Annotated in this window: 51 protein-coding genes; 34 read left to right on the top strand and 17 right to left on the bottom strand. The window is 71.4% G+C overall.

Translation table 11 applies throughout. The features are described 5' to 3' along the window. Positions 1-5: 5 nt before the first annotated feature. Positions 6-977: an alpha/beta hydrolase gene (locus OG252_RS08995; protein ID WP_329335075.1), complete on the bottom strand. Its 972-nt coding sequence runs from the start codon at positions 975-977 to the stop codon at positions 6-8. 255 nt (positions 978-1,232) lie between these two features. On the opposite strand from OG252_RS08995, the gene panD reads away from it, so the two are divergent. Continuing rightward, the gene (gene panD / locus OG252_RS08990; protein WP_266450720.1) at positions 1,233-1,652 is read left to right on the top strand and encodes an aspartate 1-decarboxylase; all 420 of its coding nucleotides are present in this window, start codon (positions 1,233-1,235) and stop codon (positions 1,650-1,652) included. A gap of 39 nt (positions 1,653-1,691) precedes the next feature. Further along, positions 1,692-2,042, top strand: a complete 351-nt coding sequence (locus tag OG252_RS08985) for a GNAT family N-acetyltransferase (RefSeq protein WP_329335073.1) — start codon at positions 1,692-1,694, stop codon at positions 2,040-2,042. A gap of 503 nt (positions 2,043-2,545) precedes the next feature. Here OG252_RS08985 and gndA read toward each other — a convergent pair. Continuing rightward, positions 2,546-3,985, bottom strand: a complete 1,440-nt coding sequence (gene gndA, locus OG252_RS08980; RefSeq protein ID WP_266450723.1) for an NADP-dependent phosphogluconate dehydrogenase — start codon at positions 3,983-3,985, stop codon at positions 2,546-2,548. Between the two features lie 288 nt (positions 3,986-4,273). Between gndA and OG252_RS08975 the strand changes: the two genes are divergently transcribed. Continuing rightward, the gene (locus OG252_RS08975) at positions 4,274-5,461 is read left to right on the top strand and encodes a transglycosylase family protein (protein ID WP_329335071.1); all 1,188 of its coding nucleotides are present in this window, start codon (positions 4,274-4,276) and stop codon (positions 5,459-5,461) included. On the opposite strand, the gene OG252_RS08970 is transcribed toward OG252_RS08975, so the two are convergent. Further along, positions 5,451-6,722: a DMT family transporter gene (locus OG252_RS08970; RefSeq protein ID WP_329335069.1), complete on the bottom strand. Its 1,272-nt coding sequence runs from the start codon at positions 6,720-6,722 to the stop codon at positions 5,451-5,453. The two genes, OG252_RS08975 and OG252_RS08970, sit on opposite strands and share 11 nt — an antisense overlap. Positions 6,723-6,950: 228 nt before the next feature. Here OG252_RS08970 and OG252_RS08965 point away from each other — a divergent pair, with 228 nt between their 5' ends. From OG252_RS08965 to OG252_RS08945, 5 genes are all read left to right on the top strand, one after another. Further along, positions 6,951-7,700 (top strand): (2Fe-2S)-binding protein, encoded by a 750-nt coding sequence (locus OG252_RS08965; RefSeq protein ID WP_266450728.1) that lies wholly within the window; start codon positions 6,951-6,953, stop codon positions 7,698-7,700. Between the two features lie 38 nt (positions 7,701-7,738). Next, positions 7,739-8,890, top strand: a complete 1,152-nt coding sequence (gene glgA / locus OG252_RS08960; protein WP_329335067.1) for a glycogen synthase — start codon at positions 7,739-7,741, stop codon at positions 8,888-8,890. Between the two features lie 80 nt (positions 8,891-8,970). Next, positions 8,971-10,191 carry a glucose-1-phosphate adenylyltransferase gene (gene glgC, locus OG252_RS08955; protein WP_329335066.1) on the top strand — a complete coding sequence of 407 codons (1,221 nt, stop codon included), beginning with the start codon at positions 8,971-8,973 and terminating at the stop codon, positions 10,189-10,191. Between the two features lie 191 nt (positions 10,192-10,382). After that, a complete protein-coding gene (locus OG252_RS08950; protein ID WP_329335065.1) occupies positions 10,383-11,711 on the top strand; it encodes a wax ester/triacylglycerol synthase family O-acyltransferase in 1,329 nt (442 codons plus the stop codon). Between the two features lie 104 nt (positions 11,712-11,815). Further along, complete coding sequence (locus OG252_RS08945) at positions 11,816-13,309, top strand: SDR family NAD(P)-dependent oxidoreductase (protein WP_266450735.1); 1,494 nt, start codon at positions 11,816-11,818, stop codon at positions 13,307-13,309. Positions 13,310-13,424: 115 nt separating this feature from the next. On the opposite strand, the gene OG252_RS08940 is transcribed toward OG252_RS08945, so the two are convergent. Both OG252_RS08940 and OG252_RS08935 read right to left on the bottom strand, forming a co-directional pair. After that, the gene (locus tag OG252_RS08940) at positions 13,425-14,219 is read right to left on the bottom strand and encodes an SDR family oxidoreductase (protein ID WP_266450737.1); all 795 of its coding nucleotides are present in this window, start codon (positions 14,217-14,219) and stop codon (positions 13,425-13,427) included. 25 nt (positions 14,220-14,244) lie between these two features. Further along, positions 14,245-14,694: a hypothetical protein gene (locus tag OG252_RS08935; protein WP_266450739.1), complete on the bottom strand. Its 450-nt coding sequence runs from the start codon at positions 14,692-14,694 to the stop codon at positions 14,245-14,247. 448 nt (positions 14,695-15,142) lie between these two features. Between OG252_RS08935 and OG252_RS08930 the strand changes: the two genes are divergently transcribed. Further along, complete coding sequence (locus OG252_RS08930; protein WP_184826938.1) at positions 15,143-15,316, top strand: hypothetical protein; 174 nt, start codon at positions 15,143-15,145, stop codon at positions 15,314-15,316. Between the two features lie 59 nt (positions 15,317-15,375). Continuing rightward, positions 15,376-15,858, top strand: coding sequence for a GNAT family N-acetyltransferase (locus OG252_RS08925; protein ID WP_266450741.1), 483 nt, complete (start codon positions 15,376-15,378; stop codon positions 15,856-15,858). Positions 15,859-15,881: 23 nt separating this feature from the next. On the opposite strand, the gene OG252_RS08920 is transcribed toward OG252_RS08925, so the two are convergent. Continuing rightward, on the bottom strand, positions 15,882-17,219 hold the full coding sequence (locus OG252_RS08920) for an amidase (RefSeq protein ID WP_329335059.1): 1,338 nt from the start codon (positions 17,217-17,219) through the stop codon (positions 15,882-15,884). A 249-nt stretch (positions 17,220-17,468) separates the two neighbouring features. Between OG252_RS08920 and OG252_RS08915 the strand changes: the two genes are divergently transcribed. Next, positions 17,469-19,304 (top strand): beta-N-acetylhexosaminidase, encoded by a 1,836-nt coding sequence (locus OG252_RS08915; RefSeq protein ID WP_329335057.1) that lies wholly within the window; start codon positions 17,469-17,471, stop codon positions 19,302-19,304. Between the two features lie 17 nt (positions 19,305-19,321). Then, the gene (locus tag OG252_RS08910; RefSeq protein ID WP_329335055.1) at positions 19,322-20,866 is read left to right on the top strand and encodes an alpha-L-fucosidase; all 1,545 of its coding nucleotides are present in this window, start codon (positions 19,322-19,324) and stop codon (positions 20,864-20,866) included. 15 nt (positions 20,867-20,881) lie between these two features. Here the strand turns inward: OG252_RS08910 and OG252_RS08905 are convergent, their stop codons facing one another. Together OG252_RS08905 and OG252_RS08900 are read right to left on the bottom strand one after the other, a co-directional pair. Further along, on the bottom strand, positions 20,882-21,904 hold the full coding sequence (locus tag OG252_RS08905) for an alpha/beta hydrolase family protein (protein ID WP_329335053.1): 1,023 nt from the start codon (positions 21,902-21,904) through the stop codon (positions 20,882-20,884). Between the two features lie 50 nt (positions 21,905-21,954). Beyond that, a complete protein-coding gene (locus OG252_RS08900; RefSeq protein ID WP_266453082.1) occupies positions 21,955-22,965 on the bottom strand; it encodes a LacI family DNA-binding transcriptional regulator in 1,011 nt (336 codons plus the stop codon). A 220-nt stretch (positions 22,966-23,185) separates the two neighbouring features. Between OG252_RS08900 and OG252_RS08895 the strand changes: the two genes are divergently transcribed. From OG252_RS08895 to OG252_RS08870, 6 genes are all read left to right on the top strand, one after another. Continuing rightward, complete coding sequence (locus OG252_RS08895; protein WP_329335052.1) at positions 23,186-24,478, top strand: ABC transporter substrate-binding protein; 1,293 nt, start codon at positions 23,186-23,188, stop codon at positions 24,476-24,478. Between the two features lie 6 nt (positions 24,479-24,484). Then, positions 24,485-25,378, top strand: a complete 894-nt coding sequence (locus tag OG252_RS08890; protein ID WP_329335050.1) for a carbohydrate ABC transporter permease — start codon at positions 24,485-24,487, stop codon at positions 25,376-25,378. After that, positions 25,375-26,280 (top strand): carbohydrate ABC transporter permease, encoded by a 906-nt coding sequence (locus tag OG252_RS08885; protein WP_266450753.1) that lies wholly within the window; start codon positions 25,375-25,377, stop codon positions 26,278-26,280. Before OG252_RS08890 ends, OG252_RS08885 begins: the two co-directional genes overlap by 4 nt. A 72-nt stretch (positions 26,281-26,352) precedes the next feature. Further along, positions 26,353-27,621 (top strand): glycoside hydrolase 5 family protein, encoded by a 1,269-nt coding sequence (locus OG252_RS08880; RefSeq protein WP_329335047.1) that lies wholly within the window; start codon positions 26,353-26,355, stop codon positions 27,619-27,621. Continuing rightward, positions 27,618-29,648, top strand: coding sequence for an endo-beta-N-acetylglucosaminidase (locus OG252_RS08875; protein WP_329335045.1), 2,031 nt, complete (start codon positions 27,618-27,620; stop codon positions 29,646-29,648). The genes OG252_RS08880 and OG252_RS08875 overlap by 4 nt, the downstream gene beginning before the upstream one ends. 47 nt (positions 29,649-29,695) lie before the next feature. Further along, complete coding sequence (locus tag OG252_RS08870) at positions 29,696-32,710, top strand: alpha-mannosidase (RefSeq protein WP_329335043.1); 3,015 nt, start codon at positions 29,696-29,698, stop codon at positions 32,708-32,710. 36 nt (positions 32,711-32,746) lie between these two features. Here the strand turns inward: OG252_RS08870 and OG252_RS08865 are convergent, their stop codons facing one another. Continuing rightward, entirely contained in the window at positions 32,747-33,502 is a 756-nt protein-coding gene (locus tag OG252_RS08865; protein ID WP_266450759.1) for a YqjF family protein, read from the bottom strand. Between the two features lie 17 nt (positions 33,503-33,519). Next, positions 33,520-34,230, bottom strand: a complete 711-nt coding sequence (locus OG252_RS08860) for a FadR/GntR family transcriptional regulator (RefSeq protein ID WP_329335041.1) — start codon at positions 34,228-34,230, stop codon at positions 33,520-33,522. Positions 34,231-34,394: 164 nt separating this feature from the next. Between OG252_RS08860 and OG252_RS08855 the strand changes: the two genes are divergently transcribed. The 8 genes from OG252_RS08855 to OG252_RS08820 are packed head-to-tail and all read left to right on the top strand — an operon-like array spanning position 34,395 to position 42,331. Beyond that, positions 34,395-35,471 carry a sugar ABC transporter substrate-binding protein gene (locus tag OG252_RS08855; RefSeq protein ID WP_266450765.1) on the top strand — a complete coding sequence of 359 codons (1,077 nt, stop codon included), beginning with the start codon at positions 34,395-34,397 and terminating at the stop codon, positions 35,469-35,471. Then, the gene (locus OG252_RS08850) at positions 35,471-37,033 is read left to right on the top strand and encodes a sugar ABC transporter ATP-binding protein (RefSeq protein ID WP_266450766.1); all 1,563 of its coding nucleotides are present in this window, start codon (positions 35,471-35,473) and stop codon (positions 37,031-37,033) included. The genes OG252_RS08855 and OG252_RS08850 overlap by 1 nt, the downstream gene beginning before the upstream one ends. Next, positions 37,026-38,051: an ABC transporter permease gene (locus tag OG252_RS08845; RefSeq protein ID WP_266450767.1), complete on the top strand. Its 1,026-nt coding sequence runs from the start codon at positions 37,026-37,028 to the stop codon at positions 38,049-38,051. The genes OG252_RS08850 and OG252_RS08845 overlap by 8 nt, the downstream gene beginning before the upstream one ends. A gap of 36 nt (positions 38,052-38,087) precedes the next feature. Beyond that, positions 38,088-39,452 carry an L-fuconate dehydratase gene (locus OG252_RS08840; protein WP_329335036.1) on the top strand — a complete coding sequence of 455 codons (1,365 nt, stop codon included), beginning with the start codon at positions 38,088-38,090 and terminating at the stop codon, positions 39,450-39,452. After that, positions 39,449-40,204, top strand: coding sequence for an SDR family NAD(P)-dependent oxidoreductase (locus OG252_RS08835; protein ID WP_266450770.1), 756 nt, complete (start codon positions 39,449-39,451; stop codon positions 40,202-40,204). The genes OG252_RS08840 and OG252_RS08835 overlap by 4 nt, the downstream gene beginning before the upstream one ends. After that, complete coding sequence (locus OG252_RS08830; RefSeq protein ID WP_329335034.1) at positions 40,201-41,199, top strand: aldo/keto reductase; 999 nt, start codon at positions 40,201-40,203, stop codon at positions 41,197-41,199. Before OG252_RS08835 ends, OG252_RS08830 begins: the two co-directional genes overlap by 4 nt. After that, a complete protein-coding gene (locus OG252_RS08825; protein ID WP_329335032.1) occupies positions 41,196-41,510 on the top strand; it encodes an L-rhamnose mutarotase in 315 nt (104 codons plus the stop codon). The genes OG252_RS08830 and OG252_RS08825 overlap by 4 nt, the downstream gene beginning before the upstream one ends. Next, positions 41,507-42,331, top strand: coding sequence for an amidohydrolase family protein (locus OG252_RS08820; protein WP_329335030.1), 825 nt, complete (start codon positions 41,507-41,509; stop codon positions 42,329-42,331). The genes OG252_RS08825 and OG252_RS08820 overlap by 4 nt, the downstream gene beginning before the upstream one ends. Here OG252_RS08820 and OG252_RS08815 read toward each other — a convergent pair. Next, entirely contained in the window at positions 42,319-43,740 is a 1,422-nt protein-coding gene (locus OG252_RS08815) for a lipase maturation factor family protein (RefSeq protein WP_329335028.1), read from the bottom strand. The genes OG252_RS08820 and OG252_RS08815 overlap by 13 nt on opposite strands. A gap of 194 nt (positions 43,741-43,934) precedes the next feature. Between OG252_RS08815 and OG252_RS08810 the strand changes: the two genes are divergently transcribed. The 3 genes from OG252_RS08810 (at position 43,935) to OG252_RS08800 (ending at position 48,338) form a co-directional block, all read left to right on the top strand. Beyond that, on the top strand, positions 43,935-45,278 hold the full coding sequence (locus tag OG252_RS08810; RefSeq protein WP_329335026.1) for a DUF6777 domain-containing protein: 1,344 nt from the start codon (positions 43,935-43,937) through the stop codon (positions 45,276-45,278). Positions 45,279-45,355: 77 nt separating this feature from the next. Further along, on the top strand, positions 45,356-47,443 hold the full coding sequence (locus OG252_RS08805; protein WP_329335024.1) for a SpoIIE family protein phosphatase: 2,088 nt from the start codon (positions 45,356-45,358) through the stop codon (positions 47,441-47,443). 31 nt (positions 47,444-47,474) lie between these two features. Further along, positions 47,475-48,338 carry an Fpg/Nei family DNA glycosylase gene (locus tag OG252_RS08800; protein ID WP_329335022.1) on the top strand — a complete coding sequence of 288 codons (864 nt, stop codon included), beginning with the start codon at positions 47,475-47,477 and terminating at the stop codon, positions 48,336-48,338. 31 nt (positions 48,339-48,369) lie between these two features. Here OG252_RS08800 and OG252_RS08795 read toward each other — a convergent pair whose 3' ends face one another. The 3 genes from OG252_RS08795 to OG252_RS08785 form a co-directional block, all read right to left on the bottom strand. Further along, entirely contained in the window at positions 48,370-49,026 is a 657-nt protein-coding gene (locus OG252_RS08795; RefSeq protein WP_266450785.1) for a zf-HC2 domain-containing protein, read from the bottom strand. Positions 49,027-49,177: 151 nt separating this feature from the next. Continuing rightward, a complete protein-coding gene (locus OG252_RS08790; protein WP_266450786.1) occupies positions 49,178-49,693 on the bottom strand; it encodes a hypothetical protein in 516 nt (171 codons plus the stop codon). A gap of 135 nt (positions 49,694-49,828) precedes the next feature. Further along, on the bottom strand, positions 49,829-50,374 hold the full coding sequence (locus tag OG252_RS08785; RefSeq protein WP_329335020.1) for a sigma-70 family RNA polymerase sigma factor: 546 nt from the start codon (positions 50,372-50,374) through the stop codon (positions 49,829-49,831). Between the two features lie 212 nt (positions 50,375-50,586). Here OG252_RS08785 and OG252_RS08780 point away from each other — a divergent pair, with 212 nt between their 5' ends. Next, positions 50,587-51,738, top strand: coding sequence for a CapA family protein (locus OG252_RS08780; protein ID WP_329335018.1), 1,152 nt, complete (start codon positions 50,587-50,589; stop codon positions 51,736-51,738). A 6-nt stretch (positions 51,739-51,744) separates the two neighbouring features. Here the strand turns inward: OG252_RS08780 and OG252_RS08775 are convergent, their stop codons facing one another. Next, positions 51,745-52,218 (bottom strand): MarR family winged helix-turn-helix transcriptional regulator, encoded by a 474-nt coding sequence (locus OG252_RS08775; protein WP_329335016.1) that lies wholly within the window; start codon positions 52,216-52,218, stop codon positions 51,745-51,747. A 57-nt stretch (positions 52,219-52,275) separates the two neighbouring features. Here OG252_RS08775 and OG252_RS08770 point away from each other — a divergent pair, with 57 nt between their 5' ends. Together OG252_RS08770 and OG252_RS08765 are read left to right on the top strand one after the other, a co-directional pair. Next, the gene (locus OG252_RS08770) at positions 52,276-53,091 is read left to right on the top strand and encodes an alpha/beta fold hydrolase (protein WP_329335014.1); all 816 of its coding nucleotides are present in this window, start codon (positions 52,276-52,278) and stop codon (positions 53,089-53,091) included. A 154-nt stretch (positions 53,092-53,245) separates the two neighbouring features. Continuing rightward, positions 53,246-54,307, top strand: a complete 1,062-nt coding sequence (locus OG252_RS08765; RefSeq protein WP_329335011.1) for a 2-oxoglutarate and iron-dependent oxygenase domain-containing protein — start codon at positions 53,246-53,248, stop codon at positions 54,305-54,307. 14 nt (positions 54,308-54,321) lie between these two features. Here OG252_RS08765 and OG252_RS08760 read toward each other — a convergent pair whose 3' ends face one another. Then, on the bottom strand, positions 54,322-54,786 hold the full coding sequence (locus tag OG252_RS08760) for a universal stress protein (protein ID WP_266450794.1): 465 nt from the start codon (positions 54,784-54,786) through the stop codon (positions 54,322-54,324). Between the two features lie 493 nt (positions 54,787-55,279). Here OG252_RS08760 and OG252_RS08755 point away from each other — a divergent pair, with 493 nt between their 5' ends. Continuing rightward, positions 55,280-56,128: a polysaccharide deacetylase family protein gene (locus OG252_RS08755; RefSeq protein ID WP_329335009.1), complete on the top strand. Its 849-nt coding sequence runs from the start codon at positions 55,280-55,282 to the stop codon at positions 56,126-56,128. A 33-nt stretch (positions 56,129-56,161) separates the two neighbouring features. On the opposite strand, the gene OG252_RS08750 is transcribed toward OG252_RS08755, so the two are convergent. Further along, positions 56,162-56,833 carry a class F sortase gene (locus OG252_RS08750; protein ID WP_266450798.1) on the bottom strand — a complete coding sequence of 224 codons (672 nt, stop codon included), beginning with the start codon at positions 56,831-56,833 and terminating at the stop codon, positions 56,162-56,164. 333 nt (positions 56,834-57,166) lie between these two features. On the opposite strand from OG252_RS08750, the gene OG252_RS08745 reads away from it, so the two are divergent. Beyond that, entirely contained in the window at positions 57,167-57,664 is a 498-nt protein-coding gene (locus OG252_RS08745) for a hypothetical protein (RefSeq protein WP_329335006.1), read from the top strand. Positions 57,665-57,671: the final 7 nt, after the last annotated feature.

Raw genomic sequence — 57,671 nt, 5'->3', positions numbered from 1 at the left:
GTGTCTCAGTGGCCGTGGAGCGCGGTGCGCAGGGTGCCGACGGCCATCGAGATCGCGGCTTCGGCGGCGTGCGTCTCGCGCAGCGCGTTGAGCATCACGAAGTCGTGGATGATGCCCTGGTAGCGGACGGCGGTGACGGGGACGCCGGCCTGGCGCAGCTTGTTGGCGTAGGCCTCGCCCTCGTCGCGCAGGACGTCGGCCTCGCCGGTGATGACCAGGGCCGGGGGCAGTCCGGTGAGCTGCTCGGTGGTGGCCCGCAGCGGGGAGGCGGTGATCTCGGCGCGCTGTGCCTCGTCGGTCGTGTACTGGTCCCAGAACCACTGCATGCCGTCGCGGCGCAGGAAGTAGCCGGTGGCGAACTGGTGGTAGGAGCCGGTGTCGAAGGCGGCGTCGGTGACCGGGTAGAACAGCACCTGCTGCACCAGCGGCACATCGCCGCGCTCCTTGGCCATCAGCGTCAGCGCGGCGGTCATGTTGCCGCCGACCGAGTCACCGGCGACCGCGATGCGGGTGGCGTCCAGGCCCTTGGACGCGCCGTGCTGCACGACCCACTGGGCGACCGCGTAGTTCTGCTCGATGGCCACCGGGTAGCGGGCCTCGGGCGAGAGGTCGTACTCCGGGAAGACCACGGCGGCGTTCGCGCCCACGGCGAGTTCGCGGACCAGCCGGTCGTGGGTGTGGGCGTTGCCGAACACCCAGCCCGCGCCATGGATGTAGACGATCACCGGCAGGGTCCCGGTGGCGCCCGCCGGGCGGACGATGCGGGCCCGGACACTGCCCGTCGGACCGCCCTCGACAGTGATCCACTCCTCGTCGATCTCCGGCTTCTCGATCTCGCCGGACTGCACCTCGTCGACGGCCTTGCGGCCCTCGGCGGGCGCCAGGTCGAAGAGGTAGGGCGGATTCGCGGTCGCCTCGGCGAACGCGGCGGCCGCCGGCTCCAGGACCGGCTGGACCGGCTCGACGGCGTCGGACATGTGGCTCTCCTGAAGTGTTGTGCGTCGACAGACGTTGTGCGTCGACCGCGGTTTCATCCACCGCGGGTTCCTCGCTCAGCACGCTAGGTCCGCGCGGCCGACCTGTCTTGCCCAGGAGCGCACCGGTGCCGACCCCACAGCGCACGGCGGTGTGGGCCAGACCGCAGACCAGGAACCGGTACCCGTTGTAAAGTGGGCAAACGCCCTTGACCTGCATAGACGCGGGCAGGGAGCCTACTTTTCGGGAGTACCTCGATGCTGCGCACCATGTTCAAGTCCAAAATCCACCGCGCCACCGTCACCCAGGCCGACCTGCACTACGTGGGATCGGTGACCATCGACGCCGACCTGCTCGACGCCGCCGACCTGCTGCCCGGCGAGCTCGTGCACATCGTCGACATCACCAACGGCGCCCGGCTCGAGACGTACGTCATCGAGGGCGAGCGCGGGTCGGGTGTCGTCGGCATCAACGGAGCGGCCGCCCACCTCGTCCACCCCGGCGATCTGGTGATCATCATCAGTTACGCTCAGGTGACCGACGCCGAGGCACGGGCACTCGAACCCCGGGTCGTGCACGTGGACCGCGACAACCGTGTCGTGGCCCTGGGGGCCGACCCGTCCGAGCCGGTGCCGGGCTCGGACCAGGAGCGCAGCCCGCAGGCCGTGGTGGCCTGAGCCCCGACTTTCGACGAACTCCGGACCAGGAGCGTGCCCATGAGCGACATCGAGATCCGCGACGACCGGGCGGCTGGCCGCCTGGAGGCGATCGGCGGCGGTTCGGGCGAAGTGGTCGGCCACATCGAGTACTTCGTCCTCGAGTCGCCCGAGGGCGCGCTCGTCCCGGTCCACACGATCGTCGAACCGGCCCACGAGGGGAAGGGCATCGCGGGCTCCCTGGCGCGCGAGCTGTACGCCACGGCGAAGCGCGAGGGCATCGTCGTCGCCCCGCTGTGTCCGTACGTCGTCAAGTGGGCCGAGCGGCACCCCGACGAGGCTCCGCCGGCCGACCCGGAACTGCTGCGGGCGGCGAAGCGGTGGCTGGTGGAGCATCCGGGCCGGTTCTGAGCGGGGCCGAGGTACGCGGGGCGCACGCCCGCGGACCCACCCGGCTCAGCCCCTTCACGCGGCGGGGTGAGTGGTGGCGCCGCCGTCGGGTACGCGGGGGAGTAGTCCAGAGCCGATGTCGACCGACTGGCCGGAGGACGCCATGACCAACCCGTACCCCGATCCCGTCCACCCGGACCCCACGCCGGGTCCCGGGCCGGGGCCCACACCCGGCCCGGACCCCCAGCCCCCGCAGCCGGGCCCGACTCCGACGCCGCCCCCGCCGGGTCCGGCCCCGACGCCACCCCCGCCGGACCCGGATCCGACGCCACCCGCGCCCGGCCCCACCCCGGAGCCCTCTCCGTCCCCGATCCCCCCGGGCCCGGAGCCGGTTCCGAACCCGGAGCCGGGACCGCCCCTGTCCTGAGCCGGCACCGCCGGTCCCAGGGCCCCGGCGCACAAAACGGCGGTGGACGACCACTGGGCCGCCCACCGCCGTTCGTCGAACCTCCGTAGCGAGTCTCCTACTCGGAGACCTCCGACCGGTCCCCGCCCCACAGCGTGTGGAACGACCCGTCCCGGTCCGTCCGCCGGTAGGTGTGCGCACCGAAGAAGTCCCGCTGACCCTGCGTGAGCGCCGCGGGCAGCCGCTCCGCGCGCAGGGCGTCGTAGTAGGCGAGGGCCGCCGCGAAGCCCGGCGTCGGCACGCCCTGGCGGGTCGCGGCGATGATGACCTCACGCCAGTCGTCCTGGGCCGCCGCGATCTCCTGGGCGAACGTCTCGTCGGACAGCAGGCTCGGCAGGTCGGCCCGGGCGTCGTACGCCGCACGGATCCGGTCCAGGAAGGCCGCGCGGATGATGCAGCCGCCCCGCCAGATCGAGGAGACCGAGCCGAGGTCGATGTCCCAGCCGTACTCCTCGCTGCCCGCGGCGATCTCGTGGAAGCCCTGCGTGTACGACACGATCTTCGAGGCGTACAGCGCCTGCTCCACGCGGTCCGCGAAGGCCCCCGCCTCGGACTCGCTCAGCGGCGACGCCTTCGGCCCGGCGAGCCCCCGCGAGGCCTGCCGCAGCGCGGCGTGCCCGGAGAGCGAGCGGGCGAAGACCGCCTCCGCGATGCCGGAGACCGGGACGCCGAGGTCGAGGGCGATCTGGACGGTCCAGCGTCCGGTGCCCTTCTGCTCGGCCTCGTCCACCACCACGTCCACGAAGGGCTTGCCGGTCGCCGCGTCCACGTGGGACAGCACCTCGGCGGTGATCTCGATCAGATAGGAGTCGAGCCGCCCGGTGTTCCACGTGCGGAAGATCTCGGCGATCTGCGCGGGCTCGTATCCGGCGACGTCGCGCAGCAGTTGGTACGCCTCGCCGATCAGCTGCATGTCGGCGTACTCGATGCCGTTGTGCACCATCTTCACGAAGTGCCCGGCGCCGTCCGGGCCCACGTGCGTCACGCACGGCGCCCCGTCCGCCGCCTTCGCGGAGATCTTCTCCAGCATCGGACCGAGCGAGTCGTACGACTCCTTCGAGCCGCCCGGCATGATGCTCGGCCCGTGCAGGGCGCCCTCCTCGCCGCCGGAGACGCCGGTGCCGACGAAGTGGATGCCCTGCTCGCGCAGCGCGCGCTCCCGGCGCCGGGTGTCCGCGAAGTGCGCGTTGCCGCCGTCGATGATCATGTCGCCGGGCTCCAGGAGCGGGGCGAACTCCTCGATCACCGCGTCGGTCGGCTCCCCGGCCTTCACCATGACGACGAGCCGCCGCGGGCGCTCCAGCGCCGCCACGAAGTCCTTGGCGGTCTCGGCCGCAACGAAGTCGCCCTCGCTCCCGAACTCCTCCACCAGCGCGTGCGTACGCGACGCCGTCCGGTTGTGCACAGCGACCGTGTAGCCGTTGCGCGCGAAGTTTCGGGCCAGGTTGCGGCCCATGACCGCGAGTCCCGTGACGCCGATCTGGGCTGAAGTGCTCATTCGGTTGGCTCCTCAAGGATCCGGGGATCCGGTTGTCGGTGGTGCCGGTCGTGCTCGTCAGTATCGCCCCTCGACCATCCTGACGTGCCGGTACGCCGACCGCGCGTCCGGGGTGTGCGGCGTTCCGCAGGCAGATACGCACGGAAGGCCCCACCTGCCTCAGCCACCGCACAACTGCCGGTTATTCCGGACTGCTTGCGCGGAAGCGCGGCCGATTGCCGCCTTGTCATGGCCTGTTCGCAGCGCTTACTTTTGCCCCTCCTGACGCATGTCGAGGGGGGCTTCTTCATGGCCGTACGCGGCCGGCACCGCCGGTATCAGCCGAACAGGATCAACCGCGCCTCGCTCACCGTCACGGCGGGCGGCGCCGGGATGGCGATGCCGCTCATCGGGGCCGGGGTCGCGCAGGCCGCCGACGTGGACACCTGGAACAAGGTCGCCGCGTGCGAGTCGACCAACGACTGGAACATCAACACCGGCAACGGCTACTACGGCGGACTGCAGTTCAGCCAGTCCACCTGGGAAGCGTACGGCGGCACGCGGTACGCGCCGAGGGCGGATCTGGCGACCAAGGACCAGCAGATCGCCGTGGCGGAGAAGGTGCTGGACGGGCAGGGGCCGGGAGCCTGGCCGACGTGCTCGGTGCGGGCCGGGCTGACGCGGGGCGGCGACACCCCGGACATCCGTCCCGCCGGGACCGGCGACAGCACTCCGAAGAAGTCGGGCAGCGGCTCCGCGGCGGACGTGCAGCCGCAGACCACGCCCCAGTCCCGGGCCGGGACCGCCGAGATGTACACGGTGGTCCGCGGCGACTCGCTCTCCGAGATCGCCGACGCCGAGCGCATCCCGGGCGGTTGGCGCGGGCTGTACACGGCCAACCGGAAGACCATCGGCTCGGATCCCGACCTGATCGTGCCCGGCCAGCGGCTGAAGCTGCGCGGCGGCCAGGAGACCGTCGGCACCACCACGACCACACAGTCCGGCAGCGGCAGGTCCACCAGCGAGAAGGCCTCTTCGAGCACCCAGAGCACCCAGAACACCCAGGACACCGAAGACAAGGCCACGACCGGCCATTCCCTGGTCTCCCCGGTGAACGCCACCCTGGGCACGCCCTACCGCAAGACGGGTTCCTCCTGGTCGAAGGGCTACCACACCGGCGTCGACTTCGCCGTGCCCACCGGCACGTCCGTGAAGGCGGTCGCGGCCGGCAAGGTCGTCACCTCCGGGTGGGGCGGTTCGTTCGGGTACCAGGTGGTGATCCGGCACTCCGACGGCCGCTACACCCAGTACGCGCATCTGTCGGCGATCTCCGTGAAGGCCGGGCAGACGGTGGGCGGCGGTCAGCGCCTCGGGCGTTCGGGCTCCACCGGCAACAGCACGGGCCCGCATCTGCACTTCGAGGTGCGGACGGGGCCCGGCTTCGGAACGGACATCGACCCGGTGGCCTATCTGAGGGCCGGGGGCGTCAGGATCTGACGCGGGTCCGGCGCCGGCCCCGGCCGCGCACCGGCAGCGGAATGAACGGGCCGCCGTAGAAGGGACCGTACAGATACGGCGGCACGTCGGTCCCCGACGGCTCCGCGTCCTCGGGGGCGTCCTGCCGGACGGGCGGGACGCTCTCCAGCCCCTGTGGTGTGCTGTCCGGTACCGGCGGGACGCTCTTGGGCACCGACGGCGACACAGGGGCCGGAACGAGCACGCCCTCCGGGACCGCGGCAGCCACCGGAGCCGGGGCGGGCACGGGTTCCTGAACCGCCGTGGTCGACGGGGTCGGGACGAGCACGCCCTCCCGCACCCCCGGCTGCTCGGGCACCCGCGCCGACGGTCCCTCGGCGGGGACCGGCTCGGCAAGCGGCGCCACCGGCTGGGCCGCGGGCTCGGGCTGCGGCTCCACGGGCTCCGCGTGCGTACGCTCCATCCGCTCCGTGGTCAGCAGGATCAGGCCGCCCGCCGCGACCACGCCGCAGCTCAGCGCGAGGGCGGTGCCCGTCGTGCCGTAGCGGAAGGTTTCTCCGAACATCGTGATGCCGACCGCGGCCGCCGCCACCGGGTTCACGACCGTGAGCGTGGCCAGCGGGGCCGCGAGGCCCGCGCCGCGGTAGGAGGCCTGGGAGAGCAGCATGCCGGCCGTGGCCAGGACGCCGATCACGGCCAGGGACGGCACGTCGGCCGTGGAGACCCCGCCCGTCCAGTCGACGGCGACGGTCTTCGTGAACACCGAGGACATGCCGAACGCTATGCCGGACGCGACCGCGAGCAGGATGCTGCGCACCGCCGGGTGCCGGTGTGCGGCCCGGCCGGCGATCATCAGCGCGATCACCGCACCGGCGGTGACGACGGCCACGCCCACCCGCTGCGTGGTGTCCAGCGACTGCGCGTCGGACGCGCCGACCAGGGAGAGCAGACCGGCGAGACCGACCGTCGCCATGATCGCGCCGCGCCACGCCGTCGCGCCGGCCCTGCGGCCGACGAACAGAGCGGCCATGGGCAGGGCGAAGACGATGGTCAGCGCGCCCAGCGGCTGGACCAGGCTCAGCGGGCCGTAGGCGAGTGCCACCACGTGCAGCAGTCCGCCCAGGCCGTTCAGCGCGACCGCCGCCCACCAGATGGGCCGGCGCAGCGGTGCGTACTGCTGACCGGGGGAGGACACCGCCACCTGCTCCTGGACGATCGCCCCGCCCGCATACGCCACGGCGGAGACGAACGACAGCAGCACGGACAACGCGAGGGCACTCATGAGCGACTCCTCTGCGTGAGGCGGGGGCGCTGGGCCCGGCGCTGCGTACGGTCGGCTTCCATAACCAATACGATCCCGCGAAAATTTCTTCCCGTCGTCGTACCTGAGCAGGCAATGGGTCCTACTGCCGATGGAGTACGAATCGGTCGCCATCATCCCCAAGGTGGGTGACCCTGGGCGGACCCCTAGTGGTCGCAGCCCCCAGAAGCCTTGGTACTACTGCTCTTCGTGGACCTCGACCCTGACCTCGCCGCGTTGCGCCAGCTCGGCGGCTTCTTCGCCCTGCGCACCGCACCGAGCCCGGCAGCAGCCCCGCAGGCCTCCCTGCCCACGCTCGCGCAGGTGTACGCGAAGGGTTCGGCGGATGTTTACGGCAATCCTATGACTTTTCGTGTACGGAAAGTAGGGGATGTCCTTCGGTCTCCCGAGGTGCGGATCGCCGCCTCGGTCGCCCAGCAGGGACTCGCTGCCCGCCTGTGGTCGGTGGCCCTCGGCTGCGCCGCCCTCCACGACCGGATCCCCGACCTCGACCCCCGGCTGCTGCACTGGGATCCCGACGGCAGCGCCCCCGACGACCTGTGGCTGTCCGCCGTACGACCGCTGCCCGCGGACGCGGAGACCCTCGCGGACGTCGTACTGCACGCCCACCTGCGGCCACTGACCGAGCACCTGCACTCCCGTTACCGAGTCGCCGAAGGCCTGCTGTGGGGCAACGCCGCCTCCGCGCTGGCGGGCGCCGCCCGGCAGCTGGACGGCTGGGCGCGGGCGCACGGCCGTACGGACGTGGCCGCCCGAGCCCGTGCCCGCACCGCGGAACTCCTCGCCCACCCCCTCCTCGCGGGCACCGGCACCCTCACCGGAACCGCCTTCCGGCGGCGCAGCTGCTGCCTCTACTACCGTGTGCCCGGCGGAGGCGTCTGTGGTGACTGTTGTTTCACACGACCCCCGCGGTCTTCCCCGCGCGCCGCATCTGGGTGACCATGAAGGCAACCAGCCGCTGAGACAGGGGGTTCCGGGTGCGAGTGGGCCTGTTGACCCGGGAGTACCCGCCGGACGTGTACGGCGGTGCGGGTGTTCACGTCGAGTTCCTCGCCCGGGAGTTGAGGTCCCTCGTCGACCTTGACGTGCACTGCTGGGGGGAGGGCCGCGCGGAGGGTGTGATCCGCCACCGCCCCTGGTCCGCGCTGGACACCGCCAACGACGCGCTGCGCACCTTCTCGGTGGACCTCGCGATGACCGCCGGCCTCGAAGGCCGCGAACTCGTCCACTCCCACACCTGGTACGCCAACCTCGCCGGTCACCTCGGCAAACTCCTGTACGGCATCCCGCACGTGATGACGGCCCACTCGCTGGAGCCCCTGCGCCCCTGGAAGGCCGAGCAACTCGGCGGCGGTTACGCCCTGTCCAGCTGGGCCGAGCGCACCGCGATCGAGTCCGCCGACGGGGTGATCGCGGTGTCCGGCGCCATGCGCGAGGACATCCTCGGCTGCTATCCGGCGCTGGATCCGGCCAAGGTCCACATCGTGCACAACGGCATCGACACCACCCTCTACCGACCCGACCACGGCACCGACGTCCTGCGCCGCATCGGCCTCGACCCGGACCGCCCGTACGTCCTGTTCGTCGGCCGCATCACCCGCCAGAAGGGCGTCCCGCATCTGCTGCGCGCGGTGCGGGACATCGACCCGGCCGCGCAGGTCGTGCTGTGCGCCGGCGCCCCCGACACCCCCGAGATCGACCAGGAGTTCCGCGAGCTCTTCCAGGAGCTGAGCCGGGTCCGCGAGGGGGTGCACTGGATCCCGCAGATGCTGCCGCGCCCCGAGGTGATCCAACTCCTCACGCACGCGGCGGTGTTCGTCTGCCCTTCGGTGTACGAGCCCCTCGGCATCGTCAACCTGGAGGCGATGGCGTGCGGAACCCCCGTCGTGGCCTCCCGGGTCGGCGGCATTCCCGAAGTCGTGGACGACGGGAAGACGGGGCTGCTCGTCCCGGTGGACGACGACTTCGAGACGGGTCTGGCACAGGCGCTGGATTCGGTCCTCGGTGACCCGGCGGCCGCGCGGGACATGGGTGAGGCCGGACGGCAGCGAGCGGTGGGCGAGTTCGGCTGGGACGCGGTCGCCCGGCGCATCGTCCGGCTCTACGAGGAGATCCTCAAGCCGGATTAGTGCGACAGGAGTTCCTCGAACAGGCGTAGCGCGACCTGCCCAGGGGCAGGAATGGATCAACCAGGGTGAGGGGAGCGGCCATGCGTCGTGGTGGTCCTTCGGTGCTCGGAATCGTGCTGGCGGGCGGAGAGGGCAAGCGTCTGATGCCGCTGACCGCCGACCGCGCGAAACCCGCGGTCACGTTCGGCGGTACATACCGCCTGGTCGACTTCGTGCTGTCCAACCTGGTCAACGCCGACATCCTGCGCATCTGCGTGCTGACGCAGTACAAGTCGCACTCGCTGGACCGGCACATCACCACCACCTGGCGGATGTCCAGCCTGCTCGGCAACTACGTCACCCCGGTCCCGGCCCAGCAGCGCCTGGGCCCCCGCTGGTACCTGGGCAGTGCCGACGCGATCCTGCAGTCCCTGAACCTCATCTACGACGAGCGACCCGAGTACGTGGCCGTCTTCGGCGCCGACCACGTCTACCGCATGGACCCGCGTCAGATGCTCGCCCAGCACATCGAGAGCGGCGCGGGCGTGACGGTGGCCGGGATACGCGTCCCGCGCGGCGAGTCGTCGTCCTTCGGCGTGATCAGTCCCGGCTCCGACGGCCAGGCGGTGGAGCGCTTCCTGGAGAAGCCCGCCGACCCGCCCGGCCTGGCCGACGATCCCGAGTGCGTGTTCGCCTCGATGGGCAACTACATCTTCACCACCAAGGCCCTCATCGAGGCGCTGCAACGGGACGCCGAGGACGTGAACTCGGTGCACGACATGGGCGGCTCGATCCTGCCGCAGCTCACCGACCGCGGCGAGGCCCAGCTCTACGACTTCAGCGCCAACCACGTGCCCGGCGAGACCACCCGCGACCAGGGCTACTGGCGGGACGTCGGCACGCTCGACGCGTACTACGACGCCCACATGGACCTCATCGCCGAGCGCCCCGCCTTCAACCTCTACAACCGCAGCTGGCCCATCTACACCCACTCGGGTCAGCTCTCCCCGGCCCGTTTCAACTCCGGCGGCATCGCCAGCGAGTCCATCATCAGCGCGGGCTGCCTGATCCGCGGCCAGGTCACGCGCTCGGTGCTCTCACCGGGTGTCGTGGTCGACCCGGGAGCCGTCGTCCAGGGCTCGGTGCTGCACGACAACGTGCACATCGGGCGGGGCGCGGTGGTGCGCGGCGCCGTCCTGGACAAGAACGTCGAGGTGCCGCCCGGCGCGACGATCGGCGTGAACCCGGAGCGGGACGCCGAGCTGTACACGGTGTCCAAGGGTGGAGTGATCGCGCTGGGCAAGGGCCAGCGGGTGCCGTAGAGCCTCGGTGCGTTCCGTGTCGTCAGCGCCCGGGGTGCGCTGATTGGCCCCATGTGCCACACCAGTCCCGCCTCTTTCGTGGAGGCGGGACTTAATCCGTTGTTAACTGTGCGTAGCTTGATCGTACTTGACCGTAATCGCCTCTGGGCGGTTGACTGCTGACTCACCCTTCGTCGACGCGAGGCAAGCCATTGACTTCTGACCTGCTCGCACCTCTCGACCTGGCGTTCTGGAACATGGAATCCGCCGAGCACCCCATGCACCTGGGCGCCCTCGGTGTCTTCACGGCACACTCGCCCACCGCCGGCGCCCACGCGGCCGATCTGCTGTCCGCCCGGGCCGCCGCGGTGCCCGGACTGCGGATGCGGATCCGGGACGTGTGGCCCCTGGGCTTCCCCGGGGCCTTCGGCGGCGCGGCGCGGGAGCCCGCTCCGGACTTCGACCCGCTCGCCCACGTCACCCTGCACGCCCCCACCGCGGACTTCCAGGCCGAGGCCGGCCGGCTGATGCAGCGGCCGCTGGAGCGCGAGCGGCCCCCGTGGGAGGCGCATGTGCTGCCCGGGGAGGACGGTGTCTCGTTCGCCGTGCTGTTCAAGTTCCACCACGCCCTGGCCGACGGTCTGCGCGCGCTGACGCTCGCCGCCGCGATCCTGGACCCGATGGACGTGCCGGCCCGCCGTCCCCGCCCCCTCGAGCCGCCCCGCGGCCTCCTCCCGGACGTCCGCAGACTGCCGGGGCTGGTGCGCGGCGCCCTGTCCGACGTGGGCCGAGCCCTCGACATCGGCGCCTCGGTCGCCCGCTCCACCCTGGACGTGCGCACGTCCGCCGCCCTCACCGCCCGGTCCACCGGCACCCGCCGCACCGCCGGGGTGGTCGTCGACATCGACGACGTGCACCGCGTCCGCAAGGCCGTCGGCGGCACCGTCAACGACGTCCTGATCGCCGTCGTCGCGGGCGCCCTGCGCCGCTGGCTGGACGAGCGCGGCGACGGCAGTGAGGGCGTGGCGCCCCGCGCCCTGATCCCCGTGTCCAGGCGCCGCCCGCGCACCGCCCACCCACAGGGCAACCGGCTCTCCGGGTACCTGATGCGGCTTCCCGTCGCGGACCCGGACCCGCTGGGCCGCCTGGCCACGGTGCGTACGGCCATGGACCGCAACAAGGACGCCGGACCCAACCGGGGTGCCGGCGCCGTCGCCCTGCTCGCCGACCACGTCCCGGCGCTCGGCCACCGGCTCGGCGGCCCCTTCGTGGGTCAGGCCGCCCGGCTCTGGTTCGACATCCTGGTCACCAGCGTGCCCCTGCCCGGCATCGGCCTGAAGCTCGGCGGCAACCCCGTCACCGAGGTCTTCCCCTTCGCCCCGCTGGCCCGCGGGCAGTCCCTCGCGGTCGCCATCTCGACGTACCGCGGGCGCGTGCACTACGGGCTCGTCGCCGACGCCGAGGCCGTACCGGATCTCGACCGGCTGGCCCTCGCCGTGACCGAGGAGGTGCAGACGCTGATCACCGCCTGCGACCCATGATCGTCGCGGGTTTGGTGCTGGGACCGGCGCTCCGTAGAATGCCCTGTTCGAAAGCGGTCGTCGTCGGAGCGCCGCGCGAAACACCCCAGGGAACGGCAGCGGCCATGACGGTGACAGACAACGGCTCGGCGACCACGGACGAGATCGTCTACGGTCCCGGCATCGACCCGGAGCGGCTCGCCGTCTGCCTCAGCGTGCTCGAGGAGCTCGACAAGCTGGACGTCGACCACCCCGACGCGATCACCGTGCGCCGGGCCACCGCGGGCATCTACCGCAGCGTCAAGCAGCGCCGCCGCCAGGAGCGCCGGGCCGCCAAGACCGCGCACGACAAGGCGGTCACGGAGGCCACGGCGACCGGCTCCGCCCAGCGCATCGACGACGAGACGGAGGGCATCCTGCCCTCGTCGGCCACCGGGGAAGGGAAGATCGCGGGGATACTCCAGCGCCCGCGCTCCTGCTACACCTGCAAGGCCCGGTACGTGGAGGTCGACTACTTCTACCACCAGCTCTGTCCCGACTGCGCCGGCCTCAACCGTGCCAAGCGCGACGCCCGCGCCGACCTCACCGGCAAGCGCGCCCTGCTCACCGGCGGCCGCGCCAAGATCGGCATGTACATCGCGCTGCGACTGCTGCGCGACGGCGCGCACACGACGATCACCACGCGCTTCCCGAAGGACGCCATCCGCCGCTTCAAGGCCATGGACGACTCGGCGGACTGGATGCACCGCCTGGAAGTCGTCGGCATCGACCTGCGCGACCCGGCGCAGGCCGTGGCCCTCGCCGACCAGGTCGCCGAGGCGGGCCCCCTCGACATCCTCATCAACAACGCGACACAGACCGTGCGCCGCCTGCCCTCCGCCTACGCCGCCCTGGTCGAGGGCGAGAGCGCCCCGCTGCCGGCCGGTGAGCTGCCCGCCCACCACGTCATCGGCGCCTTCGGCTCCGGCGCGGTGGACGGTCTGGCCGCGCTACCCGCCGGAATCTCCGGCATGGACGCGCAGCAGGTCGCCGACCTCGCCCTGGTCGCGGGCAACGCCAGCGTCGCCCGGCACCTCGACGGCACCGCCATCGACGCGGGCGGGCTCGTCCCCGACGTCGTCGACAGCAACACCTGGGTGCAGACGATCGAGCAGATCTCCCCGGTGGAGCTCCTCGAGACCCAGCTGTGCAACTACACCGCGCCGTTCATCCTGATCAGCAAGCTCCGCCCGGTCATGGCCGTCGCCGCCACGAAGGCGACCAGCAAACGCGCGCACATCGTGAACGTCTCGGCGATGGAAGGCGTCTTCGGCCGCGGCTACAAGGGTGCCGGCCACCCGAACACGAACGCCGCCAAGGCCGCGATGAACATGGTGACGCGGACCAGCGCCCAGGAGATGTTCCAGGCCGACGGCATCCTCATGACCTCGGTCGACACCGGCTGGATCACCGACGAGCGCCCCCACTACGACAAGCTGCGCCTCGCCGAGGAGGGCTTCCACGCCCCGCTCGACCTGGTCGACGGAGCGGCCCGTGTATACGACCCGATCGTCCGCGGCGAGGAGGGCGAGGACGTGTACGGCGTCTTCCTGAAGGACTACGCGCCGGGCAAGTGGTAGGACACTGATTCGCCGGCCCCGATGGCCACGAACCCGAACCGGGCTCTACGACGAAGGTAATGGGCGATCGCGCGGCCGCGCCCGGTCTCGGGCACCCGTGCTCACCGTTCGGTGCTCAGCGGTGTCCGCGCAGCCGCTCGTGCACGGCGTACGGCGCCGACGTGTACGCGGCCCGTACCCGCGTCCCCCCGTCCACCAGCAGGTCCGCCCCGGTCACCCACTGAGCCGCGTCCGAGGCCAGCCACACCACGGCCCGCGCCACGTCCTCCGGCTCGCCGATCCGCCCGAGCGGCAGCCCTGCGGCCACCTCGCGCTCGCCCGGTTCCCAGACGAATCGCGCCATGTCCGTGCGGACGAGGCCGGGCGAGACGGAGTTGACCCGTACCTTCGGGGCTAGTTCGCCCGCGAGCTGCCGGGTCAGGTGCAGCAGGGCCGCCTTGCTGGTGCCGTACGCCCCGACGCTCGGCCCGACATGCCCGGCGCCCTCCGTGCAGACGTTCACCACCGCGCCGCCGTGCTCGCCCATCCAGGCCCGCCAGGCGCACCGCACCAGCCGCAGCGGCGCCTCCACGTTGACCGTGAACGCCTGGCGCCAGGCGTCCGGATCGGCCTCCATGAGCGGTCCGTACGGCTGGTTGGTCGCCGCGTTGTTGACCAGCACGTCGATCCGCCCGAACTCCCGCAGGACCAGCTCCGTGACCCGTGAGAGGTGGGCCGGGTCCGCGACGCTGCCCGCCAGGCCGATGCCGCCCAGTTCCCCGGCGGTCCGTCGCACGTCGTCGGCGTCGCGGGCGGTCACGCACACCAGCGCCCCGGCGCCGGCCAACTGCCCCGCGACGGCCCGCCCGATGCCGCGTGTGGCGCCGGTGACGATCGCGGCCCTGCCCTCAAGTCCGTACGACGACGTCATCGGCGTACCGTCTCATGACGAACCGTCAGTCGACAGCCCCGAGACGGGAGTTGCGCGCCGCCACCAGCTCCAGCACGGTGCGCCAGTCCTCCAGGACACCCGCGTCGAACCCGGCGAACCAGCCCTCCTCGTCGGCCTGGCGCAGGCGCAGCAGGTCGTCGTCGGTGGCAGCGTCGCCCGTGGCGTGTCCGCGGACGAGGGCGAAGACGCGTTCGCCGAGCAGGGCGCGGACCGCGTCGGCGGCGCAGTCCGCCTGCGCGGCCTCGTCGCCCGGCCGCAGCAGCGGGCCGATCGCCTGGACCAGGCCCGCCACCTGGAGCTCCTTGTCGGCGGGCCGGGTGCGGCGCAGCAGGGCGGCGGTCCGCAGCGCGTGTTGGTGGAGATCGACTCGGCCGCCGCCGAGAGGGGGCGCGGCCCACGCGCCCCGGCAGGCGTTCAGCAGATCCATCAGCTCTTCGACACTGCGCAGCTCCATGCGCCAGTCCTCCCGCCGGACAAGCCGTATGGTCCGCCAGCAGATCATGGCCGGCTTGCGAATCGGCCAACGGGATCTGAACTGCGTCGCCTGTCCGGCGGCGTAGGCCATACGGGGGAGTCCCAAACGGTGCATGATGTTACGAACAGGCACATATCATGCCTGGTCGAACACGGGACGACTCCGGATAGTTACCCTTTGTTTTCAGCCCTATCGAGCGGCCTCCCGCTCATTTGGTTAATCTGTAGGCGACGGACGGCAGCACGGGGTCCTACCCACACCCAAGGTCCGTCATGGGACACGCCCGTTCACCACGGCTTGACCTCGTACGACCAACCGGCGCCACCGCGTCCGAACTGCTTCCAGCCACACCCGAGCGGGCGCCGAGGACCAGGTCGTTGACTGGCAGGCATGCCCCGAGGGTGACCCGACACATAAGGAGTGCGCGGTGACACCGGAGAAGACGAATCGCGAGCAACGCCCCAAGGAACGCCCGGAGCGTGCGGGCCGCCGGCCCGGAGAGCTCGGCAGCCTCGACGTGTGGGCCCGGTCCGCCCCCATCCGCCTGGCCGGTTACGAGGACGACCTCGCCGAGCCCCACATCCTGCCCAGCGTGGACTGACCGACCGGGACAGGACCCGTCGCGATCGCCGAAGGCATGGGCGTGCGAAACTCACGCCCATGCTGATCAGAGAAGCCGTGGCCGAGGACTGGCCACGGATCTGGCCTTTCTGGCACCGGATCGTCGCCGCCGGCGAGACCTACGCCTGGGACCCGGACACCTCCGAAGAGGCGGCCCGCGCCCTGTGGATGGCCCCGGCCAAACGCGTCTACGTCGTCGAGGACGACACCGGCGCCCTCGTCGCCTCCGCCTACCTCACCCCCAACTACGGCGGCCCCGCCGCCCGCATCGCCAACGCGGGCTTCATGGTCGACCCCGACCAGGGCGGCCGGGGCTTCGGCCGCGCCCTCGCCGAGCACATCCTGGACGCGGCGAAGGCCGAGGGCTATCGGGGCATGGTGTTCAACGCCGTCGTCGAGACCAACCCGGCCGTGAAGCTGTGGACCTCCTTCGGCTTCACGATCCTCGGCACGGTCCCGGACGCCTACGAACACCCCCGGCACGGGCGCGTGGGCCTGCACATCATGTACAAGGCCCTCTAGCACACCTCTGCTCCAGAGCACCTCTACTCGAGAGGCGCCGTCCGCTGCCACGGGTGCCGCTCCTCCAACTGCTCCGCCACCGCTAGCAGATCCGCCTCCGACCCCGGCAGCCCCACGAGCTGTACGGCGCAGGGGGCGCCGGAGGGCAGGGTGCCGAAGGGGACCGACATCGCCGGCCAGCCGGTCAGGTTCCACGGCGGGGTCAGCGGCGAGTAGTTCGTGTTCGCCAGGACGTTGCGCAGCCAGCCCCGCTCGTGCCAGGCCGCGGCCTGGGGGGAGCGGCGGGCGAGCGCCGGGGTGAGCAGCACGTCGTACTCGTCGAAGAACGGCTCCAGGCGCCGGCGCAGCGCCTGACGCGCCTCGCCGGACTGGACGGTGTTCACGAAGCGCCGGCCCACGGCCGCGTGCACCCGGGTGCGCCGCGTCAGCAGCCGCCGGTCGAGGCTCTCCGCGTCCACCGCGGTGCCGGCCGTCCAGTGGGCGAGCGAGGTGAGGCTCAGCGACAGGGGGTACGGCGGATCGGCCCGGCGCACCCGGTGACCTGCCTTCATGAGCAGCTCCGCCGCCTCCCGCACCGCGGTCGTATACGGCTTGGTGACGGCGACGCCGGCGATCGGGCTGCGCAGGGAGACGGCGACCCGGTGTGCGGCGGACGGGTCCTTCCGTACGACCTCGGTGTCCGCGAGGACCGACAGCAGCAGGCGCGCGTCCTCGACCGTGGTGGTGAGGGGCCCGTTCTCGGACATGCCGAACCAGGTGCTGGTGCCCGCCGGGACCACCCCGGGGCCCGGCTTGATGGTGACCAGGCCGCAGTTGGCCGCCGGTATGCGCAGGGAGCCCATCCCGTCGTTGCCCAGCGCGACCGGCACCAGGCCGGCGGCGACCGCGGCCGCGCTGCCCCCGGACGAGCCCCCCGCGGTGCGCGAGGTGTCCCACGGGTTGCGGGCGGTGCCGTGGACGCCCTCCGAGGTGCCGAAGACGCACAGTTCCGGCACGTTGGTCAGCCCCACCACCACCGCACCCGCCGCCCGCAGCCGGGCCACGGTGACATGGTCCTCAGTGGCGGGCGTCTCGGGCGTCGCCGCGGAGCCGACGCGCATCGTCTCGCCGCGCACGGCGAGGTTGTCCTTGATCGCCACGGGCACGCCCGCCAGGGGCAGTTCGCCCAGGTCGCCCCGCGCGGCCACCTCGTCGGCCTCGGCGAGCGCCGCCTCGGCCCGGACCACCCGGAACGCCCCGACACGACCGTCGAGCCGCTCGATCCGGGCGAGGTGCTCGGCCACCACCTCCCGGGGAGTGGCGCGCTTCTCGCGTACGGCGGCGGCGATCTCGGTGGCGGTCCGGCCGACCCAGTTGGTCACGGGCGCTCCTCGGGAGGCTACTGGTGGGTACGTAGGGAGAACTCTGCCCGTGACCGGACGCCGCGTCGAGAGCGTTCGCGCTTGGACATTCGGAACGGTCTTCTTGGACTTTTCGAGGTCCGGCGATCGCTACCGGCGACCGACCCGGCAGGTCATCCGATCAATGGCCCAACTTCCGTGCCATCGAGCCCCATTGACAGGCCGAGAGGGCAAGCCAATCATCAGGCCTCCGATGAATGGGAGTCGCTGATGAGAAAACGGCTGAGACTGGTCGGCGTCATGGCGGTGCTGATGGTGCTCCTGGCACCGGTTCCGGCCCTCGCGCGGCAGGAGCAGGCTCCGCCGGTCACCGTGCCCGCCCTCTCCGACTGGACGCCCGCCTCCGGCAGCTACGCCTTCCGGCCCGGCTCCCGTCTGGTCGCGGACAGCCCCGCCGAACGCCGTGTCGCCGGCACCCTGGCCGACGACCTCAGGGCGGCGGGCCACGGCCGGGTCCCGGTGGTGACCGGCGGCGCCCGCGCCGGTGACATCGTTATCGACGTACGGCCGGGCCGGGCGGCGCTCGGTGACGAGGGCTACGAACTGCGTGCGGGGGAGCGGCTGTCGGTGACCGGCGCGACCGAGACCGGCGCCTTCTACGGCACCCGGACCCTGCTCCAGCTCCTCGCGCAGGGCGACCGGATCCCCGCGGGACGCACCGTCGACGTGCCCCGCTACAAGGAACGCGGCGTCGGAGTCTGCGCCTGCTACATCAACATCTCGCTGCCCTGGCTGGAGAACCTCGTCCGCGAGATGGCGTACCACAAGCTCAACCAGCTGCTCCTCGAACTGAAGGTGAAGAGCGACGCCCACCCCGAGGCCAACACCTGGGGCTACTACACCAAGGACCAGATCCGCCGCCTGGTCGCCCTCGGCGAGCGGTACCACGTGGAGATCATCCCCGAGATCAACTCCCCGGGACACATGGACCCGTGGATAGAGAACCGGCCGGATCTGCAGCTCACCGACTCCGACGGCGCCAAGCAGCCCTCGCGCCTCGACATCACCCAGCCGGCCGCCTTCGACTACTACACGAGTCTGATCGACGAGTACGCCCAGGTCTTCACCGCCGGCTCCTGGCACATGGGAGCCGACGAGTACATGCTCGGCTCCGACTTCGCCAAGTACCCGCAGGTCCTGCGGTACGCCCAGGAGAAGTACGGCCCCGACGCCACACCGCAGGACGCGTTCATCGACTTCGTCAACCGGGTCCACGCCTACGCGGCGGCCAAGGGCAAGAAGCTGCGTATCTGGAACGACGGCCTCACCGGTGCCAACACCGTGCCGGTGACGGCGGGCACGACCGTCGAGCACTGGCTGAACGTGGCGACGAAGCCGAGCCAACTCCTCGCACAGGGCTACCCGTTGATGAACGCGGCCTACGCGCTGTACCTCGTCCGCGGCGGCTTCCACAGCGACACCAAGGGGCTGTACGACCAGAGCTGGGACCCGCGCAGCTTCGAGGGCGAGAAACTGGCCTCCAGCGACGGCATCACCGGCGCGAAGATCAGCCTCTGGCCCGACAACGGGCGCGGCGAGACCGAGAACGAGGTCTCCGTCGGCCTGTGGCCCGCGCTGCGGCACGTCGCCCAGGCCACCTGGGGCGATCCGCACCCCGACGCCACGTACGCCGCGTTCACCGCGCGCGGCACCGCCGTCGGGCACGCACCGGGGTGGCGGGACCTGACCCGGGTGCCGGTGGCGGACGGAACGTACACCTTCGACGCGGACGGCCGGTCCTTCGACGCCGAGGTACGGCGCACGGCCGACGGCTATGTGACCCTGCGGACCGACGAAGGCTGCCTGGAGATACGTGGCGGCAAGCTCACGCTCAACGTGCCGCTCCAGCCGGGTGTCGCAGCCGCCCCGCAGGCCTGCGACGCCGCGAACACCCTGCAGCGCTGGGAGCTGGAACCCGCCCAGGGCGGCTACCACCTGGTCATCGCGATCACACGGATGGCTGTGAGCGCGGACGCCGACGGTGCGCTCGTGCAGTACCCGCCCGACCAACGCCCGCCCGCCCTCTGGCACTTGACCGCCCACTGACGCGAGGAGCATCCACCATGGCCGTGTCCCGACGCCTCTTCGTCACCGCCACCTCCGCCGCCACCGCACTGGCCGTGACCGGAGTGGCGGCCCCGCCGGCGTCCGCCGCGGCGGACGGCCCCCGTCAGCTCATCCCCGTCTCCCCGGACGACACCGAGGCCGACCTGGTCCGCAAGGCCTCCCAAGTGAAGCCCACCGCACGGCAGATCGCCTGGCAGCGCCTGGAACGCACCGCTTTCCTGCACTTCGGCGTGAACACCTTCACCGGCCTCGAATGGGGCACCGGCGACGAGGACCCCGACGTCTTCCAGCCGGTCGGTCTCGACACCGACCAGTGGGCCGGAGCCCTGCGCGACGGCGGCTTCACACTCGCCATCCTCACCGTCAAGCACCACGACGGCTTTGTCCTGTATCCCTCCCGCTACACCGACCACACCGTGGCGTCCAGCAGTTGGCGGGGCGGACAGGGCGACGTACTGCGCTCGTTCGCCGACTCCATGCGCCGCCACGGCATCAAGGTCGGCGTCTACATCTCGCCCGCCGACGAGAACCAGTACCTGCACGGCGTGTACGCCAACGGCAGCCCCCGGTCCGCGCACACCATCCCCACCCTCGTCGACGGCGACGACCGCACACCCCAGCGGTCGTACACCCTCCAGGCCACCGACTACGGCGCGCACATGCTCAACCAGCTCTACGAGGTCCTCACCGAGTACGGCCCGGTCGACGAGGTCTGGTTCGACGGTGCCCAGGGGCACATCCCGCCGGACAAGGTCGAGAAGTACGACTGGGACAGTTGGTACTCCCTGGTGCGCACGCTCGCGCCGGACGCCTCGATCGCCGTCTCCGGGCCCGATGTGCGCTGGGTCGGCAACGAGGGCGGCTCGGCGCGCGAGGACGAGTGGAGTGTCGTACCGGTCACCGAGAAGGACTACGGGCGGACCGACTTCGCGCTCTCCTACGACGCGGCCGACATGGGCGGCAGAGACGCCCTGGTGGCCGCCCGGCCGGTCGCGGACTACCTCCAGTGGTGGCCCGCCGAGAGCGATGTGTCCATCCGGGACGGCTGGTTCTACCACGCCGACCAACAGCCCAAGAGCGTCGAGCAGTTGACGGACATCTACTTCCGGTCCGTGGGGCGCAACTCCGTGCTGTTGCTCAACGTCCCGCCGGACACGGACGGGTTGCTGCCCGCAGCCGACGTGGTCCGCCTGCGGGAGTTCCGCGAACGGGTGGACCGGGAGCTGCCCGAGGACCTGGCGGCCGGAGCACGGACCACCGTCGTGCCGGGGCGGGTCACCCTCGACCTGGGGGTCGAGCGGGAGGTGGACCGGATCCGGCTGGCGGAGGACATCCGGGAGGGGCAGCAGGTCGAGAGCTTCGTGGTCGAGGCGCAGCTCGAAGGCGCGTGGACGGAGGTGACGCGCGCCGGGACCGTCGGCGCGAGCCGGATCCTGCTGCTGGCCGCTCCGGTACGGGCGCGGCGGTGGCGGGTACGGGTGACCGGGGCGCGGGCGGCCGTACGGATCGCGGAGTTCGGGCTGTACCGGTCGCGGGTCTGAGCGGGCCCCGGCGGCTCAGCGCAGGTGGCGCTCGAAGAAGGCCATCGTGGTGTCCATCGAGCGCGGCCACTGGGAGTAGAAGGTGTGGCCCTCGCCGGAGTAGGTGCGCAGCTGGACGTCCTTGCCCGCCTTCTCGAACGCGGCCACCGTCTGCCGGGTCCAGGCGATGGGGCAGGTGTCGTCGGCGGTGCCGTGGTGGATGAGCAGCGGCTCGGTGACCCGGTCCAGGTAGGTGATCGGCGAGGCCTCTTTCCAGAAGGTGGGGTTCTCCTCGGGGGTGCCGTGCGCGGCCTCGATCTCGGCGACGATCGGGTCCCCCTCGGGGCGCTGGAACTGGTCGATGTTCTCCTCCGGGCGCGAACTGACCGGTGCGAAGGCGACGGCGGCGTCGAACAGGCCCGGGGCGACCACCAGGGTGTTGTAGACGACGCCGCCGCCCATCGACCGGCCCAGGAGTCCGATGCGGTCGCCGTCGATCTCCGGCCGCCCGGACGAGCGCAGGGCCATCGCGGCCGCGATGACGTCCTCGGTGTAGCCGAGCCGGAGGTTGACGTTGTTGTCGGGGTCTTTGTCCGACCGCGCGTGGTTGCGGTAGTCGGTGTGCAGGACGACATAGCCGTTGCGGGCGAGGAGGTCCTGTTCGCGGGCGAGGCCCCGGCCGGTGGTGTAGACGGCGGGGTCGATGTAGCCGTGGGCCAGGACCAGCGCGGGGAACGGTCCCTTGCCGGTCGGGATGTTCATGAGGCCCGAGATCGTCAGCCCGTTCGCCTCGTACGTCACCCGGTAGCTGGTGTAGGCGTCGGTCCGGGCGAGGACGGTGCCGAGCCGCAGGCCGGAGCCCTTGTGCTCGCGTTGGATCAGGCCCGGGATGGACACCGGGTTCACGGGGGTGCGGGTGGGGGAGGGCGAGACGGAGGGGGAGCGGGTGGGCGCAGGCGGGCTGGTGCGCGCCGCTTCGCCGTCGCCGTCTCCGCTGCAGCCGGTCGCGGCCACCAGCACCAGCGCGGCGGCGACACAGGCCGTACTCCATGACCGCATACGGCCATTGTCGCCCGAGCGGCGACGACGGGCACCCGTTTCCCGAGCCTTCAGCCTCCCCGTGCCACCCCGGTACTGTCCCGGCCGATCAACCGCGGCACCGGCACCCGCACGGTCCGGGCCGGGCCGCCGTCCAGCAGGGCCGTCAGCTCCGTGGCCGCCGTACGCCCGAACTCCACGCTGTCCCGGGACAGCGCCGACAGCCAGGGCTTGACCATGCGGCACAGGGCCGAGTCCTCCCAGGCCACCACCGAGACGTCGGCCGGCACCGAGAAGCCCAGCTCGACCGCGGCGGCGACCCCGGCGACGGCCATCACGTCGTTGTCGTAGATCAGGGCGGTCGGGGGAGTGGGCACTTCCAGGACCCGGCGGGTGACGGCCGCGCCCGCCGCGTCGGAGTAGTCGGTGGGCACCGACTCCACCTCGGTCAGACCGCGCCGCCCGGCCTCGGCCCGCAGCGTACGGATCCGGCGCTCGGTGTGCGCGAGGCCGGCCAGGCCCGCGATGTGCACGATCCGCCGGTGGCCGAGCGCGTACAGCTCGTCCACGACCGAGGCCATGGCGCCCCCGTCGTCCGCCCACACGGTCGACAGCCCCGGGTGCCGTTCGTCCGGGGCGCCGCCGATCACCACGGCGGGCAGGCCCAGTTCGTCGAGCAGGTCGGGCCGGGGGTCGTCGGTGCGCGGGTCGACCACCAGCACGCCGTCCACGCGGTGCTCGGCCCACCAGCGCCGGTAGACCGCGCACTCGTCGTCGACATCCTCGACCACCTGGAACAGCAGTCCGAGATGGCGCTCCGCCAGCACCTCCTGGATGCCCGAGACGAGTTGCAGGAAGAAGGAGTCCAGGCCGAGTGTCTCCGCGGGCCGGGCGAGCACGAAACCGACCGTCGCGGCGCCCTCCCCGGACAGTGCGCGGGCCGCCGTACTGGGCCGCCAGCCCAGCTCCTCCGCGACCCGCCGCACCCGGTCGCGGGTCTCCTCGGAGACCCCCGGCCGGCCGTTCAGCGCGAAGGAGACGGCGCTCTGGGAGATCCCGGCGTGCCGCGCGATGTCCTTCATCGTCGGCCGACGGGCCGGCGATCGCCTGCCTGACAAGGTGCTTCTCCATTCCTGCGACGCATTCCCGGCCCAGTATGCACTAATGCGCTTCAGCACTCGCGACCTTAAGCGCATTAGTAACTAAAGAAATTAGCTGCGCGGAAGTTGTTGACGGGCCCGTGGAGCGGCGTGCAGGGTCTGCCACGTCGACCAATTCCGCCGCAAAGGAGGACGGTTCACGGTGCCCGTTTCCCGCAGAACCCTCGCTGTCGCTTTCACCGCCTGTCTCGCCCTGTCACTGAGCGCCTGCGGCTCGGGAGACGACGGCGGTGGCTCGACCGACGCCTCCGGCAAGGTCGAGGGCGACATCACCTTCCAGACCTGGAACCTGAGAGCCAACTTCAAGCCGTACTTCGAGGGCGTGATCGCCGACTTCGAGAAGAAGTACCCCGGCACCCACGTCAAGTGGGTCGACCAGCCCGCCGAGGGCTACGCCGACAAGATCAGCGCGGACGCCGCCGGCGGCACCCTGCCCGACGTCGTCAACGTCTCGCCGGACCTCGTCGCCCCGCTCGCCAAGGCCGGCCTCGCGCTCGACCTCGACAAGGCGGCGCCGCAGTACAAGAAGGAGTACCTGGCGGGCGCCTGGGCCAGCCACGAGATACCGGGCATGACCGGCACCTACGCCTTCCCCTGGTACCTCAACACCGGCCCGCTCTTCTACAACAAGTCCCTCTTCGAGGAGGCGGGACTCGACCCCGACCAGCCGCCGAAGACGTACGACGAACTCTTCGCCGACGCCCTGGACCTGGCCGACAAGAGCGACGGCGAGGTCGCCACCCTCGCCAACGTGCCCACCATCGAGGACTTCGGCCGCTACGGCGTCGAGCTCATGAACAAGGAGGGCACCGCCTTCTCCTTCAACGACGCCAAGGGAGTCGAACTCCTCACCAAGTACAAGGAGCTGTACGACGCCAAGGCGCTCGACCCGCAGGCGCTGACCGCGACCCCCGAGTCCTCCGGCAAGAAGTTCCTCACCGGGGCCGTCGCCATGAACCCCGGCAGCGCCCTGGACCTCGGCAACTTCAAGAAGCAGGCGCCGAACCTGTACAAGAACATCGGCATCACCGACCAGATCACCAGCACCGGCCACGTCAACATGTACGTGATGGGTGTGATGGTCAACGCGCAGACCAAGAAGACGCCCGCCGCGGTCGCCTTCGCGCACTTCGTCACCGACGCCGAGCACCAGATGTCGTTCGCCAAGCAGGTCGCCATCTTCCCGAGCACCGCGGGCTCGCTCGACGACCCGTACTTCACCAAGGAGGACGGGACCGACGAGACACGGGTGCGGGTGGCGGCGGCCAAGTCGCTGAAGAACGCCGTCAATTACACGCCCGTGCTGTTCAGCGAGCAGATGAAGACCGCGCTGCGCAACGAGATCGCCAAGGCGCTGCAGGGCAAGGAGAGCCCCAGGGAAGCGCTTGACAACGCTGTCGAGGCCTGCGACCGGCTTCTGCAGCAGCAGGGATAGAGCGCGATGGCCACGTCCGCCGTCTCCCGGGTGCGGCGCCAACTGCCCACCAGTCCCTGGCTGTTCGCCGCCCCCGGGTTGCTGATCATCGGCGCGTTCATCCTCTACCCGTTCGTCTCCACCCTGGTCAACGCCTTCACCGACCGCCGCACGTTGATCCCGGGCGAGTTCGTCGGACTCGCCAACTTCCGCGAACTGCTGCACGACGACATGTTCTGGATCGGCCTGCGCAACAGCACGCTGTACGTCCTCGGGGTCGTCCCCGCGCTCGTGATCCTGCCGCTGCTGCTCGCGCTGCTGGTGCAGAAGAACATCCCCGGCATCGCCTTCTTCCGGTCCGCCTTCTACACCCCGGTCGTCGCGTCGATCGTCGTGGTCGGACTGATCTGGGTGTGGCTGCTCGACGAACGCGGTCTGGTCAACTCGCTGCTTGAGACCGTCGGGGTCGGCCGGATCGGCTTCCTCAGCGACCAGTGGCTGCTCCTGCTGAGCGCCATGACCGTCACGGTCTGGAAGGGCCTCGGCTACTACATGATCATTTACTTGGCCGCGCTGGCGAACGTACCCCGTGAACTGCACGAGGCGGCGGCGGTCGACGGAGCGGGCGCGGTGCGCCGCTTCCTGACGGTCACCGTGCCGGCCGTCCGCTCCACCATGGTCCTGGTCGGGGCCCTCTCCTCGGTCGCCGCCTTCAAGGTGTTCTCCGAGGTCTACCTGATGGCCGGCCCGACCGGCGGCCCGGCGGGCGAGGACACCACCCTCGTGATGCTCGTCCAGCGCACCGGCACCGGCCTGACCGGCCGTGTCGGCTACGCCTCCGCCATCTCCGTCGTCGTCTTCGTCGTCACCGTCGCCCTGATGCTGCTCGTGCTGCGGGCCGACCGGAGGGAGGAGTCATGAGCGTCATGGAGAAGGTACGGCCCGCTTCGACGCCGGCCGTCCCCCGCGAACCCCGTGTCACCGACGAGCACGGCCGCCGTGTACGGGTGTGGGAACTCGCCCTGCGCTACGCACTCCTGCTCGCCGTACTCGCCCTGACCGTCGGCCCGTTCCTCTGGCAGCTGTCGACCTCGCTGAAAGGCCCCACCGAGGACATCTACAGCTCCCCGCCGACCTTCCTGCCCGGCCATCCCACCCTGCACAACTACGAACGGGTCGCCGACACCATCCCCGTGTGGGACTACGCCTTCAACTCGCTGAAGGTCGCCGCCGCCAACGTCGTCACCAACTGCGTCGGTGCGGCCCTCGCCGGATACGCCCTGGCCCGGCTGCGCTACCGCGGCCGCCGCGCGGCCACCCTCGCCTTCATCCTGGCGATGCTCGTGCCCGTGGAGGGCATCATCATCGCCCAGTTCACGACCATGCGGGAGCTCGGCCTCAACAACACGCTCGTCGGCGTGGTCCTGCCGGGCTGCATCGGCGCCATGAACGTCCTGCTGATGCGCAACGCCTTCCTCAACCTCCCCTACGAGATAGAGGAGGCGGCCTATGTGGACGGCGCCAACGTGTGGCAGCGGTTCCTGCGGATCGCCGTGCCGTCGGTGAAGGGAACCCTCGCCGTCGTGGCGATCTTCGCCTTCATGGGCGCCTGGGACGACTTCCTGTGGCCCCTCATCGTGCTGAGCGACCCGGACAAGTTCACGCTCACGATCGGCCTCAACTATCTGCACGGCACCTTCGCCAACGACGAGCGGCTCGTCGCCGCGGGCACGGTGATCGCCGTGGCACCGCTGATCGCCCTCTTCGCCTGTCTGCAGCGGTACTTCTTCCGCGGGGTGGGCGAGGGCGCGGTCAAAGGCTGAACCACCCCCTGCTTTCAAGGACACCGCTTTCAAGGACACCGCTTTCAAGGACACCGCTTTCAAGGACACTGCATGCCTCCTGCCGTGCGCTTCGGCGTCAACTACACCCCCAGCGAAGGGTGGTTCCACCACTGGCTCGACTTCGACCTCGACTCCGTGCGCGCCGACCTCGACTCGATCGCCGAGCTGGGTCTCGACCACGTCCGGGTGTTCCCGCTGTGGCCGTACTTCCAGCCCAACCGGTCCCTGATCCGCACCCGGGCCGTCGACCAGCTGGTGCAGCTCGCCGACGCCGCCGCCGAACGCGGGCTCGACGTCAACGTGGACGGTCTGCAGGGGCACCTGAGCAGCTTCGACTTCCTGCCGGCCTGGACCCGCACCTGGCACCGGCGCAACCTCTTCACCGACCCGGACGTGCTGGAGGGCCAGGCGGCCTACCTGCGCACGCTCGCCGCCGCCCTCGCCGACCGGCCCAACTTCATCGGCATGACCCTCGGCAACGAGGTCAACCAGTTCTCCGCGGGCCCGCATCCGGACCCCGACCGGGCTTCCGTGACGCAGATCGACGCCTGGCTGGACCGCATGCTCGCCGCCTGCGAGGAGGGCGCCCCGGGCCGGCTGCACCTGCACGCCGAGTACGACGCCACCTGGTACCAGGACGACCAGCCCTTCACCCCGGCCCAGGCCGCCCGCCGCGGCGCCGTCACGGCCGTGCACTCCTGGGTCTTCAACGGCACCGCCCAGCGCCACGGCCGCACCTCCGTGCCGACCGAGCACCACGCCGCGTACCTCGTCGAGCTGAGCAAGGCGTGGGCCGACGACCCGCACCGGCCGGTCTGGCTCCAGGAGGTCGGCGCGCCCGCGCCCCTGATCCCGGCCGAGCACGCCGCCGCCTTCACGGAGGCGACCGTCGCGAACGCCCTGGACTGCCCCGACCTGTGGGGAATCACCTGGTGGTGCTCCCACGACGTGTCCCGTGACCTTGCCGACTTCCCCGAACTCGAATACGGCCTCGGCCTGCTCACCAACGACCGCAAACCGAAGGACGCGGCACGGGTGCTGGCCCGCGCGGCGAGCGAGCGCACGTACGCGCCGCCCGCACCCCGCACCACGGCGCTCGTCGTTCCGGCGGACCCCTCGACCCGGTCGCGCTGCGCACCGGGCGGCCCCGTCTTCGACGCCTTCTTCCGACTGGTCGCCGACGGCGTCCGCCCGACCACCGTCCTCGACACGCGCGCCGAGGACCGGCAGCATCTCGCCGCGCGCGGCATCACCGACGTCCTCACTCCCGACCAGGTACTCCCTCTCCCACAAGGACCCCACGGAGGCACCCGCTCGTGAAGCCCACCAGACGCACCGTCCTGCTCGCCGGAGCCTGCGCCGCTGCCGCCCTGCTCCCCTCGCTGCCGGCGGCGGCAGCACCCAAGGCCGCCGCCGCGCTCCAGCCCTACGCCTCCTACTGGTATCCGGACTCGCTGCCCCCGGGCACCCCGGGCACCGGCATCACCTGGCGCGGTCTTAAGTCCTGGCGGGCGACCGACGACCCGGACCTCGCCTTCAACGCGGCGTCCGTGCCGCTCGCCGCGCGCTTCACCCCCACCCCGGCGAACGCGACGGCCCGTACCGGCCAGGCCCGTATCCAGTCGCTGGTGTCCTTCGGCCCCACGGCGAGCAACCCCTCGCAGGGCTCGGCCACCGCCGACTACTACGCCCTCACCCACTGGGCGTACATCGACGAGCTGGTCTTCTGGGGCGGCTCCTCCGGCGAAGGGCTGATCCTCGCTCCGAACGCGCCGATCGTGGACGCCGCCCACCGGCACGGCGTGCCCGTGCTCGGCAACGTCTTCCTGCCGCCGGCCGCCTACGGCGGGCAGCTGCAGTGGACCCGGGACCTGGTGCAGAGGGACACGGCGGGGCGCTACCCGCTGGCCGCACAGCTCGTCGCGGTGGCGTCCGCGTACGGCTTCGACGGGTGGTTCGTGAACGCCGAGACCGGCGGCGGGGACACCGCCCTCGGGACGGCCATGCAGGGGTTCATGCGGGAGCTGAAGTCGCTGGCCGCGGCCGCGGGGCAGCGGGTGACCTGGTACGACTCGATGACCGTGAACGGGGCGGTGAGCTGGCAGGGAGCCCTCAACGCACAGAACCAGGCGTTCTTCCAGGCCGCCGACGACATGTTCGTCGACTTCCGCTGGTCGGCGAGCGGCCTGGCGGCGTCGGGGACGCGCGCCGAGCAACTGGGGCGCAGCCGCTACGAGCTGTGGGCGGGCGTGGACGTGGAGGCGGGCGGCTGGAACACGTCCGAGAACTGGGACGCCATCGTGCCGGGCGACCGGCCGCACGTCACGTCGCTCGGGCTGTACCGGCCGGAGTGGACGCGCAACCAGCTGCCCGCCGACGGCCGGGCTCCGGGCGCCTTCCACGCCGCCGACGACCGGTTCTGGACCGGGCGCTCCCTCGACCCGTCCCGGCCGGACGGCACGGACAGCTGGCGGGCCCCGGCGGTGTCGGTCGCCGACCGGTCGACGGTGACCTCGGTGCCGTTCGCGAGCGTGTTCAACACCGGGCACGGGCTGCGGTGGTACGAGGAGGGCGTCGTCACCTCGGACGCGCCCTGGAACCATCTGGGACTGCAGGACCGGCTGCCGTCGCGGCGGTGGGTGGTACGGACGGAGGGGGAGCGGCCGGCCGTCTCCTTCGACTTCGCGGACGCGTGGCGGGGCGGCAGCAGTGTGCTGGTGGACGGTGAACCGGACGCGCCCGTCACGGTGGATCTGTACGCTTCACGGCTCCCGATCACTGTGGACACGGTTGTCGAGCTGACGCATCGGACGGACGTCGGGCGTGTGAACGTCGAGCTGGCGATCGCGACGGCCGAACCCGGCGAGGTCGGCACGCCACCGCCGTACACATATCTGCCTGTGAACTCGGTCAACGGCTGGCACACCGTGACGGTCCCGCTCACGGGCCTGTCCGGCACCGTGCACGCCATCGGCGTCCGGCTCACCGCCGACGAGGGACCCGTGAAGTGGCGGCTCGGCGGCCTCGCCGTACGCGACGCCCGGCCGACTCCCGCTCCTCCGCAGGGCTTCCGCGTCACGGCCGCGAACGGCGGCGACCTGCGCCTCGCCTGGCACCCCGCCCCCGGTGCCGTCAACGAAGCGACGGCGCCGGCCACACGCCACTACACCCTCCACCGCCTCCTCCCCGACGGCACCCGTCGCTTCCTCGGCGGCACCTGCCAGCACGCCTACTTCGTCGCCGGCCTCCAGCCCGAGCAGGGCGAGCGGGCCGCGCGGTTCGAACTGCGTGCCGTGGGGGAGCTGTACACGTCGTCGGCCCCCGTCACCGTGACCCACCCCTGGTAACCACCCGCCCCACCACCCGCCCACGGACCCCTTACGGAGCACTCCGCATGCATGACGACCGCAGCCTGGTCGAAGCCCGTCTCAAGCGCGTCCTCGACGAGCGCGTCCGCCCCGCCGTGTACCCCGAGTCCGCACCGCTGCAGGTGGCGGTGTGGCACGCGCCCGGCGAACCGGTGCCGGTGGCCGAGGGGCTCGCGGCCGAGCCCGAGCCGATCGAGGTGGGCGCCCGGTGGGGTGCCCCGTGGGGCACGAGCTGGTTCCGGGTCACCGGGACCGTGCCCGAGGCGTGGGCGGGCCGGACCGTCGAGGCGATCCTCGACCTCGGCTTCGACGAGAACATGCCCGGCTTCCAGTGCGAGGGCCTGGTCTACCGGCCCGACGGCACCCCGGTGAAGGGTCTCAACCCGCGCAACCAGTGGGTCCGCGTCGGTGCGCCCGTCGAGGGCGGCGAGGAGGTGCGCCTGCACGTCGAGGCCGCCTCCAACCCGGTCATCCTCGACTACCACCCTTTCCTGCCCACTCAGTTGGGTGACAAGGAGACCGCCGGCAGCGAGCCGCAGTACACCCTCACCCGCATGGAACTGGCCGTCTTCGACGAGACGGTGTGGCAGCTGGTGATCGACCTGGAGGTGCTGGGCGAGCTGATGGCGGAGCTGCCGGTGGAGTCCGCGCGCCGCTGGGAGATTTTGCGGGCGGTCGAGAAGGCCCTGGACGCGATCGACCTCCAGGACGTCAACGGCACGGCGGCACAGGCCCGTTCACATCTCGGGCCGGTACTGTCCACGCCCGCCGTCCCCTCCGCCCACCGGATCAGCGCCGTCGGCCACGCCCACATCGACTCGGCCTGGCTGTGGCCACTGCGCGAGACCGTACGCAAGGTCGCCCGGACGACCTCGAACATGACCGCCCTCCTGGACGACGAGCCCGACTTCGTCTTCGCCATGTCGCAGGCCCAGCAGTGGGCGTGGGTGAAGGAACATCGGCCCGAGGTGTGGGCGCGGGTGAAGAAGGCGGTGGCGGACGGGCGGTTCGTACCGGCCGGCGGGATGTGGGTGGAGTCGGACACCAACATGCCGGGCTCCGAGGCGATGGCCCGTCAGTTCGTGCACGGCAAGCGGTTCTTCCTCGACGAGTTCGGCATCGAGAACGACGAGGCGTGGCTGCCCGACACCTTCGGCTTCGCCGCCGGACTCCCGCAGATCATCAAGGCGGCCGGCTCCAAGTGGCTGCTGACGCAGAAGATCTCCTGGTCCCAGACCAACCGGTTCCCGCACCACACCTTCCGTTGGGAGGGCATCGACGGCACCCGCATCTTCACGCACTTCCCGCCCGTGGACACCTACAACTGCTCGATGAAGGGCAGCGAGATCGCCCACGCGGCCCGCAACTTCAAGGACAAGGGGGTCGCCCGCCACTCCCTCGCCCCCACCGGCTGGGGCGACGGGGGCGGTGGCACCACCCGGGAGATGGTCGCCAAGGCGGCCCGGCTGCGGGACCTCGAAGGCTCGGCGACGGTCGTGTGGGAGACCCCGGGGGAGTTCTTCGAGAAGGCCGAGGCCGAATACCCCGAGCCGCCCGTCTGGGTCGGCGAGCTCTACCTCGAACTCCACCGCGCCACCCTCACCAGCCAGGCGAAGACCAAGCAGGGCAACCGGCGCAGCGAACACCTCCTGCGCGAGGCCGAACTGTGGGCGGCCACGGCAGCCGTACGCACCGGATCCCCCTACCCCTACGAGGACCTGGACCGCATCTGGAAGACAGTACTGCTGCACCAGTTCCACGACATCCTGCCCGGGTCGTCCATCGCCTGGGTGCACCGGGAGGCCCGCAGGACCTACGAGCGGATCGCCGGAGAGCTGACCGGCATCATCGACGCCGCCCAGCGCGCCCTGGCCGGCGAGGGCGCGACCCCGCTCGTCTTCAACGCGGCGCCGCACACCCGCGACGGCGTTCCGGCGGGCGCCGCACGTACCCCCGCCACCGGGGCCCGGACGGCACGCACCGACCGCCCCGGCGGCGGACACGTCCTCGACAACGGCCTCCTGCGCGTCGAGATCGACGCCCGTGGCCTGGTCGTCTCCGCCTACGACACCGAGGCCGACCGCGAGACGATCGCCCCCGGGCGGGCCGCGAACCTCCTCCAGCTCCACCCGGATTTCCCGAACATGTGGGACGCCTGGGACGTCGACGAGTTCTACCGCAACACGGTCACGGACCTGACCGACGCGGACGAGGTCGCCCCGGACGGGGACGGCGTGCGGGTCGTACGGTCCTTCGGCGCCTCCCGCGTCACCCAGCTGCTGTCGCTCGCGCCGGGGGAGCGGCGGCTGGTCCTGGACACCGAGGTCGACTGGCACGAGACGGAGAAGTTCCTGAAGCTCGCCTTCCCGCTCGACGTGCACGCCGAACGGTACGCGTCCGAGACCCAGTTCGGGCACTTCCACCGGCCCACCCACACCAACACCAGCTGGGAGGCGGCCAAGTTCGAGGCGTGCAACCACCGCTTCGTCCACCTGGAGGAACCCGGCTGGGGCGTGGCGGTCGTCAACGACTCGACGTACGGCCACGACGTGACCCGCACGGTACGCACCGACGGCGACCGCGGTACGACGACAACGGTCCGGGTTTCCCTGCTCCGCGCCCCGCGCTTCCCCGACCCCGAGACCGACCAGGGCGTCCACCGCTTCCGGCACGCCCTGGTGCCCGGCGCCGGCATCGGGGACGCGGTCCGCGAGGGCTGGCGGATCAATGTGCCCGAGCGGCGGATCAGCGGCGCTCAGGAGGTCGCGCCGCTGGTGACGGTCGACAGCGAGGCCGTCGTCGTCACCGCCGTCAAGCTGGCCGACGACGGCAGCGGTGACGTGGTCGTCCGGTTCCACGAGGCACACGGCGGCCGGGCCCGGGCCACGCTCACGGCCGGCTTCGAGGTGGCGGGCGTCACCGTCACCGACCTGCTGGAACGCCCGTTGCCCGAAGCATCGGCGCCCCGGCGGGACGGCGAGCGGATCGCCGTACGGCTGCGGCCGTTCGAGTTGATGACGCTCCGGTTGCGCCGGGCATGAGAACGGTCGCGGGGGCCGATGCGGACACGAACCCGGCTATCGGCCCCGAGCGGCCGGCGCCGACAGCGGGGAGGGGCTTCCGAACCGCACCGCGACGCCCGGCGAGTAGAGGACACTGACCGGCGGCCCGGTCGGCTGGGGCAGGCCCGCGGCCGTCAACAAACCGTCGTCCAGGTCGAGCAGTTCGGCCCGGAACAGCGGCCACGGGTCGTGTTCGTTCGGCAGGTGCATCGTGCGGCCGTGCCACGAGACGTGCAGACCCCACCGTGCCGTCAGGAACCGCTCCAGCGGGGTGGGTTCCGCGATCGGGTGGCCTATGCGAACCGCCGTGCGGCTCGCGGGGCCGTTGCCTCGGGAGCCCCGTCGGCGGCAGCTGTAGGTGATCACATCACGCTCGCGGCGCAGGCGCATCGCCGACCACGTGTAGGGCAGCCGGACCCCGAGCCGGCCGATCAGTACCGGGAGCAGGCGGGCCGCGTCCAGGGAGCGGAAGACGACAGCGCGGCGGCCCTGGTCGTCGACCGAGTACAGCCGCACGTTCGTCTCGCAGAACGTGCCGAGATACGGCAGGCCCGGCCCCGGTCCCAGGCCCACGCCGCGCATCCGGAACGGGACCAGACCGACATAGGTCACTCCGTCCAGGGTGTCCGGGCGGGTGCCGGCGGGCAGCAGTCCCGCGACCCGGTCCGGCTCCACCGGCCAGTGCAGGAAGGTCAGTTCGTGCCAGCCCTGCACCAGGGTGGGCCGCCGTACGGGCCGTGGCGTGGACAGGGTGACCGGCTCGATCTGCATACCGCAGCGTGAGGTGATCAGCGGACCTCGTCAACGACCTGGGAGCGCAGCCACTGCTCCACCTCGCCCACATGCGCGGCCGCCGCCGCCCGCGCCGCCTCCGGATCGCGGGCGACCAGCGCGCGGTGGATCGCGGCATGCTCGCGGCGGGTGCGGGCGAAGGCGCCCTCCTCCTGGTAGCCGCGCCAGACGCGGGCGCGGAAGGTGCGGGAGGACAGGCCGTCCAGGATGGCGGCCATGGTCTCGTTGCCGGCGGCCGTGGCGATCTCGCGGTGGAAGGCCAGGTCGTGGGCGAGGATCACCTCCGGGTCCTCGGTGGCGTTCATCGCCGTCAGGTGCTTCTCGACCTCGGCGAGCTGGTCCGAGGTGATCCGGGCCGCGGCCAGCGCGGTCGCCGTCGACTCCAGGATGCGGCGCACCTCGAGCAGCTCCACCAGTTGCGGGCCGCGCGAGAGGTCGGCGACCACGCCGAAGGTCTCGAGGAGGTCGCCGGCCTCCAACTGCGTGACGTAGATGCCCGAACCGTGCCGGGCCTCCAGCACGCCCAGCACCGTGAGCGCGCGGATCGCCTCACGCATCGAACTGCGGGAGATGCCCAGCTGGACCGCCAGATCGCGCTCGGTGGGCAGCCGCTGGCCCGGCTCCAGCCGCCCCTCGCCGATCATCGCCTTGATCCGCTCGATGGCGCGCTGCGTCACGGTGCCCTTCTGGGGGGCTGTCTCGTCCACGCCATTCCTCCACTCACCAGGTGCGCCCGAAGTCTAACCACCCGAGTGGTCGGACCACTACGGCCAAAACTCGGGGAAATGTGCCGCCGAAGGGTGTTCTTTCGGCCGAGTGGTCTGATAAGTATGCGGACATCTGCTCGACACGCTCGATGAGGAGCCGCCAGATGCCCGGCAGGACAGTGGAGAAGCGGAACAGGTTTCGGATGTTCGGTGCGGTGGCCGCGGTCACCGGCGCCACGCTCGTGCTCGCCGCATGCGGCAGCACCAAGGACGACACCGCCGACTCGGCCGGCAGCGGGGGAGGCGACGGGACCGGCAAGGTCGGCGTGATCCTGCCTCTGCTGACCTCGCCGTTCTGGCAGTCGTACAACGACTACGTGCCCAAGACGGCGAAGTCCGAAGGCGTGGACGCGATGAAGACGGTCAACTCCAACAGCGATCCCTCGCAGCAGATCACCGACATCAACAACGTGCTCAACCAGGGCATCAAGGGCCTCGTCGTCGCGCCCCTGGACAGCGCCGCCATCGAGGCCGGCCTCGACCAGGCCGAGCGCAAGGGCGTGCCGGTCGTCGCGGTCGACGTGGCGCCCGACAAGGGCAAGGTCGCCATGGTCGTCCGGGCCAACAACGTCGCGTACGGCGAGAAGGCCTGCCAGTACCTCGGCAAGGAGATCTCCTCCGGCAAGGTCGTGCAGATCATGGGCGACCTCGCCTCGGTCAACGGCCGTGAGCGCTCCGAGGCCTTCCGTTCCTGCGTGAAGAAGAACTTCCCGAAGCTGAAGGTGCTGGAGATCCCCGCCAAGTGGGAGTCCGACACCGCCGCTTCGAAGCTGGACACGCTCCTCAACGCCAATCCCGACATCAAGGGCATCTACATGCAGGCCGGCGGCGTCTACCTCGCGCCGACCCTGCAGACCCTCAAGTCGAAGGGGATGCTGAAGAAGGCCGGCCAGGCGGGCCACATCACCATCGTCTCCAACGACGGCATCCCGCAGGAGTTCGACGCCATCCGCAAGGGCGAGATCGACGCCACGGTCTCCCAGCCCGCGGACCTGTACGCCAAGTACGGCATGTACTACATCAAGGCGGCGATGCAGGGGAAGACCTTCGAGCCCGGCCCGACCGACCACGACTCGACGATCGTCAAGCTGCCCAGCGGCATCCTCGAGGACCAACTGCCCGCGCCGCTGGTCACCAAGGAGAACGTCGACGACCCGAAGCTGTGGGGCAACACGGTCTGATGAGCACGCCACTTGTGGAAGCGCGAGGCGTCGTCAAGCGCTACGGCCCCACCACCGCCCTCGCCGACGGCAGGCTCACCGTCCTGCCCGGCGAGTCCCACGCCCTGGTCGGGCGCAACGGCGCGGGCAAGTCCACCCTGGTCACCCTGCTCACCGGGCTCCAGGCACCCGACGAGGGCACGGTCCGCTTCGACGGCGAACCGGCGCCCCCGCTCACCGACCGGGACGCCTGGCGCCGCAAGGTCGCCTGCGTCTACCAACGGCCCACGGTCGTCCCCGAGCTGACGGTCGCCGAGAACCTGTTCATCAACCGCCAGCCGCTCAAGCGGAGGTTCATCAGCTGGCGCCGCCTCAAGGCCGAGGCCACCGAGCTTCTCGACGCCTGGGACGTGCACGTCGACCCCGAGGCACGCACCGCCGACCTCAAGGTCGAGGACCGCCAGATGGTGGAGATCGCGAGGGCGTTGAGCTTCGGCGCCCGCTTCATCGTCCTCGACGAGCCGACCGCCCAGCTCGACAACCGCGAGATAGAGCGGCTCTTCAGCCGGATGCGCGCCCTGCAGGAGTCCGGGGTCACCTTCCTGTTCATCTCGCACCACCTCCAGGAGGTGTACGAGGTGTGCCAGACCGTGACCGTGCTGCGCGACGCCCGCTGGATCACCACGGCTCCGGTCGCCGACCTGCCGAGGGCGGCGCTGGTGGAGGCCATGGCGGGGGAGTCCCTCGAGACGATCGCCGAACAGGCCGTACAGGAAAGGATCGTCGACGACACCGCCCCCGTTCTCCTCGACGCCCGCGGTCTCAGCTCCGAGTCTTTCGAGAACGTCGATCTGACCGTCCGTCGCGGCGAGGTCGTCGGCCTCGCCGGATCCAGCGCCAGCGGAAAGATCGAGCTCGCCGAATCGCTCACCGGACTGCACACCCCGACGAGCGGCACGGCTCAACTCGACGGCAAACGGCTCCCGTTCGGCGACGTCCAGGCCGCTCTGAACGCCGGCGTCGGCTGTGTCCCCCGTGACCGGCACGCCCAGGGCCTGGTCATCGGCATGACCGTCGGCGACAACGCCACCATGAGCGTCCTCGACCGGCTCGGCCGCTTCGGCTTCGTCGGCACCGAACGCAAGCGCGCCGTCGCCACCGAGCTGATCGAACGCCTCGACGTGCACACCGAGGGGCCCGACCAGCCCGTCTCCGACCTGTCCGGCGGCAACGCGCAGAAGGTCGTCATGGCCCGCGCCCTCGCCTCCGACCCGCGCCTGCTGGTCCTCATCAACCCGACCGCGGGCGTCGACGTGAAGTCCAAGGAGTCCCTGCTCGCCCGCGTCGACAGCGCCCGCGAGGACGGCACCGCCGTCCTCGTCGTCTCCGACGAACTCGACGACCTCAGGCGCTGCGACCGCGTCCTCGTCCTCTTCCACGGCCGTGTGGTCGCCGAGCACCCGGCGGGCTGGCGCGACCACGAGCTGATCGCCTCCATCGAAGGAGTGGACCATGGCTACAGCATCTCCCCGGGGGACAACCCCCGGACCCCCGGCCCGGAAGGGGGAAGCCGGGGTGACTGAGACGAAGGCCCCGCCGATCACGCCCCCGCGGGTGCCCGACCCGCGTGCGGCCAAGACCGTCCTGCTGCGCCGCGCCCGCGAACTCGCCCTCGTCCCCGCCCTGTTGCTGCTGATGGTGCTCGGCGCGGTGGTCAACGACTCGTTCCTCACCGAACGCAACCTGATCTCGATCCTCGGCGCCTCGGCCGCCCTCGCGATGGTCGTGCTGGCCGAGTCGCTGGTGCTGATCACCGGCAAGTTCGACCTGTCCCTGGAATCCGTCGTCGGCATCGCGCCTGCCGTGGGCGCGCTCCTCGTCCTGCCGGTCGCCCAGTCCGGCTGGGGCACCGAGTTCCCGGCCGTCCTCGCCATGCTGGCGATCCTCGTGGTCGGCGGGGCGATCGGCGCCTTCAACGGCGTCCTGGTCGTCAAGTTCAAGCTGAACGCGTTCATCGTGACGCTCGCGATGCTGATCGTCCTGCGCGGTCTGCTCGTCGGCGCCACCAAGGGCAAGACCCTCTTCGGCATGCCCGACAGCTTCTACTCGCTGGCCACCACCACCTTCCTCACCATCCCCATGTCGGTGTGGGTCGCCGCGCTCTCCTTCGGCGCCGCCGGGTTCGTCCTCAAGTACCACCGCATCGGGCGGGCCCTGTACGCCATCGGCGGCAACGCGGACGCGGCCCGCGCGGCCGGTATCCGCGTCGAGCGCGTGATGCTCGGCGTGTTCGTCGTCGCGGGCGTCCTCGCCTCCGTCGGCGGCATCATGCAGACCGGCTACGTGGGCGCGATCAGCGCCAACCAAGGCCAGAACATGATCTTCACCGTGTTCGCGGCCGCGGTGATCGGCGGCATCAGCCTCGACGGCGGCAAGGGCACCATGTTCGGCGCCCTGACCGGAGTACTCCTGCTCGGTGTCGTGCAGAACCTGCTCACCCTCGCCCAGGTGCCGTCCTTCTGGATCCAGGCCATCTACGGCGGAATCATCCTCGTCGCCCTCATGATCGCCAGAGTGACGACAGGACGCGCCCAGGACTGACCACCCCCGCCCCCGCTCCCGACCGAAAGGCCCTCTGTGTCCCCGACGCCCGGCCCCCCTTGCCGCATCTCCGCGCTCGACACCCACGACATCCGTTTCCCCACCTCGCGCGAGCTCGACGGCTCCGACGCGATGAACCCGGACCCCGACTACTCGGCCGCGTACGTCGTGCTGCGTACGGATGCCGAGGGCGGTCCGGAGGGGCACGGTTTCACCTTCACCATCGGGCGGGGCAACGAGGTCCAGGTCGCCGCGATCCACGCGCTGCGCCACCATGTGGTCGGACGGTCCGTCGACGAGGTGTGCGCCGACCCGGGCTCGCTCTTCCGGGACCTGATCGGGGACAGCCAGCTGCGCTGGCTCGGGCCCGAGAAGGGCGTGATGCACATGGCGATCGGCGCGGTCACCAACGCCGTGTGGGACCTGGCGGCCAAGCGCGCCGGCAAGCCGCTGTGGCGGCTGCTCGCCGAGGCCGACCCCGAGTGGCTGGTCGCCCAGGTCGACTTCCGCTACCTCACCGACGCGCTCACCCCGGAGGAGGCGCTGAAGCTGCTGCGCAAGGGCCGGGAAGGAGCGGCCGAGCGCACCGCCGACCTCCTCGCCCGCGGCTTCCCCGCCTACACCACCTCCCCGGGCTGGCTCGGCTACGACGACGAGAAGCTCACCCGGCTCGCCGCCGAGGCGGTCGCCGACGGTTTCCGGCAGATCAAGCTCAAGGTCGGCGCCGACCTCGACGACGACATCCGGCGCTGCCGCGTCGCCCGCCAGGTCGTCGGCCCCGGCATCCGCATGGCGATCGACGCCAACCAGCGCTGGGACGTCGACGAGGCGATCCGCTGGACCAGGGCACTCGCCGAGTTCGACCCGTACTGGATCGAGGAGCCCACCAGCCCCGACGACGTCCTCGGCCACGCCGCCATCCGCAAGGCGGTGGCCCCGGTCAAGGTCGCCACCGGCGAGCACGTGCAGAACCGGGTCGTCTTCAAGCAGCTCCTCCAGGCCGGCGCCGTCGACGTCGTCCAGATCGACGCGGCCCGTGTCGCCGGCGTCAACGAGAACCTCGCCGTGCTGCTCCTCGCGGCCAAGTTCGGCGTGCCGGTCTGCCCGCACGCGGGCGGCGTCGGCCTGTGCGAACTCGTCCAGCACCTGTCGATGTTCGACTACGTGGCGCTCTCCGGCACCACCGAGGACCGCGTCATCGAGTACGTCGACCATCTGCACGACCACTTCCTCGACCCGGTGGTGATCCGCGAGGGTCACTACACGGCACCCGCCACGCCGGGCTTCTCGGCCGCCATGCGGCCGGAGTCCATCGCGCGGTACACCTTCCCCGACGGCGCCTTCTGGGCCGCCGACCTCGAGACGCACAACGACGAGAACAAGAAGGGACAGGCGGCATGAGCGACTTCGAGGGCCTCAAGGCCCTGGTCACCGGCGGCGCCTCCGGCCTCGGCCGGGCCACCGCGGAACTCCTGGCCGCGCGCGGCGCCCAGGTCGCCGTACTCGATCTGGACCCGTCGTCGGTGGAGAAGCCGCTGCTCGCCTACCGGGCCGACGTCACCGACGACGCCTCCGTACGCACGGCCGTCGCGGCCGCCGCCGCCGACCTCGGCGGACTTGACGTCCTGGTCAACAACGCGGGCATCGGCGCCCAGGGCACCGTCGCGGACAACGACGACGAGGAGTGGCACCGCGTACTGGACGTCAATGTCGTCGGCATGGTGCGCGTCGCCCGCGCCGCCCTGCCCCACCTGCGGCAGTCCGCGCACGCGGCGATCGTCAACACGTCGTCCATCGCGGCCACCGCGGGCCTGCCGCAGCGGGTGCTGTACAGCGCGACCAAGGGCGCCGTGTACTCCCTCACCCTCGCCATGGCCGCCGACCACGTCCGCGAGGGCATCCGCGTCAACTGCGTCAACCCCGGCACCGCGGACACCCCGTGGATCGGCCGCCTGCTGTCCAAGGCCCCCGACCCGGCCGCCGAACGCGCCGCCCTGGAGGCCCGCCAGCCCACCGGCCGCCTGGTCTCGGCCGACGAGGTCGCGGGCGCCATCGCCTACCTCGCCAGCCCCCTGTCCGGCGCCACCACGGGCACCTCACTCGCCGTCGACGGCGGCATGCAGGGCCTGCGCCTGCGGCCGGCGGGCCAGTGAGCACACTCGGCCGCGGCGGCGTCCAGGTCAGCGAACTCGCCTTCGGCGCCGCCGCGATCGGCAACCTCTTCACCGAGGTCGGCGAGGAGCAGGCGCACGAGGCCGTGACCGCGGCCCGGCAGCGCGGGATCCGCTACTTCGACACCGCCCCGCACTACGGCATCGGCCTGTCCGAACGCCGCCTCGGCGCGGCCCTGCGTGAGCATCCGCGGGACCAGTACACGATCTCGACCAAGGTGGGCCGCCGCCTGGAACCCACCACGGAGACCGGCGACGACCTGGCGAACGGCTTCGCCGTCCCCGCCACCCACCGCCGCGTGTGGGACTTCACCGCCGACGGCGTACGACGCACCCTGGAGGCCAGCCTCGAACGTCTCGGCCTCGACCGCGTCGACGTCGTCTACCTACACGACCCCGACGACCACGCCGAGCAGGCCTTCCGGGAGGGCTATCCGGCCCTGGAGAAGCTCCGCTCGGAGGGCGTGGTCGGCGCGATCGGCGCGGGCATGAACCAGTCCGAGATGCTCACCCGCTTCGTCCGCGACACGGACGTCGACGTGGTGCTGTGCGCCGGCCGCTACACCCTGCTCGACCAGGGCGCGCTCACCGAACTGCTCCCGGCGGCGGTGGAACGCGGCACGTCGGTGGTGGTGGGCGGCGCCTTCAACTCCGGTCTCCTGGCGGACCCGAAGCCGGGGGCGACGTACAACTACGTCCAGGCACCGGCCGAGGTGCTGGACCGGGCCCTGCGGCTCAAGTCCGTCGCCGACCGCCACGGCACCACCCTGCGGGCCGCCGCCCTGGCCTTCTGCGCCGCCCATCCGGCGGTCGCGAGCGTTCTCGTCGGCGTCCGTTCGGCGGCCGAAGTCCACGACTGCGCCGACCAGTTCGCGGCCGCCGTCCCCGCCGCCTTCTGGCAGGAGGTCAGGGACACCGGCCTCCTGCCCGCCGACGCCCCCGTCCCCGCGGAGGAACCGTCAGAGGAGCCGTCATGAGAGTCGCCCTGCACACCAAGGTCCGCGCCGACCGGATCGACGCGTACGAAGCCGCCCACCGCGAGGTCCCGGCCGAGCTCACCGACGCGATCCGCGCCGCCGGCGCCACCTCCTGGACGATCTGGCGCAGCGGCACCGACCTCTTCCACGTCCTGGAGTGCGAGGACTACGCCCGCCTCCTCGCGGAGCTGGAGAAGCTGCCGGTCAACATCGCCTGGCAGGCCCGCATGGCCGAGCTCCTTGACGTGGTCCACGACTACTCCGGCAAGGGCGCGGACGCCGGCCTGCCCGTGGTGTGGGAGCTGCCGTGACCGTGGACGCGCACCACCACGTGTGGGACCTGTCCGTCCGTGACCAGGACTGGATCGACCGGGGCAGCCCGCTCCGGCGCGACTTCACGGTCGAGGATCTCGCGCCCGAGGCCCGCGCGGCAGGAGTCGACCGCACGGTCCTCGTCCAGACCGTCACTGTGCCCGAGGAGACCCCGGAGTTCCTCGCCCTCGCGGCCGGCCACGACCTGATCGCGGGTGTCGTCGGCTGGACCGACCTCACCCGCCCCGACGTCGCCGACGAACTGGCCCGGCTGCGGGAACTCCCCGGTGGGCGGTACCTCAAGGGCATCCGCCACCAGGTCCAGGGCGAGCCGGACCCGGAGTGGCTGCTGCGGGCGGACGTACGACGCGGCCTGACCGCCGTGGCCGAAGCGGGCCTGGTCTACGACCTGGTCGTCCTGCCTCACCAGCTCCCCGCGTGCGCCAAGGCGGCGGCCGGCCTGCCCCAACTCACCTTCGTCCTCGATCACTTGGGCAAGCCGCCCATCGCCTCCGGCGCGCTGGAACCCTGGGAGTCCGACGTCCGTTCTCTCGCCGCGGCGCCCAACACGGTCTGCAAGCTGTCCGGCATGGTCACCGAGGCGGCCCCCGGCTCCTGGACCGTCGATGACCTGCGGCCGTACGCCGACACGGTGCTGGACGCCTTCGGTCCGGACCGGTTGATGTTCGGCTCGGACTGGCCGGTGTGCACGACGGAGACGACGTACGGTGAAGTGCTGGACCTCGCACGGCAGTTGATCGGCGCGCAGGACCACACCCAGGTCTTCGAGACCACCGCCACCCGCGTCTACGACCTCTGAGCCACCCCGGCCAACCGCGTGGGCGGCAGATACTCCCGCACGTACGTCCGCTCCCAGCACGCGCCCGTCTCGCGCAGTTCCTGCCACGTCGTGTACCGGTAGCGGAAGAGGCGGGCGCGGACATAGCGGGGCGGGGCGTCGGGCGGGAACGGGGAGCGGCGCAGCAGCTTCAGCGTGTCGCGGTCGTTCTCCAGGAGCCGTTCCACCAGGGTGCCGAACCACGAGCCGGCGTACGCGGGCGACAGCGCGGCGAACCACATCATCCAGTCGAGCCGCAGATGGTACGGGGCGAACTGGCGCGGCCAGTGCCGGGGATCGCCCGGCTTGCCCTTGAACTCGTACTCCCGCCAGTCGGAGTCCTCGCGCGGTACGTCGTCGGACGTGCCCTCGACGACCACCTCGTGGCGGATCCGGCTGACGCTGCCGAAGGCGCCGTAGGTGTTGACCAGGTGCAGCGGGTCGAAGGAGCGGTTCATGACCTGGCGCCGGGAGAGCATGTTGCGGACCGGCTGGTAGCTGAGCCCCACGAGCAGCGCGGCGACCGCGAGGACCACGACCTCGTACCAGAGCGGCGCGTCGGGCACCGACAGCGGATCGCTCGGGAGTTCCACCGCCGACAGGGCCAGCACGATGGTGATCCAGTTCAGCCAGGAGAAGTTGCCCGAGAGCACCAGCCACAGCTGGGTGAGAATCATCAGCGAGGCCGCCGCCGTGGCGACCGGCTGCGGGGTGAAGAGCAGGACGGGCACCACGAGTTGGGTGACGTGGTTGGCGGCCACCTCCACGCGGTGCAGGGGCCTGGGCAGATGGTGGAAGAACCAGCTCAGGGGGCCGGGCATCGGCTGCGTCTCGTGATGGTGGTCCAGGCACGTCAGCTTCCGCCAGCACTCGTCGCCGCGCATCTTGATCAGACCCGCCCCGAACTCGACGCGGAACAGGATCCAGCGCAGCAGGAACAGCACGAGGATCGGCGGGGCCACCTCGTCGTTGCCGAGGAACACGGCGAGGAAGCCGACCTCCAGCAGCAGGGACTCCCAGCCGAAGCCGTACCAGGTCTGGCCGACGTTCACGATCGACAGGTACAGCACCCACGGCACCAGCCACAGCACCATCCCGGCCCACAGGGGGAGATACGAGTCGAGCCCCGCGACGAGTGCCGCCGATACCGCGCAGCCCGTCCACGCACAGGCCGCGAAGAACCGGTCCGAGTAGTGGAGCTGGAAAAGGCTCGGGGCGTGCTTGAAGGGCATCCGCGCCACGAACCGGGGCACGGGCAGCATGCCGCGCTCGCCGATCAGCGCACGGAACTGCAGGGCCGCCGTCAGGAACGCCACGAGGTACAGGACGGCCAGAGCCCGCTGGAAGACCAGCCGGCTCAGCCAGTACTCGGATGCGGTGAACCAGTCCACGGCCGTGCGCTCCTCCTCTCCCATTCTCGCGCCGGAACGTTCTCGCGCCGGAACCCCGGGTGACTCTCCGTGTACCAAGGTCTCCGCTTGCGTAACCCAAGTGAGTGAAGCAGACAATAGTGACGAACTGTCGCGCCCCGGACGGCGGCGCTGCACGGGATGGACGGGATCGACCGGATCGACGGGAGAGTGTGGTGCGCATACCCACCGGAACCCTCGTCACGGCCTGCGCGCTCTCGGTGGCGCTCCTCGTCGCCGGCTGCGGCGGCGACGGGGACCAGGACACGAAGGCGAGCGGGGAACTCTTCCTCCAGCCGGTCGCGGCCCAGGGGCCTGATCCCTTCACGGACTCCACGGCGACCTCGGCAGCCACGCCGTCCCCGGTCACCCGAACGCCGCAACCGGACGACGGGTCGGGCCCGACCGCCGTACGGTCCGTGTCCGGCGAGACGCCCGGACTCTACGGCGGCGCCGCACGGGTCGGCGGCTGCGACGTCGACCGGCAGATCGACCACCTGACCCGCGACCCGGCCAAGGCCCGCGCCTTCGCCCGGGTCGAGGGCATCTCCCAGGCGTCGATCCCCGCCTACCTGCGCGGACTGGCGCCGGTCGCGCTGCGCGCCGACACGCGGGTCACCAACCACGGCTTCAGTGGCGGACGGGCGACGAGCTACCAGTCCGTCCTTCAGGCGGGCACCGCCGTCCTCGTCGACGACCGGGGTGTGCCACGGGTCCGGTGCGCCTGCGGCAACCCGCTGAAGCCGCCGGTCGCGACGCAGGGCAGCCCGGGCACCAGCGGGCACCCCTGGGCCGGATACCGGCCCGCCCAGGTGATCATGGTGGCCCCGACCGCCCAGGCCATGACCGACATCACGATCATCGACGTCGTCACCAACACCTGGATCGAGCGACGCATCGGCCACGACGTCCGACACGACCGCGTGGTGCCCGCCCCGGACCCGGTGCCGCCGACCCCGATCCCCGACAACAGCGCGTCCATCTCCCCGACGGACGAGCGTACGGAGAGCTCCTCCCCGGAGGCGTCCGACTGCGTGACGCCGACCGCGACCGTCACACCGGACGCCACCGACGACGTACCGACGGATGGGCCGACCGACGTACCGACGGATGTACTGACCGATGTGGCGACGGACGAACCCATGGACCCGTCTCACGAACCCACGGTGCCGTCCGACGAACCCACGGACCCGTCCACGGAGACGTCCGCGAGCGAGCCCACGGACTGCCCCACGGCCACCGCCGTCACGGCCACGCCCCCGACGAGCGACCCGGAGAGCCCGCTCGTCCCGTCGGACGACACGAGCGTGCCCGGCCTCGGGACGACGATCCCGGACGGACCGACCGCCGAGGATCCCACCGTGGAGGCCCCCGGCACCCTCCACGACTCCCCGGACGAGGTCGGCCCCGAGGCCGTGCCGGACACCCCCGACCTGCCCGACGGCGGCGGCCTGATCCCCGACGACCCGGCCGGTACGGACAGCGTCCTCGGCAGTCCCACGGACGTCTTCGGCAGCTGACCGCACGCGCCCGACAGCCCGCGTCCCCGTCCGCCTCCCCGGTCGAAGTATCGGACAAATCCTGGCAAGGTGGCCCCATGGTTGATCGGGGAGCGAGCGCCCTGTCACTCCCGGACGACTGGCCCGCCCACCCGGATCCGATCCTGGCGCTCAACCGCATGGGCAGTTTCGACTGGGACCTGGACAACGGTGTGTTCCACATGGACGCCCAGGCCCACGAGGTCTTCGACCTGCGCCCCGACGAGTACGACGGGAACCCGACGTCCCTCGGTATCCGGGTCCCGCGGGCCGAGGCCCACCGCCTGGACGCCCTGGTCGCCCAGGCCATGAAGGACGGCAGCGAGAACTACGGCGCCTACTTCCGTCTCCGCCGCCGCGACGGCACCCTGCGCTGGACCCACACCCAGGGCTACATCCGGCGCGACGAGACGGGCCGCCCGCGTCGGATCATCGGCATCGTCCGGGACGCCACCCGGGAACTGAGGGAGAGCGAGGTCCGCCGGGAGCAGGCCGCCCTGGACGCGGCCCTGCGGGACCAGACCAACGTCGTGCAGCTCACCACGGCCGCGCTCGCCCACGCCCGCACCGTCCAGGACGTCATCGACGTCCTCAAGGACACCCACGGCCTCACCCATCTCGGTGCCACCAGCCTGGTCTTCGGCCTGGTCGAGGCCGGCCGTATCCGGCTGGTCGCCGAGGGCCCCGCGGGCAGCTTCGTCCCCGGTACCGACATCACCCGGATCGACGAGCCCTATCCGATGAGCGAGGCCGTCCGGACACTCACCCCCCGTTTCATCGAGTCGCCGGAGGAGTTCGCGGCCCGGTACCCGGTCCTCTGGCCGCACATCACCGACCTGAACATCACCTCGGCGGCCTATCTCCCGCTCATCGCCGAGGCCCGCCCGATCGGCGCCATGGGCCTGCTCTACAGCGACCGGCACGGCTTCTCGCCCGAGGACCGCAACGTCCTGATCGCCCTCGGCAGCAGCATCGCGCAGAGCCTCATGCGGGCCATGCTCTACGAGCAGGACATGGACCTCGCCACCGGCCTCCAGCAGGCCATGCTGCCGCGCACCATCCCCAGCGTCCCCGGCGCCGACGTCGCCGTCCGCTACCGCGCCGGCAACGCCACGGGCTCCCTCGGCCGGGACGTCGGCGGCGACTGGTACGACGTCATCCCGCTGCCCGGCGGCCGGGTCGGTGCCGTCATCGGAGACGTCCAGGGCCACGACACACACGCCGCCGCCGTCATGGGCCAGCTGCGCATCGTGCTGCGGGCGTACGCCGCCGAGGGCCACACCCCGGCCGTGGTGATGGCCCGCGCCTCGGTCTTCCTCCACGAACTCGACACGGACCGCTTCGCGACCTGCCTGTACGCGGAGGCCGACCTGTCCACCGGCGTGGTCCAGGTGGTCCGGGCCGGTCACATCGACCCCCTCGTCCGCCGCCCCGACGGGAGCTGCCGCCGGATCTCCGTGGAGGGCGGACTGCCGCTCGGTCTGTCCGCCGAGTTCGGGAGCCTCGAATACCCCGTCGCCACCCTCGAACTGGATCCCGGCCACACCCTGCTGCTGTGCACCGACGGCCTGGTCGAACAGCCCGGCGCCGACCTCGACGACGGCATGCAGCTCCTCACCACCCTCATCGCCACCGGCCCGGACGACGTCCGCGACCTCGCGGACCGCCTCATCGACGTGGCCGAGGAACGCGGCGGTGACGACGACGTCGCCCTGCTCCTGCTGCGCCGCCGCGGCGTGGACGCCCCCCGGGCCGGGGGCCGGCTCCAGCAGCACGTGGCACCGGGCGACGCCGAGGCCCTCGCCGAGGCCCGGCACATGATCCGCACCGCGGTCGGTGCCTGGGGCGCCCGCGGCCTCTCCGACGAGATCGAACTCGTCGCCGACGAGCTGATCACCAACGCCCTGATGCACACCGAGGGCTCCGCCATCGTGACCCTGCGGGTCCTCACCGGCCGCGACCGCCGGCTGCGCGTCGAGGTCGAGGACTCCTCCAGCGCCCTGCCACGCCGCCGCGAGGCCGGCGAGTCGGGCGTGTCCGGGCGGGGCCTGCTCCTCGTCGACCTGCTCACCGACGTGTGGGGCGTGGAGGCGCGGGGCGGCGGCAAGGTCGTGTGGTGCGAGTTCGTGGTGCCGGAGCGGACCTGAGCACTTCGGCGACCGGTGGCACTCTGGACGTATGCCGGAACTCCCCGAGGTGGAAGCGCTCAAGGACTTCCTCACCGACAACCTGGTCGGCCACGAGATCGTCCGGGTGCTGCCCGTCGCGATCAGTGTCCTGAAGACGTACGACCCTCCGCTCGCCGCCGTCGAGGGCCGCGAGGTCACCGCCGTGCACCGGCACGGCAAGTTCCTCGACCTGGAGACGGACGGCGGCCCGCACTTCGTGACCCACCTGGCCCGCGCCGGCTGGCTGCACTGGAAGGACAAGCTCCGCGACGCCCCGCCCCGCCCCGGCAAGGGCCCCCTCGCCCTGCGGGTGGCCCTGGAGACCGGCGCGGGCTTCGACCTGACGGAGGCGGGCACCCAGAAACGCCTCGCGGTATACGTCGTCCACGACCCCCAGCAGGTCCCGGGCGTGGCCCGGCTGGGCCCGGACCCGCTGGCCGAAGACTTCGACGAGGCCCGCCTCGCCGCCCTGCTGGAGGGCGAACGCCGGCAGATCAAGGGCGCCCTGCGCGACCAGAGCCTCATCGCGGGCGTGGGCAACGCCTACAGCGACGAGATCCTGCACGCCGCGAAGATGTCCCCCTTCAAGCCGACGTCGTCCCTCAGCCCGGAGGAGACGAGCAGACTCTACGGAGCCCTCCGCACCACCCTCACCGAGGCGATCGAGCGCTCCCGAGGCGTGGCGGCCGGCCGCCTCAAGGCCGAGAAGAAGTCCGGCCTGCGCGTCCACGGCCGCACCGGCGAACCCTGCCCGGTCTGCGCCGACACGATCCGCGAGGTCTCCTTCAGCGACTCCTCGCTCCAGTACTGCCCCACCTGCCAGACAGGCGGCAAGCCACTCGCGGACCGCAGACTGTCACGGCTGCTCAAGTGACCGTGCCCGGCCCGCGCCGCGAGGAGAGGTCCTAGTCCTGGCGGGATTCGAGCGTCACCACGTGCTCCCCGGTCGCCGTGCGGATTTCGTAGCCGGCGATCTGGTCGGGGTGCATCGTCGAGCCGCCGCGCATGGTGTTGGGGCGGGCGTCGTGGCCCGGGACGCCCCAGGTGGCGATGGTCTGTTCGGAGCCGTCGTGGCCGATGGCGACGAGGTGGCAGGTGCGGGGACCGGCGCCGTCCTTGACCTTGACCTCGATGTCGCTGCCCCAGGCCTCGTCCTCGGCGGTGACCTCGGCCCAGACGCCGGTCCGTTCGTCGGTCGCGGTGACCCGCACGGCCCCGTCGGCGCCGTTCGTCATCAGCACGGCTCCGGGGCCCGCCACCGCGAGCACCACCGACGCGGCGACGACGTACCACAGCCGCCTGCGCCGTGCCCGGTGCCGTACGGCGACCTCGCCGAGGAGCCGTTCCAGCATCCGGGGACCGGGCTGCGCGGTGGGGTGCACCACGCGCGGTGTCGCCCGCCGGTACAGCATCAACTGCCGGGTCGCGGGCCCGAATTCGGTCACGGATGCCGCACAGCGGGGGCACTCCATGAGGTGGTCCTCGAAGCGGAACGCGTCCGCCTCGTCCAGCACGCCGAGCGCGTACGCGCCGACGTCGCGATGCCTCTCCAGGGACCTCATGACGAATCCTCGTGCCGTTGGGTGCGGGTGGGGTCACTCCTTGCTCCCACCGGTACGCACCAAGCCGCCGAATCACTCAAGGCACCCACAGAATCGCAACCAAGGGATTCGGAGCGGCCACACCCGCGGATTGGTCCGAGTCGAGACGAATCTAAAAAAGGTGGATGGCGAGGTGTCCCAGAGGCAACCCGAGCTGCCAGGCAGGCGTCCACACCTTGGGCCCCTCGTCCTCACCGATCACCGGACCGCCTCCCGGAACCGCGTTCAGATCGGGCGCGAGCAGCTCCGTCTCCTCCAGCCAGCGCCAGGCCGCCCGGGCGAGGTCCAGGTCGGGTGAGGGCCCGCCGGCGGCTGCCGCGTCGGCGGCGAGCTCGGTCATCCGTTCGTCCACCCAGACCTGCCACGGCTGGTCGTACGCCGTCAGCGACAGCCAGTTCTCCAGCTGGGAGACGACCTGGATGCCGGACAGTTCCCCGTCGGTGTCGGACAGGAAGACGGTCAGTGCCAGAGCGTCCCGCCCGGCGCGGAACTCGAACGACGTCGGGGGCATCAGATCCCCCGATCGCAGCAGTTCGTCGGCGATGTACTCGGCGTACAACCACGCCATGGGGACGGTGAGTTCGCCGCCGCCGGCGCCGTCCGTGCTCTCTTGACCTCTGTGCAGCATTCCTTCCTGCCTTCCTCCGGTGCGTGCGCATCGCCCGTTGCGGGGCCCCAGTGCGGAACACGGATGAGGACAGCCGATTACTCAACCGGGGTCAGGGGCAAGGCGCTTTACGGAGGTTTGACTCGGCCATGGGTTTCACCGCAGGTCGGCCGCATATCCGGGAAGCACCCGGCGCAGGGCGCGCAGCGCGTAGTACGCGCGGGACTTCACCGTACCGGGCGGGATACCGAGGATTTCCGCGGCCTCCGCCACACTCGCCCCCTGGAAATACACCAGCACCAGGACTTCACGGTGCTCCGGAGTGAGTGTCTTCACAGCCTCGCGCACATCGAGGGTGGCGGCGGCCCGCTCGGCGTGGTCGGCGCACACCCGGACGTTCTCCAGGATCGCGTCGCCGACCTCGGCGGGCCGCGCCTGCCGGGCCCGCCGCGCGTCTATCGCGAGCCGCCTGCCCACGGTCAGCAGCCACGGACGTACGGACTCGAAGGCGTCGGCGCGCAGGGCCTCGGGATGCTGCCAGGCGCGGACGAGGGTCTCCTGCACCAGGTCCTCGGCGCGCTGCCGGTCACCGTCACAGAGCCGGAGCAAGAGCGCGAAAAGGGGCCGGCCGTGCTCGCGCTGCAGTGCGGCGAGCTCGTGCTCGGCGGTCGTCCCGTTCGTGAGAGTGGTTCCGGCCGTCATGGCCGTATGGCACATCAGGGGGCCGTTCCTGGACAGGGCGGGCGCAGATGTCTGCGGCGGACGGTCGATCGCGTCGACGAACGGTTCGACGAACGGTTCCCTCCGGCTGTCCGCGCGCTCCGGACGGGCTAAAGAGGGCGGGCAGGTTGTTTGCGGGCGCCTTCAGCACCGTACCTATTTATGCGTAAATATGATCACAGTGGGGTGAGCTGATGATTGCACGCAGACGGCAGGTGGCCCTGGCCCTCACGGCACTCCTCGCCGCGGGCGCCGCCTGTCAGGCCCAGGACCAGGCCGCGCCCGCCCGGCCGGGACATCCCGCGCCGGCCGACGCCGACGGCTTCACGCTCGTCGCCTCCGGCGACGTCCTCCCGCACAGCTCCATCATCGACCGCGCCCGCTTCGACGCGGGCGGCACCGGCTACGACTTCCGCCCGATACTGGCCGGCGTCGAGCCGCTCGTCTCCCGCGCCGATCTGGCGCTGTGCCACATGGAGACGGTCTACGGCGCGAACGGCGACTACACCGGCTACCCCGCCTTCAAGTCCCCGCCCGAAGTGGCCACGGGCCTCGCCGCCACCGGCTACGACGGCTGCTCCACCGCCTCCAACCACAGCCTCGACGACGGCGCCGACGGCATCCGCCGCACCCTGGACGCCCTCGACCGCGCGGGCGTACGGCACGCCGGCTCGGCACGCAGCGAGGCCGAGGCACGCACGGTCACGGTGCTGCGCGCGGGCCCCGCGAAGGTCGCCCACCTCGCCTACACCTACGACACGAACGGCTTCCCGCTCCCGCCCGGGCAGCCCTGGGCCGTCAACCTGATCGACGAGAACAGAATCGTCGCGGACGCCCGGGCGGCCCGGGCGGCGGGCGCCGACGTGGTCGTCGTGTCCCTGCACTGGGGCACCGAATGGCAGGACGCGCCCGACGAGCGCCAACTCGCGCTGGCCCAGGCACTCACCGCCTCCCGCACCGGCACCCGCCCCGACATCGACCTGATCCTCGGCACCCACGCGCACGTCCCGCAGGCGTACCAGAAGGTCAACGGCACCTGGGTGATCTACGGCATGGGCGACCAGGTCGCCGGTGAGATGTTCAACCACCAGGGCGGTCAGGACCCGCGCGGCAACCAGTCCACCCTCGGCCGCTTCACCTTCGCCCCGCCCGCCCGGCCGGGGGAGCGCTGGCAGGTGACGAAGGCGGAGTTCGTGCCGCAGCTCTTCGACGTCGACGCCGGCCGGGTGGTCAACCTCAACCGGGCGCTCGCCCAGGGCGCCGACGTGCGGGGCGTGCGCGACCGGATCCGGGACGTGGTCCTCAGCCGGGGTGCGGCGCAGGACGGGCTGACGATGGGGCGGTAGTCCGGGTCAGTCCACGTCCACGTGGTCGAAGGTGCGCACCATCTCGGTCAGCACCCGCACGCACGCCCGCACCTCGGCGTCGGTCAGATCGCCGCCCACCTGCCGGTTGAGGGTGTGTTCCCGGGCCAGGACGGCGGTGATGGTGGCCTGCCCGTCCTCGGTGAGCCGGATCAGCGAGGACCGCTGGTGTGCGGGGTTGGGCGTGACCTCCACCCAGCCGCGGGCCGCCGCGTCGTTGACCATGCGCTGCACGAACTGCCGGCTCAGCGCCTGTGCGCGGCCCATCTGAGGAACCGTCATGGGCCCGTTCTGCCGCAGCAGGTTCAGTACCGCGCGTACGCCCGCGGACGCGCCCTCGACCGGTTCGGCCTGCTCGACCTTGCGCGCGGCGCGCCGGTAGAGCGGGCCGACCAGGTCGAAGACCTCGGTGAGGCGCTGGCCGAGTTCGTCGGGGGCGAGGGGTTCTTGGCTGTCGTTCACCAGGCCATCATGACACCGTGGTTGTCAAATTCCGTCGAAGATGACACCTTGGTTGTCATGAATGCTGCTTCGGGCCTTCGCTTCTTCCCGTCTGCCGACGGCGATCTCGCCTACCTCGACACCGGCTCCGGGGACCTGGTGGTCCTGCTCCATGCCGGGTACGTCGACCACCGGTTCTGGGACGACCAGATCCCGGCCCTCGCCGCCGAACACCGCGTGATCGTCCCGGACATTCGCGGACACGGCTCCTCCGCCAACGCGACCGCGCCCTTCCGCTGGGCCGACGACCTCGCCGGTCTGCTGCGCCACCTCGACGCGGGGCCCGCGGTCCTCGTCGGACTGTCGATGGGCGGGCTGATCGCCACCGACACGGTGCTGGAATACCCGGAGCTCGTCCGTGCGGTGGTCACCTGCGGCGCCGCGACCGGCGATTTCCAGTACACGGATTCCTGGCACCGCGAGATCCAGGCCGAGTACGCGCGCACGCTGGGCGCCGGCGACATCGAGGGCTGGCTCAGGGCGTACGTGCGCGGTATCCACGGTCAGCACCGCACCGCCGACGACATCGACCAGGACATCCTGCGCCGCTTGCGGGAGATGGCCGTCCATACGATCTCGAAGCACGAGCCGGGCGAGAAGGACTGGCACGTCCGCGTGACCGACTCCTGGACCCGCCTGCCGAAGATCGACGTCCCGGTCCTCGCCCTCAACGGCAGCCTCGAACCCGCCGACATGACCGACGCGGCCGAGCGCCTCGCCGGTACCGTCCGTGACGGCCGCGCCCGGATCATCGACGGCGTCGGCCACTACCCGAACCTGGAGCAGCCGGAGGTCTTCAACGAGATCCTTCTCGACTTCCTCCGCAGCCTCTAGCGGCGCACCCCACGCGGCCGTCTCTTCGGCGGCGGACACCCCGCACATACGTGGCGGACTCACGTAACTGAACGGCTGTTCAGGAGGACGGGCCCGCAGTAGTTTGGCGCCGAACCGATAGCGCACCCCATCGCACGGCTCTCGGAGCACGCTCATGAGCAGCGACCAACGAATCCCGACGCCGTTGAGGACATTCCGCCTGCCGCCCGCTGTCGACGGCAACGACGCGGACATCACCCTCGGCAGGGCCCTCGTCGCGGCCTGGCAGTCGGACGGCATATTCCAGATCAGCGCCACCGCAGCCCAACAGGCCGCCACCGAACGGGCGTTGGCGGCCTCCCGGGCCTTCTGCGGCAGACCCCTCGAGGAGAAGGCCGCCCACGTCTCGGACCTCACCTACAGCGGCTACGTGGCATCCGGCGAGGAGGAGACGGCGGGGGAGCGGGACGGCTCGGAGATCTTCACCGTCTGCCCCGACATCCCCGCCGACGACCCGCGCGTCATCGAGCGGTGGCCCTGTCACGGCCCCGCCCCCTGGCCCTCACCCGCCTACGCCCGGGCCATGAAGGACTACCTGGCCGCCGTCGGGGAGATCGGTCACCGCCTGCTGCGGCTGACGGCCCTGGGCCTGGGCCTGCGGGACACCGACCGCTTCACCCGCCTCACCGAGGACGGCTGGCACCACATGCGCGTGCTGCGCTTCCCGCCCGCCGCGGCCACCTCCGAGCGCGGCATCGGTGCCCACACCGACTACGGCCTGCTGGTCATCGCCGCCCAGGACGACGTCGGCGGCCTCTACGTCCGCCCGCCCGTCCCCGGCGAGGAGCGCGGCCGGAACTGGCTGCCCGGCGAGTCCATGGCGGGCCGGTACGAACACGCCGAGCCCTGGACCTATGTCGCCCCGATCCCGGCCGTCTTCACGGTCTTCCCCGGCGACATCATGCAGTTCATGACCGGCGGCGCCCTGCTGTCCACCCCGCACAAGGTCCGCCTGGCCGACCGCGAGCGCTACACCCTCGCCTACTTCCACGAGCCGGCCTTCAACGCGGTGGCCCGCCCTCTCACCGACGCCGGCACGGACGATTTCATCCACTACGGCACCCACTTCACGAACATGTTCATGCGGTGCTACCCGAACCGGGTGACCACGGCTCGTATCGAGGCCGAGGGACGGCTGAAGATCCTGGACCGGCTCCGTGAAGGCGCGCCGGCCTGAGCCCCCGCGTCCGCCTACGGCACCACCGTCACCGGCCACCGCCCCGCCTTCACCAGCCGCACCGCGACCGAGCCGACGATCCGGTGGCCGGCCTGCTCGGAGGCGCCCACCACCACCGCGTCCGCCTTGAGGTCGTCCGCCGCCTTCACCAGACCGTTGTACGGGTCGCCGCGGAAGGTGTGGAACTCCCAGCGCACGTCGAATATCCCGCGGGTCTGCTCGGTCGCGTGCCGGATCTGCGCCACCAGGTCCTCGGCGATCGCGTCGGTCGTGTCGGCGACCGGCGCCCCGAGCGCCGCGCCTCCCGCGAGCATCGGCTGCACGTACACGACCGCCAGCAACGCGTGCTGGCGCCGGGCCAGGCCGCCGGCATATGCCGCGGCGCGGAGCGACGAGTCGGAGCCGTCCACGCCGACCACGATGACCTTGGGGCCGTCCGTTCCCCGCTCGAACCCCTGCGAGTGCTGCTGTTCCGTCACGGCTGTGAGGCTATCGGAAACCGCAGGTCCCACCCCCGCCGGGACTTCTCGACGGGCGAGCGGGCCGGACTGTTCCCGCAGTCGGGCCACGCGTGTTCACCGTTCCGGCCGCCCGCGACCGCCGAAGCCTTCGTCCCCGTACCGTCGTTGCGCAAAGTCCGGGGAAAGGGGCACCCGAAGGGCGGGCATCGGCCGGCCGCCGGCCAAGGCCTGCCGTCGCCCTCGGCGCTCGGCCCCGACGGAGGGGACGGGGCCGGGCCCGGAGAACCGGATGCGGACCTGCCCGAACAGGTCCGCATCCGTTCGGATCCAGGCCCCCTGACGGCCCATGAGACGTTGTCCTTCTCACGGGTACGCCGCCGCTGCCGAGGTGTCACGACTCCGCCGAGTGGGTGAGGCCGTCCCCCTCGCCCGTGGGCCGGGCGGGTGGAATCGTGCCGCCGCCCCGGTGTTGCTGTGGTGCGTCGGGTCCGCCTTGGGCGACTGATGAGTCATGACGAAGGATCAGTTGCTCACCCGGCTGCTCACCCGGCGCCGGGCGTTGCTCGCCGGCGCCGCGGCCTGCGCGGCGGCAGGCACGGCCGGAGTGCTGGCGGCGGTCACCGGCGAGGAGCCGGCCCGGCCCGCGGCCCCCGCCGCCGGCCCCCCGGCCCGCCGCGCGCTCAAGCCCTCCGCCTACCGCCTCCAGCCCCTGACCGGCTACGGCCCGCCACGGACCACCTCCCACCGGCTCCTGGTACGGCACGAGCCTCTCCTGCGCGTGTCCGGACGTGGCCGCTCCATGGTGCTGACCTTCGACGACGGGCCCGACCCCCGCTACACCCCGGACATCCTGGACACCCTGGCGGAGTACGAGGTCCGCGCGATGTTCTTCGTGTGCGGGGAGATGGCGGCCGACCATCCGGACCTGCTGGCCCGCATGGCCGACGAGGGGCACGCCGTCGGCAACCACACCTGGTCCCACCCGCTGCTCACCCGCCTGAGCCGTGGGCGGATCCGCTCGGAGATGGAACGCACCTGCGACGTCATCGAGAAGGCGTACGGCGAGCGGCCCGTGTGGTTCCGCGCACCCTACGGAGCCTGGAACCGCGCCGCTTTCCAACTCGGTGCCGAACTCGGCATGGAACCGCTGGCCTGGACCGTCGACACCCTCGACTGGACCACCCCCGGCACCCGGAGCATCGTCAAGCGCGTGGAGCACGGCGCCGCCCCCGGGGTCGTGGTGCTCTCGCACGACGCCGGGGGCGACCGCACCCAGAGTGTCAGAGCGCTGCGCGACTATCTGCCGAATCTGCTGGATTCCGGCTACCACATCACCGTCCCGCGGCGGCAGCTCACCTGACCGGGCCGCATCGCCCGCCGGGTCGGGGAACGCTCAGCGGACCTCGACCAGGCGGGCGAAGGCGACGACATTGCCGTTGTAACCGCTCTGCTTGGAGAAACCGCCCCCGCAGGTGATGACCCGCAATTCGGGGCTGCCCTTGGAACCGTAGACACGGTCGCCGGGGAAATTGTTCTTCTCGAAAACCTCGATGCCGTAGATCTCGAACACGGCCGTCTTTCCGTCCTTGCGCGCGATCTCGACGCCATTTCCCTTTTTCAGGGCTCCGAGTCCGTAGAACACGGCCGGGCCCTGCTGGTTGTCGACGTGGCCGACGACGACCGCGGTGCCCTTCTCGCCGGGAGAGACGCCGCCGGTGAACCAGCCGGCCAGGTTCGGGTCCTCCGGCGGTGGCGCGGCCACCCAGCCGTCCGCGTCCAGACCCACCGGGATGACCGGCGCGTCGACCTGGATCGCGGGGAGCCTGACCCGGTCGGGGATGGAGTACGGCAGCGGCTCGGGTGCCGCGGCGAAGGTGCCGCCGGGCAGCCGGCTGTCCGCGGCGGCCGCCGACGCGGGCTGCGGAGGCCCGACGTCGAACTCCCCCGAACCATTGCGAATGAGCGCGAGGCCGGTCAGCAGAACAAGCGCTATCACGCCCCAGGGAGCACGCTTCTTGCGCCGCTCCTCCTCTTCGGCCAGTTCGGCCAGCTCGGACGCAGACATTCGACTTCCCCTCTCGACGCGGCCGTCGCCACGTCTGTTCGCGCATACGAGAACGCTAAGTGCCGCGCGCCGAACCGGCGACGGGACGGACGCGAACGGGTGGCCCGCGCAGCCCTTGGTGCGCCATCCGAGTTGCCGCGGAAAGGAATTTTCTGACGGTCCGTGACCTGCGGTGATATCCGATTGTGTGCTTGTCGCTCGGCGTGTCCGCTCACCAGGACGGACCATTCCCGAAATGCGGGTCCGCGCACGGCATCTGAGGGTCTGTCTGGGAGGCGTTTTCTCGCCGATCGACCGGGGACGGTTCCCGGGGCGCCTCCCGCGGAGGATCACATGCGTACTACTCGTGCCCTGGCGGCCGCAGGCGCCGCCGTCGCCGCTCTCGGGCTCGCCGCCCCCGCGGCCGTCGCCCGGGACGGCATGGGCGTCGGTCCCAGCAACATCGTCGCCCTGCCCAGCGTCATCGCCCGCGGTGGGCAGCTGACCGTCACCGTCGACAACTGCCCCACCGGCGGCACCATGACCTCGGACGCGTTCCCGAGCACCACGCTGACGCCGGTCCACGGAGCCAACCAGACGGCGAAGGGAACCGCGACGATCAACAACAACGCCCGCCCCGGCTCGCACAGCATCACGGTCAACTGCAACGGCCGGACGCTGACGAACCCGGCCGCCTTCACCGTCATCGGCGGTGTCCAGGGCGGTATCGGCGGCAGCACCTCCACCGGGGCGACCCCGACCGACATCGCCATCGGCGGCGGGCTCGTGGCCGCGGCCGTCGTCGGCGGCGGGGTGTTCTGGATGCGCCGCCGGTCCGAGAAGCGGATCTGACGGTCCG

This window comes from Streptomyces sp. NBC_01352 (assembly GCF_036237295.1).
GTDB classification, from domain to species: Bacteria; Actinomycetota; Actinomycetes; order Streptomycetales; family Streptomycetaceae; genus Streptomyces; species Streptomyces plumbiresistens.
This window is presented reverse-complemented; position numbering and strand designations above follow the sequence as displayed.

Bases quoted from the DNA above. Each gene is read 5' to 3' on its own strand.
- OG252_RS08800 (WP_329335022.1), top strand. From the start codon at position 47,475: ATGCCGGAACTCCCCGAGGTGGAAGCGCTCAAGGACTTCCTCACCGAC.
- panD (WP_266450720.1), top strand. From the start codon at position 1,233: ATGCTGCGCACCATGTTCAAGTCCAAAATCCACCGCGCCACCGTCACC.
- OG252_RS08785 (WP_329335020.1), bottom strand. From the start codon at position 50,374: ATGACGGCCGGAACCACTCTCACGAACGGGACGACCGCCGAGCACGAG.
- OG252_RS08870 (WP_329335043.1), top strand. From the start codon at position 29,696: ATGCATGACGACCGCAGCCTGGTCGAAGCCCGTCTCAAGCGCGTCCTC.
- OG252_RS08975 (WP_329335071.1), top strand. From the start codon at position 4,274: ATGGCCGTACGCGGCCGGCACCGCCGGTATCAGCCGAACAGGATCAAC.
- OG252_RS08970 (WP_329335069.1), bottom strand. From the start codon at position 6,722: ATGAGTGCCCTCGCGTTGTCCGTGCTGCTGTCGTTCGTCTCCGCCGTG.
- OG252_RS08755 (WP_329335009.1), top strand. From the start codon at position 55,280: ATGACGAAGGATCAGTTGCTCACCCGGCTGCTCACCCGGCGCCGGGCG.
- OG252_RS08985 (WP_329335073.1), top strand. From the start codon at position 1,692: ATGAGCGACATCGAGATCCGCGACGACCGGGCGGCTGGCCGCCTGGAG.
- OG252_RS08915 (WP_329335057.1), top strand. From the start codon at position 17,469: ATGAGAAAACGGCTGAGACTGGTCGGCGTCATGGCGGTGCTGATGGTG.
- OG252_RS08935 (WP_266450739.1), bottom strand. From the start codon at position 14,694: ATGGAGCTGCGCAGTGTCGAAGAGCTGATGGATCTGCTGAACGCCTGC.
- gndA (WP_266450723.1), bottom strand. From the start codon at position 3,985: ATGAGCACTTCAGCCCAGATCGGCGTCACGGGACTCGCGGTCATGGGC.
- OG252_RS08905 (WP_329335053.1), bottom strand. From the start codon at position 21,904: ATGCGGTCATGGAGTACGGCCTGTGTCGCCGCCGCGCTGGTGCTGGTG.
- OG252_RS08880 (WP_329335047.1), top strand. From the start codon at position 26,353: ATGCCTCCTGCCGTGCGCTTCGGCGTCAACTACACCCCCAGCGAAGGG.
- OG252_RS08770 (WP_329335014.1), top strand. From the start codon at position 52,276: ATGAATGCTGCTTCGGGCCTTCGCTTCTTCCCGTCTGCCGACGGCGAT.
- OG252_RS08790 (WP_266450786.1), bottom strand. From the start codon at position 49,693: ATGCTGCACAGAGGTCAAGAGAGCACGGACGGCGCCGGCGGCGGCGAA.
- OG252_RS08825 (WP_329335032.1), top strand. From the start codon at position 41,196: ATGAGAGTCGCCCTGCACACCAAGGTCCGCGCCGACCGGATCGACGCG.
- OG252_RS08900 (WP_266453082.1), bottom strand. From the start codon at position 22,965: ATGAAGGACATCGCGCGGCACGCCGGGATCTCCCAGAGCGCCGTCTCC.
- OG252_RS08865 (WP_266450759.1), bottom strand. From the start codon at position 33,502: ATGCAGATCGAGCCGGTCACCCTGTCCACGCCACGGCCCGTACGGCGG.
- OG252_RS08780 (WP_329335018.1), top strand. From the start codon at position 50,587: ATGATTGCACGCAGACGGCAGGTGGCCCTGGCCCTCACGGCACTCCTC.
- OG252_RS08925 (WP_266450741.1), top strand. From the start codon at position 15,376: ATGCTGATCAGAGAAGCCGTGGCCGAGGACTGGCCACGGATCTGGCCT.
- OG252_RS08850 (WP_266450766.1), top strand. From the start codon at position 35,471: ATGAGCACGCCACTTGTGGAAGCGCGAGGCGTCGTCAAGCGCTACGGC.
- OG252_RS08750 (WP_266450798.1), bottom strand. From the start codon at position 56,833: ATGTCTGCGTCCGAGCTGGCCGAACTGGCCGAAGAGGAGGAGCGGCGC.
- OG252_RS08805 (WP_329335024.1), top strand. From the start codon at position 45,356: ATGGTTGATCGGGGAGCGAGCGCCCTGTCACTCCCGGACGACTGGCCC.
- OG252_RS08910 (WP_329335055.1), top strand. From the start codon at position 19,322: ATGGCCGTGTCCCGACGCCTCTTCGTCACCGCCACCTCCGCCGCCACC.
- OG252_RS08855 (WP_266450765.1), top strand. From the start codon at position 34,395: ATGCCCGGCAGGACAGTGGAGAAGCGGAACAGGTTTCGGATGTTCGGT.
- OG252_RS08945 (WP_266450735.1), top strand. From the start codon at position 11,816: ATGACGGTGACAGACAACGGCTCGGCGACCACGGACGAGATCGTCTAC.
- OG252_RS08885 (WP_266450753.1), top strand. From the start codon at position 25,375: ATGAGCGTCATGGAGAAGGTACGGCCCGCTTCGACGCCGGCCGTCCCC.
- OG252_RS08940 (WP_266450737.1), bottom strand. From the start codon at position 14,219: ATGACGTCGTCGTACGGACTTGAGGGCAGGGCCGCGATCGTCACCGGC.
- OG252_RS08795 (WP_266450785.1), bottom strand. From the start codon at position 49,026: ATGAGGTCCCTGGAGAGGCATCGCGACGTCGGCGCGTACGCGCTCGGC.
- OG252_RS08890 (WP_329335050.1), top strand. From the start codon at position 24,485: ATGGCCACGTCCGCCGTCTCCCGGGTGCGGCGCCAACTGCCCACCAGT.
- OG252_RS08835 (WP_266450770.1), top strand. From the start codon at position 39,449: ATGAGCGACTTCGAGGGCCTCAAGGCCCTGGTCACCGGCGGCGCCTCC.
- OG252_RS08745 (WP_329335006.1), top strand. From the start codon at position 57,167: ATGCGTACTACTCGTGCCCTGGCGGCCGCAGGCGCCGCCGTCGCCGCT.
- glgC (WP_329335066.1), top strand. From the start codon at position 8,971: ATGCGTCGTGGTGGTCCTTCGGTGCTCGGAATCGTGCTGGCGGGCGGA.
- OG252_RS08765 (WP_329335011.1), top strand. From the start codon at position 53,246: ATGAGCAGCGACCAACGAATCCCGACGCCGTTGAGGACATTCCGCCTG.
- OG252_RS08995 (WP_329335075.1), bottom strand. From the start codon at position 977: ATGTCCGACGCCGTCGAGCCGGTCCAGCCGGTCCTGGAGCCGGCGGCC.